Below are 57,160 nucleotides of genomic sequence, written 5' to 3' on the forward strand. Positions count from 1 at the left end.
GCTTTTTCGTTGTCCTGCAACGTCGCCCGCCCCAACAGGACCTACCGCACGCTCCTCAATGGCACTGGAATGCAGCCGCGCGCAAAAAAAGGCCCCGGGGCGAACCCCGGGGCCTGTCGTTCCATAGCAGCTGCGGAAAGCTTAGAGCTTGCCGGCGCGTTGCTGGATCATCATGAACGTGTCGAAGGTGTACTCGCCGAGCTGGGCCCAGAGGTAGGCATCCTTCTTGAACGCCAGTTGATCGTCGTAGATCTTCTTGAAGTGCGGGCTCTGGGCCGACAAATCCGCGTAGATCTCGACGGCAGCCTGGTAGCAGGCTTCCATGATCTCCTGGCTGAAGGGGCGCAACACCGTGCCCTCGGCGACGAGCTGCTTCAGAGCCGGCGGGTTCTTGGTGTCGTATTTCGCCATCATGTTGGTGTTGGCGAAGGCGCAGGCATCCTGAAGGATTGCCTGGTAATTCTTCGGCAGGCTGTTGAACTTCTCCAGGTTGAAGAAGCCGTGAACGACCGGGCCTGCTTCCCAGAAGCCCGGATAGTAGTAGTACTTGGCAACCTTGTGGAAGCCGAGCTTGGAATCATCATACGGACCCACGAATTCCGCAGCGTCGATCGTGCCCTTCTCGAGCGCCGGATAGATGTCGCCGCCGGCGAGCTGCTGCGGCACGACACCCACCTTTTCCAGCACCTTGCCGGCCAGACCGGCGATACGCATCTTCAGGCCCTTAAGGTCGTCGACGGTATTGATTTCCTTACGGAACCAGCCGCCCATCTGAACGCCCGTATTACCAGCCGGAAGACCGTAGAGCCCCTGGGTGGCATAGAACTCGTTCATCAGCGTGTTGCCGTTACCCTGGTAGAACCACGCGTTCGACATGCGTGCGTTGAGACCGAAGGGAATGGCAGTACCGAAGGCGAAGGTCGGTTCCTTGCCCCAGAAATAGTAGGAGGTGGTGTGAGCTGCTTCGACCGTACCGGCAGCGACCGCATCGACGGCCTGCAGGCCGGGCACGATTTCGCCGGCAGCGAAAACCTGAATGCTGAAATTGCCGTCGGTTGCGGCGGCGACACGCTCGGCGATATCGACTGCACCACCATAAATGGTGTCGAGCGACTTCGGGAAAGAAGACGTCAGGCGCCAGGTGATCTTGGGGTTTTCCTGGGCAATGGCAGGCGCTGCCAACACCGTGGAAGCCGCGACGCCGGCACCGCCGACCCCCGCCTTCTTGATAAATGAACGACGATCCATGAATTGACCTCCCATCATGGTTTTGCTCCACCGAAAGAAATCTTACGCCCCTCCCGATGGCAATGGGGGCGAGATAACCATTTTGTCCAAGGGCTTTCAAGCTTTGCCGCAATATTCTTTCGACGTAGAGAACACTTACGTCTGCCTGCGCGCAAGATCCCGATCGAATACTAGCATTCATTGCTTTTCAACCAGCAGGCGCAGGCCGAACCATCGACAACGGAGTGGTTCTTTGTCAATTCGACGCGTCACGGATTTGGGCTGAGCCGAGACAACCCGACAGAGCATCGTGCCGCTTTCGGATCGGACAGCCGAAGCTGAGAAGGCGCAACTCGAAGACCCGGCACGCGACAAATATAAGATATTGACTTAAGGCCCCGGCTCATTCCAAGAAAAGCAATGCCGCCTCGGCTATCTCGGAGTTCCCCCATGCCCAAACCGATCATCGCCATTCCCGCCGACATTCGCGAGTTCGACGGCACCACTTGGCATGCGGCGCAGAGCCAGTATGTCCGCGCCGCCCTCAACGTAGCGGACGTCATGTCCTTCATCATACCCGCCTTCGAGGAAGGCAACGACACCGACGCCATCCTCGACCGGATCGACGGCCTTCTGGTTTCGGGTTCCGCCACCAATGTCCACCCCTCGCTTTATGGTGCCGAGGCGCGCGACAGCGACGGCCCGTTCGACCCGGCCCGTGACGCGACGGCCCTGCCCCTTATCCGCCGGGCCCTGGAGCGGGGCATTCCCCTACTGGCCATCTGCCGCGGCATCCAGGAACTGAACGTCGCTCTCGGCGGCACGCTGGCCACAGAGATACAGGAACAGGAAGGCGTGTGGGACCACCGCAAGCCGCAACACCCGGACCGCGACGTGATGTACAGCATACGTCAGGACGTGATCGTGGCCGAGGGCTCCTGCATCGCCCGCTATCTTGGCCCAGGTTCGGTTCAGGTCAACTCGCTGCATCGCCAGGCGATTTCGAAGACGGCACCCGGCCTGCAGGTCGAGGCACTGGCCGAAGACGGCACGATCGAAGCTGTTTCAGTCATCGGCGCCAAGGGTTTCGCGATCGGTGTACAGTGGCATCCTGAATACTGGGCCGAGACAGATGCACCATCGCGCGCGCTCTTCGAAGCTTTCGGCGACGCGGTCCGGACCTACGCGCAGACCAAGGCCTGACGCAACAGTTCCAGACCACGGAGCGGGTCAGGCTTTTTGCGGCGTTTCCGGCACGGGTGTCAGCGCCCGTCCCGTCTCGAACCAGGAAATCAGATTGTCGACCACCAGATCCGCCATGGCATTGCGGGTCGGAACGGACGCCGAGGCGACGTGCGGCAATAGCGAGACGTTCGGCAGGTCGATGAGTTCCTTCGGCACCTGAGGTTCATTGGTGAAAACGTCGAGACCAGCGGCTGCAATCGTTCCGTTCTTCAGCGCCGCGATGAGCGCCGGCTCGTCAACCGTGGTGCCTCGCCCGACATTGATCAAAACCCCACGCGGGCCAAGCGCCCTCAAGACGTCCGCGTCAATCGCACCGATCGTCTCCGGGGTCTTCGGCACGATGGAAATCAGCACATCGACCACCTCGGCGAGACCGAGCAAGGTTGGAAAATGGGCATATGAGACATCGGTTCGCGGCCGCCGCGTGCAATAGCTGATGCGTACCTTGAAAGGCTCCAGCCGGCGAGCGATCTCCAGACCGATGCGGCCAAGCCCATGAATGCCCACATGCCGCCCCTTGAGCGACAATGGCGACAGCGGGAAAGGCCCTTCGCTCGCCCAGCGCCCCTGACGCAACCAGGTCTCCGCCTGCGGCAACTGTCGCACTGTGTTGAGCAAAAGGGCGATCGTGGTATCGGCGACCTCGTCATTGAGCACGTCCGGCGTGTTCGATACGACGATGCCACGCGCGGCCGCGGCGTGAACGTCGACGCCGTCATACCCCACACCAAAGCTGGCGATCATTTCAAGATGCGGCAGCTTGGCGATCCAATCCGCCGTCAGCTGTCCCGAAACAGCCACACCACGAACCCTCTCCGCCTCCTGCGGCGAAAGCGCCAGTTCCGTGCCATGCGGCACGGCAATCAGCTCGAAACGTTCGGAAAGTCTCTCGGTGACACGCGGACTGATCCGGCCCGGCACGAGGATGGCGACGCGCGAATCCGGCATAGGACCTCCAGGCGTTCAGCGAGTGTGGATCGGGCCGGTGGACTGGCGTATCCGCATTTCCGGCTTGATCAGATGGATGCCGTCCGGCTCGTGACTGCCGGCCAGTTTGTCGAGCAAGGCGCGTGCGGCAAGCCGACCGACTTCGGCCTGACCGTTCCACACGGTGGTCAGCGACGGCGTGGCGATCGAGGCCTCCTCGAGATCGTCATATCCGGTGACCGAAATATCGCGGCCCGGCACCAGGCCGGCGCGGGCGATACCATTCATAAGGCCGATCGCGACAAGATCGTTCCAGCAGACGGCGGCGGTCGGCTTCTGCGGCAACGACAGAAAATGCACCGCCGCCTCGAAACCGCCCTGCTTGGTGCGCGGACCGGGAATACGCAGTTCAGGGTCCACTTCGATGCCGGCCTTGCGCAGCGCGTTGACATAGCCTTGGTAGCGGTCGCGCCCGGTCGACGTCTGATCCGTGCCACCGATCATGGCGATGGTCCGGTGCCCTAGCCCGATCAGATGGTTGGTGGCGAGCGAAATGCCGTAGCTGTCGTCGCCGCGATAGGTCGGCACCTCGAGACCTTCCATCTGACGGGCGATCAGGATCGCGGGCATGCCGTTATCTTCGGCAAGCTTGATGTCCTCGACCGGCGTGCCGATGGCCGGCGACATGATGACGCCGTCGCCGCCGAGTTGCAGGAGCGTCTCGATGAAGGTGCGCTGCTTCTCAACCGAGTCATAGTGATTGGAGAGAATAAAGGTGTGGCGGCTTCGGTCGAGCTCGCTCTCGATCGCTTTCAGGATCTCGCCATAGAAGGGGTTCATGATGTCGTGCACGACGACTCCGATGATACCTGATCTGGATGTTCGTAGACTGGCGGCACGACGGTTATAGATATAACCAAGCGCGCGGGCCTTCTCCTTGATCTTCTCCCGCGTGTCGGCGGCCACCAGCGGGCTGTCGCGCAAGGCGAGCGAAATGGTTGCCGTCGAAAGACCGAGCGTCTCGGCGATCGTTGACAGTTTGACCTTCTGAGCCACTTTGCCTCCCCTGGCGAACCGATGCATGCTGCGAGGCCCCGTATGACGTGCTTAAACAGTTTAATTAAATAATTTAAGTGCCCATTTCAATTCCCCCATTCGTCGGAGAACAAGTGCGTCTTCAGGACTTCTCCGGCTGGTCGTGCAGATTTCGCTCGACCTCCGCCAGCAGTTTGACGAGTTGCTTCACCTCCTTGCCGGACAAGCCCTGGGTTGCCAGCAACTCGGTCTCAGCCGAAGCCTGGGCAATGGCCTCAAGCCGCGCGCGCCCCTCTGCCGTCAGGTGGACCATGGTCAATCGCCCATCCGCATCCACCGTGCGGCGTTCGACGAAGCCCTGCGCCTCCATCCGGCCGATCGTCCGCGTCATGGTCGGCGCCTTGACACCAAGACGATGCGCCAGTGCGCCAGGCGTCAGCCCGTCCTCCTCGGCAAGCAATTGTACCACCGTATCCTGTCCGGCATAGAGGCCGCTATCAGCGAGACCACGGGACAGATGCGTACGCATGGCACGGGAAGCCTGGGTTACGGCCGCCGCTACGGATGGGCTGCGTGAACCGGATTCCTTTTTCTTGGAAGACTTGTTTTTCTTGTCGCCCTTGTCTTTTTTCGCCATTCTCCCCCCTGACACCGGTTGTCGCGGCAACCGCAATTGTTGTGACGGCTAACACTCAGCGCCCAAAATCCATAGCGAAGAACCAGGATTGACGCCAGATGTCGCTGCCCAAGTCCAATTTTCTCGACAATGATCCTTCCCTGCCGCCCGAGGCGCGACGCGACTGGATCGCTGTCCTGCCGCTCGGGGCCCACGAACAGCACGGACCACATCTGCCATTCGAAACCGACACGCTGATCGTCGAGGGGGTCGTCGCCCGCCTGGCGGAACGGCTGCCGGCCGACCTGCCGGTGACCTTCCTGCCCGCCGAACCTGTCGGATATTCGATCGAACACATGGATGTGGCGGGCAGCAAAACCCTTGCCTATCAGGAAGCCGTGGATCGCTGGCTGTCAATCGCCGGGGACCTGTCGCGCAAAGGCATTCGCAAATTGGTCATGCTCAATGCCCATGGCGGCAATTCACCGCTGATGACCATTGTCGCAACCGAGGCACGGGTGCGCTTCGGCATGTTGGCGGTCGCCACCAGCTGGACACGCTTCGGGTTGCCTCAAGGCGTGATCAGTCCTGAGGAAAAGGCCATCGGCATCCATGGCGGCGAGATCGAAACGTCGGTGATGCTGGCGCTGAACTCCGAGCGGGTCGCGATGGATAAGGCCAAGAACTTCCCTTCGCGGCAGTCGGTGTATGCCAGCCGTTTCACCCACTTGCGCGCCTACGGCCCGCATGCCTTCGGATGGAAAATGAGCGACCTCAACCGCCAGGGAGTAACCGGCAATGCTGGAGCCGCGACAGCGGAAAAGGGCGAGAAGCTCATCACCCACGCGGTTGGCGGACTGATCGAATTGCTGCGCGACGTGCAAGCGTTCGACATCGATACTTTTGTCTGCGCGGGCGATTGAGTTGCCCGAAACAAAGCCTTTGAACTGCCGCCGGTCAACGCCTATATGGGGTAACACCATTACAGGCGCATCGTCTGCGCCCACCACCCGATCGAGGTTTTCATGACCGAAGCTGCCGCAAAACCCATTCCCGTCACCGTACTCACCGGCTATCTCGGCGCCGGCAAGACGACGCTTCTCAATCGCATCCTGTCCGAGAGCCACGGCAAGAAATACGCGGTTATCGTCAACGAATTCGGCGAGATCGGCATCGACAACGACCTAATCGTCGAGTCCGACGAGGAAATCTATGAAATGAACAACGGCTGCGTCTGCTGCACGGTTCGCGGCGACCTGATTCGTGTCGTCGAGGGTCTGATGCGCCGTCCCGGCCGCTTCGACGGCATCATCGTCGAGACCACCGGCCTTGCCGACCCGGTGCCGGTCGCCCAGACCTTCTTCATGGATGATGACGTGCGTAACAAGACCGAGCTCGACGCGGTGGTCGCCCTGGTCGATGCCAAGCACCTGCCCCTGCGCCTGAAGGACAGCCGTGAGGCCGAGGACCAGATCGCCTTCGCCGACGTCGTCGTCATCAACAAGACCGACCTCGTCAGCCACGACGAACTGCACCGCATCGAGGACATCGTCCGCGCCATCAATCCGTCGGCCCGCATCTATTCGACCACCCGTTCGGGTGTGGATCTCGCCAAGGTGCTGAATCAGGGCGCATTCAATCTGGAACGCGCGCTCGAAAACGATCCGCACTTCCTCGACCACGATGATCCAGACCATGTCTGCGGTCCGGATTGCGACCATGATCATGGGCACGATCACGGCCATGATCATCACCACCATCATGACCACGATCACGGGCACGACCATCATCACCATGATCACGGCCCCTCGGCGATCCATGACGTGACGGTGATGTCGATCTCACTGCGCGGCGGCGAGATGAACCCCGACCGTTTCTTCCCCTGGATCCAGAAGGTCACCCAGACCGACGGCCCCAACATCCTGCGGCTGAAGGGCATCATCGCTTTCAAGGGGGACGAGGAACGTTACGTCGTGCAGGGTGTGCACATGATCATCGAGGGCGACCACCAGCGCCCATGGAAGGAAGGCGAGAAGCATGAGAGCCGCCTCGTCTTCATCGGCCGCAACCTCGACCGCGAAAAGCTCGAGAAGAGCTTCCACGCCTGCGAAGCGACCGCATGATGCCGGGATGTATAATGCAGCTTTCATCTGATTTCGTGCCTGCAAGAAGGAAAGCATGATGCCGACGGTTGCTCCCCTCGACATTGAAGGTCATGTGCTGACCGCCACTTTCCTCGGCGACATTCCGGTCTTTGCCGCGGCTTCAGGCTCCATCCATAGGCTCGACGGCGGTGAGAAGGTCATCCAGGCCCATCAGGGTCTGCTTGCCTGCGTCAAGGACCCCGCGACCCAGACGCTGGTATCCGGTGGTGAAGACGGCAAGGTGCTGCGCATCAGTCACGACGGCAGCGTCATCGAATTGGCCAACGTGCCGCGCAAATGGATCTCGGTGGTTGCCGCCGGCCCACAGGGCGCGGTCGCCTATGCGGTTGGCAAGACAGCTTATGTGCGGCTCGCGGACGGCACGGTGAAGGAATTCACCGAGGATCGTACCATCGAGGCACTCGACTTCGCACCGAAGGGCCTGCGCGTTGCAGCAGCCCGCTATAATGGCGTGACCCTGCACTGGATCGGTACCACCGGCGCGCCGGTCGACCTCGAATGGAAGGGCGCCCACACCGGCGTCACCTTCTCGCCCGACGGGCGCTTCGTGGTCACCACCATGCAGGAAAGCGCTCTGCACGGCTGGAAGCTCGACAGCAAGTCGGCCGACACCCGCCACATGCGCATGACCGGCTACCCGGCCAAGGTGAAGTCCCTTTCATGGTCGGTCAAGGGCAAGTGGCTCGCCTCGTCGGGCGCCCCGGCCGCGATCGTCTGGCCTTTTGCGGGCAAGGACGGCCCGATGGGCAAGGCACCGCTCGAACTCGGTACCCGCGCCAATATCATGGTCACCCAGGTTTCCTTCCACCCGGCGGAGGAAGTGCTGGCGATCGGCTACATCGACGGCATGATCCTTGCTGTCCGGATTGCCGATGGCAAGGAGGCTCTGCTACGGCGCCCCGGAAAAGGCGCGATCACCTCAATGGGCTGGAGCGCCACAGGCAAGCTTCTGGCTTACGCCTCCGAAGCCGGCGATTGCGGCGTCATCGACATCTCCGCGTGACGGAACGTCGTTTCACCCGAACACAGTCCGTCGCATTCTGCGACGGACTGTGACGGCTGGTCCGCCCCGTCTACTGCGGATTGATTGCCCGCTCTCGGGCGCATCGCGTTGCTTGAATTGCCGCCTACGATAGGCTATCGCTCAACCATGGTGAAAGACAGCTCCAAGCCCGTAAAGAAGACCCTGCGCTATAAGCTCCTGCGCGCGCTCAAGCTCGCTGACGAGCCGGAGCGCGACAACCTGATCTACTACCAAACAGGCGGGGTGAAACGCAAAGCGCATGCGACTTGGTATCGTGGCGAGGCCACTAACTTCTTCCCCGACAAGAAGGCCATTGCCCAGCAGAATGCAGTCGATGAATATATCGGCAAGGGCTGGTTTCCGGACGCCCCCTTCATTACCCGCAAGCATTACATCACCGCCTTCGGCAGCTGTTTTGCCTCCGAGGTGACGAAATACCTCTACCGTGAGGGCTATCAGGTTTTCGGCCGCGACATGCGACTGAACTCCTATGTGGTGCGCAGCGGCGAGGGCATAGTCAATTCAGCGGCAATCCGCCAGCAATTCGAATGGGCCTTCGAGGGCAAGACGCCGAAGATCGAACTGTGGCACGACAAGGAAGGCGTTCCGGGCGATTATTCCGCCGAGGTTCGCCAGGCCACGCGCGCTATCTTCGAGAAGTCCGACATCTTCATCCTGACACTCGGGCTCTCCGAGGTCTGGTATGACAAGCCCACCGGAGAAATCTTCTGGCGTGCTATTCCTAAACGCGACTTTGACGCCGCACGACATGGCTTTCGCGTGCTGGGCGCCGTGGAGAATCTCGACAACCTGCGCCAAACCTACCAGCTCATCCGCGCCCACCGGCCCGACGCGACTGTGATCATGACGCTCTCGCCCGTGCCGCTCGCCGCAACCTTCCGGCCGGTGTCCTGCATCACCGCAAGCTCGGTTTCGAAGGCTTCTCTGCGGGTAGCGATCGACGAGCTGATGCGCGAGGTCGGGCCGCCCGCCGAAAGCAAGCTTTACTACTTCCCGTCCTACGAGATGGTAACGTCCTTCCTGCCGAACCCGATGAAGGACGACTTCCGCCACCCGAGCGAGGAATCAGTCAAATTCATCATGCAGACCTTCAAGCGGAACTTCCTGCGTTAAGGGCGCCCGGAGCGCCGGCAGGTGATGAAAGGGCTTTCCTCTCCTGGCGGCAGCGTTGGTGGTGTATGACAGCAGCACATCACCAAACGGAACGCTACTGCAGCTGGAAGAGGGAAGACTGCAGAGTGGCAGAACACGCTTTCCGGCTGGCAGGTCGAGCGCTTCTCGCGAAATTCCGTGAGCGCCACATTTAGGCTCCGCATTCTGGAAGCCTCGCCGCGGTCGACAACTTCTTCGTCGGGACCCTAAAGGGCGCTGGCAAGATCTACATGCAATCGGCCATCGATTGCTAATCAAACGAATTCCGGGAGGCGGGTTACTCGGCAACCTCAAACCGCCCGTCCGATTGCACGAGCTTGCGAACGAAGACCTCTTCCCGGTCGAAAGCATGTGGCGCGTTGGCTGCCGTTTGATGTGACGATGACGACTGGCTCCGATAGAAATCAAATCCAAAAAGAGTAGCTTTCGACAGACCCGATTTCGATAGCAGATCGATGGCCGTTATCCCTGTCGTAGCACGAGACAATCCTGCTCGTTTTTCTAAAGAACGAATCTGTTCTGTAGGATGCACATAGAGGTTCTGAATGGCTATGGTTTCAGAGGTCATTTTCCTTGTGCGAGGCGAAAGCCACAGCAACCGGTCAGCACCGAGATCATCAAGGCGACGCTGCGTCACCGGAACGCTGGTAGCGACCCAATTCGTCTTGAAACCGTGCGACTTCCGAGAGACGATTGGCACGCGGTTAAACCTCACGACCAAGTCATACCCATCTATGGCCCCACCGTAATCCTTGGCTGCAAGGGAGCGAGCATTCCCAACGATTGCGACTGTTTTACCCTCAATTTCTTGAAATAAGGAACGCTGGCTTGTTGTTCTTCCCAGCAGCAGCCGAAGCTTGAGAGCAGCCCTGTTTACGAGCCGGCCCAACTCAAACCGAGTCAAAGACTGCCGCCGCAGCGACGATATCTCGGATCTGATCGCGGGACTGATAACAAAATTGCTTATTGCGACGTCGCTACTCTCGAAAGGCCCTATTCTGTCCACATCATCGAAGTGTTGTCGCATCGCCGCTTCCCACCATTTTGGTGGCTCCACCGTTTTGCTTTCGTTGGATCCATCTTCCGATATGACATCCGAGTAATAGATCGATGCAACAGCCACCAGCTTCGATCTCATCACCGACGCTTTTGACAACACCTGGTGAACTTCATCTCGCTCTAACCTCGAAAGCGAATCGGTCAAATCAATCAAGGAGCCGGCGAACTGTCCTGCCCGCAACTCGGCTACCGTCGGCTTCGTCATTTCCGCGGCGGGAATGTTTTCGTACCGGCCGATGATCTGCAGGGCTTGCTGATAAAATTCATCGCGCGTCATTAGTAATCTGGTCCGTTTGGTCTTCGATAAGCCGTCGCCTTCAACATCGATCCGCTGAGAGCCAGATTTACCACTTCCCGTCTTACGAGATGGTGACATCGTTTCTGGCCAAGCCGATTGAGGACGAGTTCCGCCATCCAACCGAAATCAGTCGCACTCATCATGCACACCTTCAAGCATAGCTTCCTGCGGTAAGCACGCTTAAGCGCCTGTCGGCTAAAGGCCGGATTAACCTTTAGCGAGCGCCGCAGCGATGCGCGACTTGATGTCGGCGCTGACGCGCTTCTTGGTCTCGGCGATGTCGAGCGGCTGCGGCCAGGCCTCGATCCTGCGGGTGAAGGGGTGCTTCAGCGGATGCCAAGCATCGTGCCGGCGAAGGCCCACTTCCTCCACGATCTGCGTGCGGTATGTCTTCGGCCCGACGAAGATCACCGGAATGCCCATCGCGATGCATGGCATGGCGCAATGGATGCGCATGGTGACGACGAGCGCCGCCTTCTTGCCATAGGTCTCGACGATTTCCTTGGCATACCGCAGACGCGTTTCCGCCGAGACGTCGATGATGCGATGGCTGACCTTCTTCACCAGCAGCCCCTTCTTGAACAGCTTCCGCGACAGTTGGTGGCGATCAGCTTCGACGAGATAGATAGAATCCGGCTCGCGGTCGGCCGGCGCGTTGAAAGTCAGCGTGTTGCATAGCGACAGATAGGCCTCAACGCCGAGCGAGCGGATGAAATCGACGGTGGCCTGATCGCGGCAGCCGATCGGCTCATGCTTCTTCAGATAGGCGGCATGGCGCGCGATCGTCGGCTTGGCGTGCTCCTGCACGTGGAAGCCAAAGAAGATCGGCTTGATCGATGGGCTCGGCGGCCAGTTTTCAATCTCCGCCAGGAACCAGCCGTTGGTGACGAGCAGCGTCTCCGGTCCGTCATAACTGTTCAGATGATCGCGATTGAGAAACACATCGACCGGCGGCAGATGCTGCATGACGGCAACGCTCTGGATATCGTCGCCGATATTGTTGCTGTTCCAGCTGAGAGCACCGATCTTCATGCAGTCATGTCCCCTTGAGAGCTAAAGGGCGGGGATAATACGGGGCAGAGGCGATTGCAACCCCTGCCTTCCTGCGTGCGACACGGCCAGAAAAACACACCTGCAATATTACCTCAACTCACAAGTGCCGAAAAAAGGCCGGGAACTTGCGGTCCCGGCCCTCGACCTTGCATTAGATCTCAGTCTCTTAGAAACGATAGGTGACACCGGCGCCGACGAGCCACGGGCTCAGCTTGGCCTTGCCGCTCACGTCCGCGCCGACATTGGCGGTGAAATCCGGTTCCAGGAAGATCTTCTTGACGTCAAAGTTCACGCCCCAATGCTCATCGACCATATAGTCGAAGCCGACCTGAAGGGCCGCGCCGAAGGCGTTGTCGATGTTGAGATCGGCGGCATTTGCCCCGTCTTCATTGTAAAAAATCGTATAGTTCAAACCGGCGCCAACATAGGGTTTGAAGGCGCCGAAGTCGGTGAAGTGATACTGCAGGGTCAGGGTCGGCGGCAGGATCCAGGTGCGACCGATCTTGCCGAGTCCTGCGACTGAGCCTTCACCCCAGACATTCGCATAGGTCGTGCCAAGAATAAGTTCGGCAGCGATATTGTCTGTGAAGTAATAGGTGATGTCGAGTTCAGGGATCACGGTATCGCTATAAGACAGATCGGACCCTGCGATGCCGTTGACGTGACCTTCATCCTGCGAAATCACGCCGAGACCACGCACGCGGATCTGCCACGGGCTCTGGGCCGCAATGCTCGAAGCCTCAGGCGCCGCGTAGTCCACCGGCGTCATGTCCGCCGCGCCGGCCGCCTGGCCGATGAGCAAAAATGCGGTGGCTGCGGCAAGGGCGCTGATCCGCCGCGTGCTGGTCTTGGTCATGGGGTCTCTCCTTGAATAGATCGATGGCTTGTGCCGCGCACAAAATACGTCGCCGGAAACGCGAGGTCGTTTGAGCTAGATCAAAAGACAACTTGGAAATCAGGGAGATGGCACTGCTGCGATGCCGTTGTCACAATTTGGCCACAGCGTCACTTGACGATTGAGAATCTTGGCGCGTGGCGCGCTCCCGAGGCGCTTGGGAAACGCCCCCTCCCAGTTCCTGCCGCTCTCCCGAGGAGGTGATTCTCGCCTCGGTCCGGAAGCGACAATGAGAACGCGAGCAAGATCTGATGGTCGAAACCGGCACCGCGTGCTCAGCGCGTCCCACGAGGACCCGGAAGCGCGGCAGAGCGCTGTACCAATGGCACCGATTTTCCCGAACACGGCCATGCCACGCTTCCAAACCGCGCCCATAACGGTGGGCAGCCTTTCGGCAACAGATGCGAAGACGCCCCCTCTTCGCGAATGAAAAGGGGGCGTCGTGCGAAATCAGCCAGCGCTCGGCCAGGGCCGCCAGCGAGATTAAAGGCCTAATCGGGAATTCCGCCGTGGAGGTCTCCCAAGCACCGAACTGATCGGCGAGACCGGCAAGGCACCCGACCGGATCCAGGGCTTCGTCGCTCAAGTCGACACCAATATCCATGCCCCCGCCACTGTCGCGAGGGAACAGGCCACCAGCTTGCAGGAAAGCAGCTCGGCAATTCATCAAATCGACCAGATGACCCAGCAGAATGTCGCCATGGTGGAGGAAACGACCGCCATCAGGGCACACACTGACGGAAGGCGCATCACACCTGACCAAGCTTGTCGGCCGCTTTCAGTTGAACCACCGCATCGCGATCCACTAGGCGTGGCTCCGTACGGGGCGGAATGTGCTATCGGCTCCTTTGCGAGCTGCCTGATGGCAACCGAATCGGCACCTCGACGCCGGGCAGTTGCGACCGGATGCCGGCCAGCATCTTGGTGGCAGGCGGGGGCGGGACTAGACCGCGCTTCCGGACTCGGCCGCCGCGTGTACGCCGTCGACCACCACGCAATTGCGGCCGCCGTTCTTGGCCCGGTAGAGCGCCGCATCGGCCCGCTCCACCAGATCCTCGGCGCGGAAGCTCTCGCCGAGGCGCGCCGTCGCCACCCCGAAACTTGCCGTCAGCGGCGCGCCCTCCACGGGTTCGACGTGCGGAATGCCGGCCGCCTCGAGCGCATAACGCATGCGCTCGGCGATCGCCGCTGCGCCATCGGCCTCGATGCCCGGCAGAAGAACGATGAATTCCTCTCCGCCATAGCGGAAGACTGCGTCGCCCGCTATACGGACTTCCGCCGCCATGATCGCCGCCACTTGCTTGATGCATTTGTCGCCGGCCGGATGGCCGAAATGATCGTTGAACGCCTTGAACTTGTCGATATCGGCGATGATCACCGCGAGCTTGCCGTTCCCGGCGGCATCGGCGCTGATCCAGGAAAGCGTCCGCTCCAGTCCGCGCCGATTGCCGAGCCCCGTCAGGGCGTCATGGGTGGAAAGGCTCTCGAGCTCTTCCGTCCTGAGGCGCTGCCGCAGTGCCTGAAGATAATCGATACGCTCGTCGCGCTCGATGGTATAGCCGGCAACAAGCGCAAAGACCGAGGCTGCGCACATTTGCAAACCGGCCATCAATTGAGACGGCAAGGTCAGCGCCTCGATGTTCCACATCGCGAACCCGTGGAGTACCACGCAGCCGACACTGACCGCCACCGCACAACGGAAGCGAAGGCGCTGCGCGATCATGCCGAGCAAAGGGACCAGCAGCATCCCGTAAAGATAGTCCTTCGCCAGGAGATTTGAATGCGCCATCATGATAACGACGATGGCGACCGCTGCCGCCAGGACGACAGTGGAGATCGCGCCTTCGCGCAGGACGGGCGGGGGATCGCGCGAGATAAGCGCCAAGACGAGCAAGCCGAAAATCGTCACGCCCAGTCTTGTTAACAGCGCAAGCCCGAATTCTTCCGGTATCGCGAGGTAATCGATAATCAGGAAAGAATCGAAGGCCATCAAGGCAATGAACCCGCGCAACACAAGTTCGCGACAGCGCCCGGCGCGCGTGTCGGCCTCGAACCGCTGCTCCAAGACCGCGGGAAACTGGAGAAATCCTCCCCTTATCGCGATGGTGCGGTCGATCAGCGCACGATCCACGCCCGACATTCTCCCACCCGGAGAAGGTTTGGCATTCACGGTCAAAGAAATCCCTCCGCATCGTCAAACTTGCGCGCAATATACATTAGGGACAACGGATTGAAACCCTTGGCGAAGTATTACGAATTGCCGCCCGACCGAGGTTCACGGGCGGCCGAAACAGCGGCCGCGGAAAATGGTTCCGCAGCCGCCGGGCGGTGGATTTTCAAGAAATGCGAATCCGGTATGCCGCGAGGCTTCAGGCGGCCTGACGCAGCGCAGAACGGGAGAGCTTCCGGCCCGAGGCGACGATCATCCCGGCGACATTGTCGAGCCAGCCGGCTTTCAGCTCCAGCCCGAGAAAGCGGGCGCGCGCGAACGGACCCGGCATAATGAGATGCTGCGCCTTGTCGGCAAAGAAGCCGAAACGCTCGTAGTAGGCGGCATCGCCGACCAGCAGGATGGCGCCGTGATCTCGCTTCTTCGCTTCGAGGATCGCGGCGCGCATCAGCGCCGAGCCGATCCCCTTGCCCTCATGGGCCACATCGACCGCCAACGGTCCGAGCAGCAGCGCATCGATCGATCGGCCCTCGCGGCTCACACCAGCCTCGACATTCCACAAACGCACGGTGCCGATGACATGGCCCTCGCTGTCGCGGGCGACCAACGCCAGTCCTTCCGCCGGCACCCGGCCCCTGCGGATCTTCTCCGACGACTTCTTACGCCGGTCGCCGCCCATGGTGCGGTCGAGCAAGGCTTCGCGAGCGACGACGTCGGCCGGCGTTTCGTGATCGATGACAAAGGCAGGCGCAGTTTGCGGCGCGAAAAATGCGCGCACGACGTCCAGAACAGCGGCCATTGTGGCCTCCCGTACCAAAAGGTGTTTCCGATGATTGTTCTTGCGCCGCGCCGGTTCAACCGGCGCGGTCATAGGAAAGGTCCAGGAGGACCTTAGATAACGTAGGACCGTAGCGGCTCGAAACCGTTGAACGCGACCGCCGAATAGGTCGTCGTGTAGGCACCGGCGCCCTCGATCAGAACTTCGTCGCCAATCGTCAGAGAAACCGGCAGCGGATACATGTTCTTCTCGTACATGACGTCAGCCGAATCACAGGTCGGACCGGCGAGCACGCAAGGCTCCATCGCGTCGCTATCGCGCTCCGTGCGGATCGGATAGCGGATCGCCTCGTCCATCGTCTCGGCCAAACCGCCGAACTTGCCGATGTCGAGATAGACCCAGCGGTGGTTGTCGTTGTCCGACTTCTTCGAGACAAGAACGACTTCCGCCTTGATCACGCCCGCATTGCCGACCATGCCGCGACCCGGCTCGATGATGGTCTGCGGGATATGATTGCCGAAGTGCTTCTTCAGCGCTCCGGCGATCCCACGACCATAGGCCTCCGCCGACGGAATGTCGCTCAGGTACTTGGTCGGGAAACCGCCACCCATGTTCACCATCTGCAGGTGGATGCCCTGCTTGGCGAGCGAGGTGAAGACGCGCTTGGCATCGGCCAGGGCCACATCCCAGGCATCGACCTTGGTCATCTGCGAGCCAACGTGGAAAGACACGCCGAACGAGTCGAGACCGAGCTGATGCGCGTAGACGAGCACGTCGACGGCCATCTGCGGCACGCAGCCGAACTTGCGCGACAGCGGCCATTCGGCACCTTCACCGTCGGTCAGCACGCGGCAGAATACCCGAGCGCCGGGCGCTGCACGGGAGATCTTCTCCACTTCCTCATGGCTGTCGGCGGCAAACAGATCAACGCCGAGGGCGTGGGCGCGGGCGATGTCGCGCTCCTTCTTGATCGTATTGCCATATGAGATCCGGTTTGCAGTCGCGCCGGCATCAAGGGCCATCTGGATTTCAGCGACGGAAGCGCAATCGAAGCTTGAGCCCAAAGAGGCGAGCAGCTTCAGGATTTCCGGAGCCGGATTGGCCTTGACGGCATAGTAGATCGAGCTGTCCGGCAGGGCGTGACGGAAGGCGTCGAAATTGTCGCGCACGACGTCGAGGTCAACCACAAGGCAGGGACCTTCCGGACGTCGGGTATTGATGAAGTCGAGGATACGAGCGGTGGTCATGGGTCTATCCCTCTCAAGTTCCAAGGTTCCCGCACTCGTTGCCGAGCACGGAAGGACAAAGGACGACGAGAACCCGCTCGAAACCAGCCGGTGGAGACGCTGGTACCGTACGAGCGCTCGAAGCGCTAATAATGAACCGACACCCTGCCAAGAGCGTCAATTCGGCTTTGTCTGCCATGGATTGGTGGGATTACCCGACCGCACTTCCGGCAATGATGGTGTGCCTCTTCAGTGACCCCGGCTGATGGAAAGCCGGAAGAGAACCAGAAAGGCCCGCACCGTCGTTGCTTCAAGATGTCCTCGCATTTCCCGGTTGGCCGGAATAGCGACTGGAGGGGTTAGTTCCAGGTACCTTACCGATGACCTCACCTAATCGAGGGTCGGCGGACACCCACAGGCACGTGCGACTTTGGGCAGACCGGAGATAAGAATGTTCGCAGTCATAATCAAGCGTTTTTTTGAGCATGCCGGCAGAAATCAATTGAACGACCTCGCGGTTATGTTCACAATTCGAGCACAGTCTCAGAGGATCCGACCCATGGACACATTGACGCGCATCCGAGCCTTTATCGACGTCGTCGAGGCCGAGGGTTTTTCCGCCGCCGCGCGCAAGACCGGACGGTCCAAAGCGCTTCTGTCGAAATATGTGCGTGAACTGGAGGACGAACTTGGCGCCTTGCTGCTGAACCGCACGACGCGGCAGTTTTCGCTGACCGAAGCCGGACACACTTACTATCGCAGCGCGACCGAAATCCTCAAGGAGATCGACAGTCTGGCGGACCTCGTCCGCGAGAACAACACCGATCTCAGGGGCAAGCTGAAGGTCACCGTGCCGCGCACCTTCATCGATGCCGAAGTGGGCCAGTCGCTAATCGATTTTGCCACCGCTCATCCTGATCTGTCGCTCGAAATCGTTGCCGAGGACCGCTTCGTCGATCTGGTCGAGGAGGGTTTCGATCTGGCGATTCGCATAACCAAGCTCGACGATTCGGCGCTCATCGCCAAGAAACTCTCGGACTTCCGTGTCTATGCCTGCGCCACACCGGCCTTCGTGCAGCAGCGTGGACCGCTCAACCACCCGCAGGATCTCTCAAGGGTGCCGTTCCTTGTCGACACCAACTCCCGCTCGCATAACAGCGTGCGCTTCATCGACCCCGATGGTTCGGTGATTTCAGTCAGTGTAAACGGACCGATCGAGGTCAACAGTCCACTCGCCACCCTGCGCGCCGCACGCGCCGGCCTCGGCGTTGCGATGATTCCGGACTTCATTGCCCGCCCCTATATAGAAAGCGGCGAACTCGTCTCCCTGTTCGACGACTATCTGCCGAAGGATCGCGGCATCTATGCCGTCTACCCACATCGCCGTTATCTGCCAGCCAAGGTGCGCGCCTTCGTCGACTTCCTTCACAACTGGTTTCGTTCGCGCGGCTGACGCCACTGAACTCCAGGGGCAAGAGGTCCCATTTCGGTCGAAATTGTCAGACAGGAAGAAGCGGGATTCGGGCGCAAAGGCGAGAACGGCATGAAAATACGACTGGCACTGATCATGGCACTCGTCGGCGTGCCTCTTCCTGCCTTCGCTCATCCGCATATCTTCGCCGAGGCCCGCCTTGAGATTATCGCCGGTGCGGACGGAACGATTTCCGAACTGCGCAATGTCTGGCGCTTCGATGACGTCTTCTCCTCCAGCGTGCTGATGGATTTCGACAAGAACAGCGACCTGAAGCTGGACCATAGTGAACTGAACGAGATCGCCAAGACGATTAGCACCTCGCTTGCCGACTATGGCTTTTTCACCTCCATCACCAGCAATGGCGCAGCCGTTGCTGTCGACAAGCCGGACGTCTTCAACGTCGACTTCAAGGACAACCAGCTCCTCGTCTTCTTCATCGCCAAGCCGGAAAAGACACTGCCGCTGAAGGGCAAGCTCAGCATCGGCGTCTATGACCCGACGATGTATACGGCAATCGACTTCGAAAAAGACGAGGACATCACCACCGAAGGCGACGGCTTCAAGGCCTGCAAGCGCGCGGTAATCCGGCCCGATCCCGATACGGTCCTTGCCCAGAACCAGGCAAACCTGACCGAGGCCTTCTTCAACGATCCGGCCGGCACCGATATGAGCAGACTGTTCGCCACCCGGCTCGAGTTGACATGCTGATGGGCCGTTTGTTCACTCGGGTCGTCTCGACCACGGCGCTTCTGCTGCTCGCCGCCTCGCTCGCACATGCCGCCTCCCCGCTCGGGATCGGCACGGCCGAACCTTCTTTTCAGGTCACAGGCCCCTTCGCCGGCTGGCTGGCCTTTATCAACGCGAACCAGCAGGCGTTCTACCGCTCGCTCACCGGCGCACTGAAGGCCATGCGTCAGGATTCGGGCCAACTATGGACATTGGTCGGCCTTTCCTTTGCCTACGGCATCTTCCATGCGGCGGGCCCCGGTCACGGCAAGGCGGTCATCTCCTCCTACATGATCGCCAACGAGACTGAACTGAAGCGCGGCATAGCCATCTCCTTCGTCTCTGCCTTTCTCCAGGGCGTGGTGGCGATCGTTCTGGTCGCCATCGGCTATGCCGTCTTGCGCGGCACGTCCATATCCATGACAGACGCGACGCAGGCGATGGAAATCGCCAGTTTCGCCCTGGTCATCGCCTTCGGCGTCTGGCTGCTGCTGCGTAAGCTGAAATCGCTATGGATCGCGCGCCGCGCACCGGTCAGCGCCGGGCTATTCGACACATCGGCGACGACCGGTATATTTGGGGCACCCGCGCCGGTACCCGCCCCCCACACGCCCTCCGGCAAGAGCAATGGCTCCCGACTGTCGTTCCAAGCCCTGGCCGTCGAACACGGCCATGACCGGCTCGCCCCCGGTTCGGCCTGCCCCGATTGCGGCATGACCCACCTGCCTGACCCACGCCTGCTGTCAGCGAAAGACTTCAGCCTGCGCGCAGCATGGTCGGCGATCATCGCCGTCGGCCTCAGGCCCTGCTCCGGCGCGCTACTGGTGATGACTTTCGCCCTGTTGAACGGGCTCTATCTTGGCGGGATTCTATCCGTTTTCGCCATGGCGCTCGGCACGGCGATTACCGTCTCGGCGCTTGCCACTCTTGCCGTTTCGGCAAAGGGTCTGGCCGTCCGGCTCTCTGGCCCGGGCTCCACGACCGCCCGGCATGTCGCCGACACGATCGAGATCCTCGGCGCCCTTGCAGTGATCGCTCTCGGCGCCCTGCTGCTCGCCGCCGCCCTCCAGCCGTGAACCGGGAGACTACTGCTGGTCGCGCCGTCGCTGGTAGCGAGCTCTCAGCCACAGGACGATAAAAAAGGACATGATGCCGACGGTGCCGACCGCCGCCGCAAGCACCGGCGAATAGCCGCCAATCCACAGCACCAGCTTCGGCAGGCCAAGCAGCACGAGACCGAAGCCGAGAACGATAGCGAGTGCCGCATAGGCAGCCGACCGGTTGCTACCGCTCCCGCTCATGCCGTCGCCCCCTTGGCAAGATCAGCCCGGATGTCCTCAAGCCTGCGCACCTGCTGGCCATCGGCACCGAAGTTCTCCGGCGCAAGCCAGGCCTTAAAGGCGGCCCCGATCAGCGGCCATTCGCCATCGATCATCGAGAACCAGGCGGTATCGCGGTTCTTCCCCTTCGACAACATGTGCTGGCGGAAAACACCCTCGAAGGTGAAGCCGTAGCGCTTGGCGGCCGCCTTGCTCGGCTCGTTCTCGTTGTGGCACTTCCACTCGTAGCGGCGATAGCCGAGATCGTCGAACACATGGCGCGCCATCAGGTAGTGCGCTTCCGTGGAGATCGGCGTGCGGCTCATCGCCGGACCATGGGCGACCGCGCCCACTTCCACGACACCATTGGCCGGATCGGCACGCATGTAGCTGGACATGCCGACGACCTTACCGGTCTTGTTGTCACGGAAGACGTGCGCCACCCACCCCCAATTGGTCTGGACGCTGTCCAGCCATTTTTCGAAGTCTTCGATGCCGGAAAAATCGTAATTGGTGAAGTAGAGCAGCAGCGGATTGATGCCCATGCCACCGAGACCCTCCCACAGAGCTTCGAGATGTTTCGCCTTGTCATAGGGCTCGACGGTGACGAAACGGCCTTCGAGCCGAACCGGTTGCGGCGTCGGGCAGCCTTTGAATGTGGAAAGATCGCGCATGTTTGCCTCTTGCTGTGTCGGCAAACGATTAGGCCAGCCGCCCGGCAAAGGCAACTGGCCAAAGAATCGCGATGCAGAATGCGTCAGACCTGGGCGGCCGCAACAGTCGCCTCGATATGGTCGACCAATCCGTCGGCAAGGCCGAGCCGACCTGCCAGCATGTCAAGATAACCGCGCTCGGCCCGACTGTCTGGATCGATCGCCAGTCGCGACGCGGTGTAGAGCTCGACCTTTTGCTCCTCGCTCACGGCCGCGCCGACCAGAGCGTCGACATCGATCGGCGCAGCCAGTTCCGCTTCAATAAAGGCCCCGGCCTCCGCACCAAGCCCGGAGAGCTGGATCTTGTCCATAATCCGAGCGCGCTCGGCCGCGTCGATATGGCCGTCGCACTTGGCAGCGGCGATCATGGCGCGCACCAGCGTCAGGGCGAAATCATTGGAAGCGGCGGGCGTCTCGACACTGAACGGCGAACCAGCCGGTGGTGGCAGAAGCTTTGGCTCCACCTCGGCGGCATCCTGCGGCGCCTTGCCGGCCTGGTAATTCTTGTAGGCTTGGTAACCGAGACCGGCAATCGCCGCGAGGCCACCGATCTTCAGCGCGCCGCCCGCCAGTTCGCGCCCGGTCTTGGTACCGAGGAGCATGGCGACGATGGCGCCGGTGGCAAGCGGGTTGTCCTTGGCGAGTTGTACGGCATCGCCGGCCTTCTCTTTCACCGTGCCGGTTGTGCCCGGCACCTGGGCGCCGAGAAATTGGTCAAGCAGCTTCTTCGCGTCGAACATCGGGATCTCCATCGGCTTCAGTCTCGACCGCTAGATAGGTGGTCGAGACTGAAAATACAAAGAGACCCCAGGGTTTTCGATGGCGTGCCTGTCAGCCCGCGAGCGCGCCCGCCTCGGCAGCCAGCCTGGTGATGCCGGCCCAGTCGCCTGCGGCGACCAGCTCCTTCGGCGCAACCCAGGAACCGCCGACGCACACCACGTTTGGCAGCGACAGGTAGTCCCTGGCGTTCTTCAGCGAGATGCCGCCGGTCGGGCAGAACAATGTACCGGCAAGCGGCGAGGAAAGCGATTTCAGATAGGCGGCGCCACCGGCCTGCTCGGCGGGGAAGAACTTCAGCACCTGATATCCCTCTTCGCGCAGTTGCATGACTTCGCTGGCAGTCGCCGCACCGGGAAGCAACGGAATGTCCGAAGCCCGCGCCGCGTGGATGAGTTCCCGCGTCGTACCCGGACTGACAATGAACTGCGAACCAGCCTTGACCGCCGCTTCGAAATGCGCGGGGTTGAGGATCGTACCGGCACCGACCACAGCGCCCTCGACTTCCGCCGCGACGAGACGGACCGCCTCGAGCGCCGCTTCGGTGCGCATGGTGATCTCGATCGCCTTCAGCCCGCCCGCCACCAATGCCCTGGCAAGCGGCACAGCGGCGGCCGCATCCTCGATGATCAGCACCGGCACGACCGGCTGGAGCTTCAGGGTGGAAAGGAGCTTTTCGGTTTTATCAGTCACGGCCGGCCATCCATTTCAAACGATTGAATTCCACGGAAGGATTAACGCGATCCCGTGTCATTGTCGAGACAAATGAGCGCGCTAAGGATCATGGGCGTTTGCATGGGGTTCCAAGTGCGTTAGTGTTGAAACAGGTTTTTGACGGTGGACAGCGAGATGGCAAAAGAAATCGAGCGCAAGTTCCTGGTAACCAGCGACAAATGGCGCGAGCAAGCGACATCCGCGACCGCGCTGCGGCAAGCCTACCTCTCCGTCAATCACGACCGCTCGATACGCGTACGCACCAGCAATGACGAGACGGCCAAGCTCACCATAAAATTTGGCAAGACCGCACTCGTTCGCGACGAATTTGAATACGATATACCCTTCGCAGAAGCCTTGGAAATGATCACCTTCGCCATTGGCATCGTCATTGAGAAGGTCCGCTATACGGTTGAGGTCGGCGGCTTCACCTGGGAAATCGACGTTTTCGAGGGCGCGTTCCAGGGACTCGTCATCGCCGAAGTCGAGATGAAATCCGAAGACGACCGGCCGGAGCTGCCGGGCTGGCTGGGTCGCGAGGTCACGGGCGACCGGCGTTATTCCAACCAGGCGTTGGCCACTGAGCGGCTCAAGCCCGAGGTCGTGCATGCCGTATCGAATTAGGCCCGACCAACCCTTGGGCGAGGCGGTTCGCGGCGCCGCGACCGAACAGCTGGCCGATGCGATTTCGGCTCTCGAACAGCAACCGCAAGGTCTTCATGAAGCCATTCACGAAGCACGAAAGAAGTTCAAGCGCGTCCGCGCGCTCTACCGTTTGGTCGCCTGCGATCTGAAGGAGTTCCGGACCACGGAGAACACGCGGTTGCGCGACGTCGCCCGCACCCTGTCCGTGGTGCGTGATGCGACAGCCCTTGTGGAAACCGTCGCCTACCTCCAGGACCGGGCGGTGAACGACGAGGAGAGAAGCGCACTCGCCCATGCCCGCGATGTCCTGGCCGAGCGCCGCGACGCCTTGGCACGTGCCGAGACCGACCTGCCGGGAAAAGTCGCGGCTGCGATTGCAACCTGCCATGAGGCGATCGCGGCGATCGAGACGGCCAACTTTCCGAAGCGCCCGCGCAAAACGGCCAGATTGCTGGCGACGGGCTGGGCAAAAGGGTTGGCCCGTGGCCGGGCGGCGCTGGAGGATTGCCATCACAGCGTTCACGAGGAGGTCTTTCACGAATTGCGCAAGGCCTCTCAATCCTATTGGATGAACCTTTCGCTGCTGCGCGGCATCTGGCCCTCGGCCATGAATGCCAAACGCGCCCAAGCCAAGATGCTGGTGGAAACGCTCGGCCACGAACACGATCTGGCCCTGCTCGCCGGGTTTCTCGATCGCGAGACCGGCCTGATCGGCGGTGGCGAGGAATTCTCCCACCTTCTTGGCGCGATCATCCGGGAGCAGCAGGAGTTGCGTCGCAGTGCGTTGGCACTCGCGGAGCACGTTCTAGGCGACACGCCGGAGCGGGAGGGCATGATCATCGAGGCCCTGTGGATTGCGGCCGCAGCCGAATAGGCCACCGCCACTTTTTGACAGCATGACCGGTATAATCGCACAATGAGTCGCTCCGCACGCCTTTTGTTCCTGTTGCAAATCCTGCGGCGCCATCGCCGGCCGGTGAGCGGAGCCGTGCTGGCATCGGAACTGGGCGTTTCGCTGCGCACCCTCTATCGCGACATCGCCATCTTGCAGGCGCAGGGTGCCAATATCGAGGGCGAAGCGGGCGTCGGCTATGTGCTGCGTCCCGGCTACATGTTACCGCCGCTGATGTTCTCCCGCGAGGAAATCGAGGCGCTGGTCCTCGGCGCCCGGCTGGTGACCCAGCGGGCAGACCGGGGACTGGCGCTTTCCGCCCGCGATGCCCTGGCCAAGATCACCGAAGTCCTGCCGGGCGAACTGCGCGACGAGCTTGTCACCAGCACGCTGCTGGCGGGCCCCGCCCCCCATCGGCCGGAGGATCGTGTCGACCTCGCCCGCATGCGGCAGTTCATCCGCTCCGAGCAGACGTTGAAGATCGCCTATCGCGACGAAAAGGGTGACGCAACCGAGCGGGTGATCTGGCCCTTCGCCCTCACCTTCTTCGAAGGCGCACGCGTGGTCATCGCTTGGTGCACGCTGCGCAACGACTTTCGCAGCTTCCGCACTGATCGCATGGACCTCATGGAGGAGCCGCTCGGCCGCTACCCGAAGCGTCGGATGCAACTGCTCAAGACCTGGCGACAGCAGAAAGGGATTCCCGAGCGGATGCTGTAGGATGCTGTCATTTTTTGGCAGCATGTCGTCGTAGTGTCGGGCTCTCAACACAGGAGAAGCCAATGACACCGAACCTCATCATCCTCTATGTCGACGATCCGGATCGTAGCGCCGCTTTCTATGAAAGCCTGCTCGGCGCCAGACCGGTCGAGCGCTCGCCGGCCTTTGCCATGTTCATCTTCCCCGGCGGCATCAAGTTGGGCCTCTGGTCCCGCAAGGCCGTGGAGCCGGTCGTGGCCGGAGGCACTGGCGCATTCGAGATCGATGTGCCTCTGTCGAATGCCGCCGAAGTCGATGCGGTCTTTGCCCGCCTGTCCACCGCTGGTCACACGATCCTGCTGACACCGACCGATATGGAATTCGGCCGCAACTTCGTCGTCGCTGATCCGGACCACCACCGCATCCGCTTCTACAATCCGCCGGTGTGACCGATGGCCTGGATCATTGTTGCCTCTGCCGACCACGTCGCAAGAGGGGTTGAAGGCGGGTTCGTCCAGTCCTGCCATGGAAAGGATGCGCCGCTGAGGCGCATCCGGACCGGCGAGACCGTGATCGTCTACTCCCCAACCAAGGTCTTTGGCGCCAAGGATCGCCTGCAAACCTTCACCGCGATCGGCACGATGGAGGAGCGCGTACCCTACCGGGTGGAGATGAGCGCCGCCTTCCATCCCTTCCGGTCCGACGTCGATTGGCGACCTAACCGATCCGTTCCCATAAAGCCCCTTCTCGACCAGCTGGAACTCACTCGGGGCAGGCGAAATTGGGGCCATGCCTTCCGCTTCGGCACTGTCCGGATCTCTCAGGCGGACGCCGACATTATCGCCGCGGCGATGGAGGCGCCCCCTGTGACCGGCAGCGGAGACCCGCCTGAGCAGGCGACATTCCTTCCCCTGCTCGGCATTTGACAAAATTCAAAGTACGGCCCGACACGCGAAAATCGTTGCGCGGCAAGGGCCGAGGCAGTATTCCCCGGCCATGACAGATGATCTCTTGACCCCTCGCCACGAAGAGGGCGGCGCCTTCTGCGTCGCCGCGCTCTACCACTTCGCCCGCTTCCCGCGCTTCGAGAGCTTTCGCGCGGAACTCGATGCCGTCGCCCGTGAAAATGGCATCAAGGGCACGTTGCTGCTGGCCGCCGAAGGTATCAATGGCACCATAGCCGGCACCGACGAGGGCATCGCCAAGATCCTCGCCTTCATCCGCTCGCAGCCGGAATTCGCGGAGTTGGTGCACAAGGAAAGCCGCGCGGCGAAAATGCCCTTCCTGCGCATGAAGGTGCGCCTGAAGAAGGAAATCGTCACGATGGGCGTCGAGAACATCGACCCTAACAAGATCGTCGGCACCTATGTCGATCCGAAGGATTGGAATGAACTGATCTCCGATCCCGAGACCATCGTCATCGATACCCGCAACGACTATGAGACGGCGATCGGCATCTTCAAGGGCGCGATCGACCCGAATATCAAGACATTCCGCGAATTTCCCGACTGGATGCGCAACAATCCCGGCCTGCACAACAAGCCGAAGCTCGCGATGTATTGCACCGGCGGCATCCGTTGCGAGAAGTCGACGGCCTTCGCCAAGGAAATGGGCTTCGACGAGGTCTATCACCTCAAGGGCGGCATCCTTAAATATCTCGAGGAAGTGCCGGCGGAGGAAAGCCTATGGGATGGCGCCTGCTTCGTGTTCGACGAGCGCGTGTCGATCACCCATGGCCTGAAGCAGGGCGAGCACACGCTCTGCCATGCCTGCCGCTATCCACTGACGGCGGAAGAGGTGAAGTCACCGCTTTTTGAGGAAGGTGTCTCCTGCCCGCATTGCTACAAGGATCGGACGGAAGCGGACAGGGATCGTTATCGCCAGCGGCAGATGCAGATCGCGCTCGCCAGGAAACGCGGCGAAAAGCACATCGGCAGTTGAGGAAAGCGGCCGCGCTCAGGGCGTGTGGGCGCGCCTGCCGGCTGAGCGGCGGCGCCGGTCCTCGATGGCCTCGGGTGCACTGGGCTTGCCAAACAGATAGCCCTGCAACTCGTCGCAACCGGCAAGCCTGAGCGCCACGGCCTGTTCCTCGGTCTCAACCCCCTCGGCCGTGACCGGAATCCCCATCGAACGGGCAAGCGCCACAGTTGCCTGCAGTGTCTCGACCGCATTCTGTCCGCCATCCAGCGCCGAAACCATGGACCGGTCGATTTTCATCCGGTCGAAGCCGAACTTGCGCAGATAGCCCACGCTGGAGAAACCGGCGCCAAAATCGTCGAGCGCGATCTGCACGCCGATCTTGCGTAGCCGCTCGAGTGCCTGGATGGCGCGCTCTGGGCTGCGGACGAAATAGGTTTCGGTCATTTCCAGCACCAGATGATGCGGATTCATGCCCGTATCGGCAAGTACGGCGGCGACCCGGCTGGCAAAGGCGGGATCGCGGAACTGCCCCGGCGACACGTTGACCGAAAGCCCGAGTTCGGGCCAGGCCCGCATCTGCGCGCATGCCTGCCTGAGGACACTGATCCCGAGCGCATCGATCATGCCACTGGCCTCGGCAACCGGAATGAACACGTCGGGCGGAACCAGGCCATGCCCCGCCCTGTTCCAGCGAGCCAACGCCTCGACGCTGACAAGCTCGCGGTCTCGTACATCGACCACCGGCTGGTAGACCACGGTGATTTCGTCGTTGTCGATGGCGGCCCTGAGATCAAGCTCCAGGCGGTTGCGTTCTTCCCGCTCGTCATCCATCCTTGGGTCATAGGAGGTCCAGCGGCCGCGACCGTTCTCCTTGGAACAATACATGGCCATGTCCGCGCGGCGGACCAGTTCCTCGCCCTCCGTCGCGCCTCCCGCCGACACGCAGAGGCCAATGCTGCAGCCGATGATGGCAACGCGTTCGCCGATCGAAAAAGGTTCGCCTAGGAATTCCAGGATGCTGTTGCACAGGCTGACCGACCGCGCCTCCGCGTTCGCTCCCGACACGACGATGGCGAATTCGTCACCGCCGACACGAGCGATGGTGTCGCCCTCGGCCACCAACGTTCTCAAACCTGCCGCCACACCCCGGATCAGTCGATCGCCGGTTGCGTGGCCGTAGGCATCATTGACCTCCTTGAAGCCGTCGAGATCAAGATAGAGCAGCCCAACATCCTCGCCGGAAAGACGCGCCCGCCCGACCCGGTCAGCGAGCCCGACAAACAGGCCCTCCCGATTGGCAAGACCACTCAGGCGATCGGTACGTGACATGCGCACGGCGGCGGCCTCATCGGCGCGGACGCGCCGTAGTTCCTTGGCGCCGACCAGCACCAGCAACAGGCAATAGATGCCAACGATCACCGTTGCGCTGGTGACGAGCGGCCGTACCTGCTCGCGGCTGATGTCGCCGGGTGCACGTGGCTCCCAACCCAGCGCGCCGAGCCCGTAACCAGAAGGGGAGCGGATATTCACCCGGTGCGAAGCAGTGATATAGGCAGGCGTCAGTTGAAGACCTGGCAGAACATAGGCTTGCCCCACCCGCGCCACCGTTTGCGCACTCAGATGCCGCATAAAGACCAGATAGGCAGGGTTTGCGGGCGGCTCGAGATTATCGCTCGACTTCATCCGGATCATCGCAATGCCGGCAGCCGCCACACCCTTGGCCGTTTTGGTGAAACCGACCATCTGCGGCATCCGCCCGGCCGGCATCGACTTGACCTGATCGAGCATCAGCCTGACGTCCGCATTGACGAATTGCTCGATCGGCTCGGTGATCGGCTCGCCATCGGAATAGGCCATCACGCTGCGACCATGCTGGTCGAGAAGGATTGCGACGTCGAACAGGTCGCTCTCGAAGGTCATGTCACCGAAATTACGGACGATCCAGTCGGCGTCCTGCTTATTGTAGACATACTCGGCGGCGTCGTCCCAGTTCGCGTAGTCATTGAGCGTGGCGCCAAGCTGGTATTTGAAAGTGCGAATGGCCCCCGTCACCGTCTCGCGCGATCGCTCTTCATCGAGGCGGTTGGCGTAATCTGCTACCCGGTCCAGTGCGGTCAGTACGATGCTCGTCACAATCACCCCAGTTGCGGCAAAGACGAGCAGCATGAGCATCACCGCGAAGCGGCGATCGAATGAGGCGTGGCGCCGCCTGAGTTTGAACGCACTGAAACGCATAAGCCGACCTTGGAATGATAGGCCAGCCTGCCGCAGAATGTGTTCAATTTGACTTAACGCAAGATTGCGACAAGGCCTCAAAGGGCCCGCAACGTATGAAAAACCTCCCCCGACAAAGTCGGGAGAGGTCAAAGTTCCATCCGGCCAGTAACCGAATGCTCAGCCGTCACCAAGCGGCGACGATAGCACCCTTGAATTCTTCAGCGATGAATGCCTTGATCTCGTCGCTGTGGTAGGCCTCGACGAGGGTCTTGACCCAGGGGGCATCCTTGTCGGCCGAGCGTACGGCGATGACATTCACGTAAGGCGCCTTTTCACCTTCGATGGCAATCGAATCCGTCTTCGGGTTGAGGCCGGCCTCAATGGCGTAATTGGTGTTGATCACCGAGGCATCGACGTCGTCGAGCGAACGCGGCAACTGGGCGGCATCGAGTTCGACGAGCTCGATATTCTTCGGATTTTCGATGACGTCGGCCGGGCCGATCTTCAGACCCTTGGCGGCGTCGACCTTGATCAGGCCCTTGTCGGCAAGCACCAGCAGCGCGCGGCCGCCGTTGGTCGGATCGTTCGGGATGGCGATCTTGGCGCCTTCGGCCAATTCATCGAGGCTCTTCACCTTCTTGGAATAGACGCCCATCGGAAAGTTGACGGTGGGGGCGACGCTGACAAGATCGAAGCCACGGTCGGCGACCTGATTGTCAAGATAGGGCTGATGCTGGAAGGAATTGGCGTTGAGGTCACCATCGGCCAGCGCCTGGTTCGGCACGACATAGTCGGAGAACTCGAGGATCTCGATGTCGAGCCCCTTGGTCGCGGCCACCTCCTTCACCTTCTCCATGATCTGCGCATGCGGACCGCCGGTCACACCGACCTTGATGGTTTCAGCCAGGGCCATGCCGGCGGAAAAGAGAGCGGCGAGAGAAGCCGCGAGGATCAGTTTCTTCATGGAAATCACTCCTTGGGTTTTCTGAAGAAGGAAATGTTTCAGTTCTTGCGACTGCGCCTGTCGAAGCGCCGCGCCAAGTGATCGCCTGCGCTCTGTACCGCCTGGACGAGAACGATCAGCACGACGACCACCGCCAGCATCACGTCCGGCATGAAGCGCTGGTAGCCGTAACGGATACCAAGATCGCCGAGCCCGCCGCCGCCGACCGCACCGACCATCGCTGAAAAGCCGATCAGGCTGACCAGCGTCAGCGTCAGTGCCAGCACGATGCCAGGCCGAGCCTCGGCGAGAAGCACCTTGGTGACGATCTGGAGCGGCGTTGCACCCATGGCCCGCGCCGCCTCGATCAGCCCCTTGTCCACTTCGCGGATCGAGGCCTCGACAAGGCGAGCGACGAAAGGAATCGTGGCGACGGTCAGTGGCACAATGGCCGCGGCCGTGCCGATCGAGGTCCCGGTGATGAACCGCGTGAACGGAATGATCGCCACGACGAGGATGATGAACGGCGTAGAGCGCGCCGCGTTGACGATTAGCCCGACGATGCGGTTGACGGCCGGCGCGGCGAAAAGCTCGCCCTTGCCGCTGGTCGCCAGGAAGACACCGATCGGCAAGCCGATCACCGTACCGATCAGGCCGGCGACCGTGACCATCTGCAAGGTCTGCCACAGCGCCTTGGCGAGAAGACTAAAGAGCATGTCAAACGCCATAACCGAGCACCTCCTTGGCAAGACCGGTCTGCTGGTAGAAGCGGCTGGCGCGCTCCAGCGTGACCGGATCGGCGGGATAGGACACGACGAGCGAGCCGAAAGGCTCCCCGGCGATCTCGTCGATCGCACCGGCGAGAATATTGACATCGGCGCCAAGCTCGGCGACCAGCCGCGCGGTCAAGGGCTGGAAAGCCGTCTCGCCGAAGAAAACCAGCCGCACCAGGGCACGATCACCCGGCGCCGGCTCGGATTTCAGATCCGAACGGATCCATTCGGGCAGCTTGGCGCCGATCGAGGCGGAAAGCTGCGCCTGCGTCGTCTCGTGTTTCGGCGCGGTGAAGACGTCGAAGGTCCGGCCATGCTCGACGATCAGCCCCCGGTCGATCACCGCGACCTGCGAAGCGATGGTCTTCACCACTTCCATTTCGTGAGTGATCAGAAGAACGGTGAGACCGAGATCGCGGTTGATGGTCTTGAGAAGCTCGAGGATCGACTGGGTCGTTTCCGGATCGAGCGCCGAGGTCGCCTCGTCCGACAGCAAGAGCTGTGGTTCGGTGGCGAGTGCCCTGGCAATGCCGACACGCTGCTTCTGGCCACCGGACAGTTCCGCCGGATAGCGTCTCGCCTTGTCGGCAAGCCCGACCAGATCCATCAGCGGCTTTACCCGCGCGTCGATGGTCTGCCTGTCCACGCCGGCGATCTCCAGCGGCAAGGCGATATTGTCGCGCACGGTACGCGAGGACAACAGGTTGAAATGCTGGAAAATCATCCCGACTTCGCGGCGAAGCGCGCGAAGGGCGGCATCATCGAGCCCGCCGACATCGACGCCGTCGACCAGCACCTTGCCGGATGACGGAAGCTCCAACCCATTGACCAGCCGGATCAGGGTCGATTTGCCCGCACCGGAGCGGCCGATGATGCCGGTGATCGCGCCTTTCGGCACGATATAGTCAATGCCCGCCAGCGCGGTGAAAGCCGGCTGGCCTTTCGTGCCGCCGAAGCGCTTGGTGACGCCTTCGAAGGCGACCATGGGGCGCTGGGTAAGTTGATCAATGGGCGCACTCATCGGAAGCCTCCATTCGAGGCGCAGCGCGGTATGGATCGATTGGTCATGGAAGTCTCTTCGGTGAGCGCCGCGTCACGCGGCAAAGATGATGGCCTGCCGGATGGTCTATCGCGACATACACTTTCGGACGATTCTGCGCCGCTCTAGCATCTTTGGTTTCACCTTTTCAAACCCGCCGGCGCAGATCAGCCCTGCATTGCGGAAAACTGATCCGCTTATGCCACCCGGTAGCGCGCTGGAACAGACATGATTTTCCGCGCCATTGGCGATACGGCGGAATATTCGTCCAAATCCATTGAACTGCACTCCGTTTCCGACAGCCGTTTCCTGAACCGGCGACATGCAAGCCAGCAGCCCTTGAGCACTCACGGAAATCATACCGCCCCTTTTCCGCATCAAAATACGGCTACTCGAAGGGGCTGACCGGCGGGCCGGGTGCTTGTTCCCACCAGTGCCCGAGGGCGTTGAGCAGCTGATCAGAAGCTCTTCGCCCGCAAGCTGAAAGGCGCGCCCACCCGTAAGCAGGCGCCCTTTTATTCGCGATTAGTTCAAGACGGTGACGAATTTCTCCTTGGGACGACGAACCTTCTTGAGGTTCACCAGCCAGTCGCCTTCCGCCTCGCGATAGCCGAGCGGCATGATGGTGACCGAGCGCAGACCGCGCTCGCGCAAGCCCAGGATCTCGTCGAGCTTGGCGGCATCGAAGCCTTCCATCGGCGTTGCGTCCACGCCTTCAAAGGCCGCAGCCGTCAGCGCAATCCCAAAGCCGATATAGGCCTGACGGGCGGCATGCTCGAAGTTCACCTGCGGATCGCGCGGGACATAGGTGTTGAGCAACATCTGGCGATAGTTTTCCCAGCCCTCGTTGATCAGTCCGCGTTCCTCGTTGACCAGATCAAACATCGCATTGATGCGGTCCGCCGTGTAATTGTCCCAGGCGGCGAAGACCAGCAGGTGCGAGCCATCAGTGACCTGGGCCTGGTTCCAGGCGATCTCGCGGATCTTGGCCTTGGTTTCCGGGTTCTTCACAACGATGATCTCGTAGGGCTGTAGACCGCTGGAGGTCGGCGCGAGACGGGCGGCTTCGAGAATGCGTTCGACCTTGTCTTCCGCAACCGGCTTGGTGGGATCCATCTTCTTGGTGGCGTAGCGCCAGTTGAGCTTTTCGAGTAGCAAGATAGTGCCTTTCCTGGTTATCCGCGCGTATCGCCCTTGCCCCCGGGAGGCTGGGAATGGGCGAAGCACATTCGGTATATTTTCGTAACCTGGTCAAAATAGGTAACTTGAAATCCGACGCAAGAAGGCACATTTTTGTAACCGGTGACCAAGGGGGAGGACGATGCCGAAACACTACGACCTGTCAAAATGCCAGACGGTCAGCGAGATGCTGTCGCGCATCGGCGACAAGTGGAGCGTACTGGTCATTATGATGCTGGGTGACGGACCGTCGCGTTTCAGCGACCTGAAGCGCGCGGTTGTCGGCGTCTCGCAACGCATGCTGACGCTGACGCTACGCGCGCTCGAACGCGATGGATTGGTGAAACGCACCGTCTATCCAACCGTCCCGCCACGTGTCGAATATGAGCTGACCGAACTCGGCCAGTCACTGCGCGGTCCAATTCAGGCAGTCGGCGGCTGGGTGTTCAACAATCATGACAAGATCCACGCCGCCCGGACCGATTTCGACAAGCGCAACAACATCGAGCACGCCGATACGAAACTCGCTCGCCTGGGCTGACGGGCCAAGCCCTGCCGTTGTGCGCCGGCTTGACCGAGACGAGCCGGAACTCACCCCGCCTTGTGATTGCCCTTGGGGAATTGCGCGGCAAGCTCACCATACCACTTGCCGCTTTTCTTTACCGTGCGCACCTGGGTGCCGTAGTCGACATGGACGAGGCCGAAACGCATACGATAGCCTTCGGCCCATTCAAAATTGTCCATCAGGCTCCACGCGAAATAGCCCCTCATCGGTATGCCATCCTTGATCAGATCGGCGACGACGGAGAGATGCTCGGCGTAATAGTCGAGCCGCGGCTGATCGTCGACCTCGCCGTTCTCCACCTCCATGTTGTAGCAGGCGCCGTTCTCCGTGATGTAGCAGACCGGTAGTTCGTAGCGGTCGTAAAGCCCCTCAACCAGCGACTTGAGCGCCGGCGCATAGACTTCCCAGCCAATATCCGTCTTGACCTTGGAGACCGGCGGCGCACCGATGGTCGCGGGGAATTCCGCGCCCGGCGTTGGATCGTCGGCGACCCGCATAGGCGTATAATAGTTCAGCCCCCACCAGTCGAGTTTCTGGCCGATGACCTCCATGTCGCCGGCTTCGATCGTCGGCAGCCGGTCGCCGAGTGCCGACAGGAAGTCGGCCGGATATTCACCCTTGAACACCGGATCGAAAAACACACCGTTGTGGAACTGGAAGGCTCGCTCGGCGGCGACCTTGTCAGCCGCACTGTCGGAACCGGGAATGACCTCATGAGCATTCAGCACCAGGCCGGCCGGGACCTGAGGCGCCACCTGACGGATCGCATCGATACCGAGGCCGTGCGCCAGATTGGTGTAGTGCAAGGCATGCAGCGCCGCATCCATGTTCCTCTCGCCCGGCGCATGCACGCCGTAAAGATGCGACAGCCAGACAGAGCACCACGGCTCATTGAAGGTCGCGACCGCATCCAGTCGGTCGCCGAGCCGGGCCATGACGATCTTGGCGTAGCGCTGGAAGGCATAGGCCGTCGAGCGCGCCGTCCAGCCGCCATCGCCCATCAAGGCCAATGGAAGATCCCAATGGTAAAGGGTGGCGAACGCCTTGATGCCGCGATCCTTCAACCCGTCGATCAGCCTGTCGTAGAAGTCGAGCCCGGTTTCGTTGATCCGTCCCGTTCCCTCCGGAATAACGCGCGGCCAGGCGATCGAGAAGCGATAGGCCGATTCGCCCATGTCCTTGATCAGATCGAGATCGGCTTCCCAGCGGTGATAGTGGTCGCAAGCGACATCACCGTTCTGCCGACCATAGACGTGGCCCGGCATATTGGCGAAAGCATCCCAAATCGACGGCTTGCGGCCATCGGCTTTGGAGGCTCCTTCGATCTGGAAGGCGGCGGTCGCCACGCCGAAGGTGAAATCGCCGGGGAAGCGGCTTGCGAGGAGCTTGGGATCGATCATGGGGCCCGCCGATAGGGTTGCGCGGCCCGTAAGCCGTCGTAAAGCGGCGATTTAACCAAGCCCGGCGGGCTTGTACAGAGCAGCCCACAGGAATCTGTAACGTTTCAGCCCAGTAAACCTCGACAAGAGCATGATCGACAGGGCCATTACGCCCCGAACCAATGCCTCTGGAAGATCGCCTTGACCACGCGCATACGCCCCTCCATACGGATCTCCATTGTCATATGAAGACGGTCGCCACGGAGAATGAAGTCAATCGAGAACGGCCGCCCGCGCAAACCGCTAGTGAGCGTCGAACTCCACCGGCCATCACCACGCAGCATGAAACGTCCCTCAGACACACCGGGCCGCAGCGTGGCGGACCAACCATTATTGGCCGCCACGGAGAGACCTTGGTCGCCGTCGACGAAGACGATCTCGCATCGATCACACCTTCCCGCGTTGGACGCCACTTGCTTCCACGGTCCGATATAGTCGTTGAGCTCTGTAGCCGCATGCGAGAGCGGAACGCAGCAAACGACAACCATCAAGATTGCCGAGCAGATCAGTTTGGAGATCAAAAGCATCCAAGCCTCTATTTCCTTCATCACACGAAACTCTCAAGAAACGGCTGCCATTTGCGCGCGAGTTGATCAGATCCCGTTCGGTCGGCAGGGTCGTACAGTCACACCTTCACCCACGCCCCATTCTTCTTCGATGACGTCACACAGGCCTCGACGAAGGCCACCCCCTTCACCCCGTCGTCAATGGTCGGATAGGTGACCGCCGGGTCGACCGGCTGGCCGGACTTGACGGCATTGATGGCCGCCGCCGCCTCCACATAGATCGTGGCAAAGGCCTCAAGATAGCCTTCAGGATGGCCACTTGGAATGCGCGTCACGCGCTGGGCGGCCGCACCAGCGCCGGCGCCGCCTCGCGTGATCAACTGCTTCGGCTCGCCGAGCCGAGTGAACCACAGGTAGTTCGGATCCGCCTGCACCCATTCGAGACCGGCCTTGGTACCATAAACGCGGACCTTCAACCCGTTCTCATGGCCGACCGCCACCTGGCTGCACCACAACAGCCCCTTGGCGCCACCCTTGAAGCGCAGCATCACGTGGGCGTTGTCGTCAAGCTGCCGGCCGTCGACGAACGTGTGTACGTCGGCAGCGAGTTCCTCGATCTCCAGACCGGAGATGAAGCAGCCGAGATTATAGGCATGGGTGCCGATGTCGCCTGTCGATCCGCCGACACCCGACTGCTTGGGATCCGTGCGCCAGGCCGCCTGTTTCTGGCCGGTCTGCTCGATCGGCTCGGCCAGCCAGTCCTGCGGATATTCCATCTGCACCAGCCGGATTTCGCCCAGCGCACCCGATAGCACCAGTTCGCGCGCATGGCGCACCATCGGATAGCCGGTGTAGTTATGGGTCAGCACGAAGAGGGCCCTGGAAGCGTCGGCGACCGCCTTGAGCTTCTTCGCATCTTCAAGATTTGACGTCAGCGGCTTATCACAAATCACATGGATGCCGCGCTCGAGAAAGGCCTTGGCCGCCGGATAGTGCACATGGTTGGGCGTGACGATGGACACAGCCTCGATGCCGTCCGGCCGCGCCGCTTCCCTCTCTGCCATCTCCTCGAACGAACCGTAGCAACGCTGCGGATCCAGTCCCAATTCGCGGCCGGACGCGAGCGACTTCTCCGCCGTCGAAGACAACGCGCCAGCCACCAGTTCGAAGCGGTCGTCCAGTCGTGCCGCCATACGGTGCACACCGCCAATGAAGGCACCCGAACCGCCACCCACCATGCCGAGCCTGATCTTCGCGATCCGCTCTTCTGTCTTTCCCTCGATCGCCATGAAGTCCTCCCTTGTTTCTCTGATGCGGCGCGGCTGGATTTGCCAGCGATGCGACGCTATTATGTGTGTCTGAATGAGAAGGATGCCCTGACAGTGACCCTCTGAGGACCCGCCTCAAGCGAGGCAGAAGCAACAGACCGCCAGTTCTCCCCCGGGCGATTGCGGTCCCTGTTCACGCTCGAAAGGTCTTCAAATGCCCCTTCTCAATCCCGAACTCGCATTTCCCATCACGCTTGCCGGCGGCACGCCCTACCGGCAGACCATGTACCTGAAGAATGTCATCGACCATCCCCGCATGGAGATCGGCGATTTCAGCTACTTCAGCCATTCCGCGCCCGCGGAAGAGACAGCGGACATACTTGCCCCCTATCTTTATCCCTTCAGCCGGGAAAAACTCACGATCGGCAAATTCGTGCAGATCGCCCGCGGCGCCTTCTTCATCACCTCGTCCGCCAATCATGCGATGGGCGGCCTCACCACCTATCCGTTTCGCGTATTCAACCCGGACACCATTGGAGGCTACGATGACTTGCCGTTCAAGGACACAGTCGTCGGCCACGACATCTGGATCGGCCACAACGCTACGATCATGCCCGGTGTGACGATCGGCCATGGCGCCATCGTCGCCGCCGCCTCGGTCGTGACCCACGACGTGCCGCCCTATGCCATCGTCGGCGGCAACCCTGCGCGACTGATCCGCATGCGCTATCCCGACGAGGTCATTGCCGAACTCCTCCAGACCGCCTGGTGGGACTGGCCGCTGGACAAGGTCGAGGCGAATCTTGCCGCTCTCGAGTGTGGTGACATCAAGGCATTGAGAGGAGCCCGCTAGCGCTAACCTCTTGTCCACCTGACGTATCCGTCCGCCGAAGCCCACCCGTCCGTTCACCTTTCCTCAAGCCCCCCCCTCCGCCTGCCGCCATCCGCCCACAATGGGGGGAGGGAGAAAGCTGAAAGCGCCGGCCCTTCGAAATCGGGGATACGCGGCGCGGCGGGTTTAATCCCTCCCCCCTTGTGGGGAGGGATTGGAGAGAGATATTACTGCTGATTACAGCCCCAGCATCCGGCGGTTGGCCGCATCGTCCGTGCCGCCGGCGGCGAAGTCGTCGAAGGCATGGTCCGTCACCCGGATGATGTGATGCCTGACGAACTCGGCCCCCTCGCGCGCGCCGTCTTCGGGATGCTTCAGCGCGCATTCCCATTCGACCACGGCCCAGCCGTCAAAATCGTTGGCTGCCATCTTGGAAAAGATCGCGCCGAAATCCACCTGGCCATCGCCGAGCGAGCGGAAGCGTCCTGCCCGGTTCACCCAGCTCTGATAGCCGCCATAGACGCCCTGACGCCCGGTCGGATTGAACTCGGCATCCTTGACGTGGAACATCTTGATCCGCTCCTTGTAGATGTCGATGTTGTCGAGATAGTCGAGGCATTGCAGCACGTAATGCGACGGATCGTAGAGCATGTTCGCGCGGGGATGGTTTTTAACCCGCTCAAGAAACATCTCGAAGGTCACGCCGTCATGCAGATCCTCGCCCGGGTGGATCTCGTAGCAAACATCGACCCCCTGCTCGTCGGCGTAATCCAAAATCGGCGCCCACCGCTTCGCCAGTTCATCAAAGGCGACCTCGACGAGACCGGCGGGACGCTGCGGCCAGGGATAGAAATAAGGCCAAGCCAACGCCCCGGAAAAGGTCGCATGGGCATTGATGCCGAGATTGCGCGACGCCTTGAGAGCATATTTGACCTGTTGCACGGCCCATTCCTGGCGGGCCTTGGGGTTACCGCGCACTTCCGGCGCGGCAAAGCCGTCGAACGCCTCGTCATAGGCCGGGTGCACGGCAACCAGCTGGCCCTGCAGATGGGTGGATAGCTCGGTGATCTCGACGCCGTTCTGGCGTGCGACGCCGGCGAGTTCGTCGCAGTAATCCTTGGATTCGGCCGCCTGCTTCAGGTCGATCAGTTGGCCCGCCCAGGTCGGCACCTGCACGCCGAGATAGCCCTTGTCGGCCGCCCATTTGGTGATCGCATCCCAGGAATTGAAGGGTGCCGCATCACCCGCAAACTGGCCGAGAAAGAGGGCTGGCCCCTTGATCGTCTTCATGATTTCTCCTCCCCTGAGCATTCCTGCAACGTTGCAGTTTTCCTATCAAAGAATGCCGCCGGGGAAAACCTCTCTTTCCCCGGCGGCGTACACTGCGATCAGACGTAGCGGTTGACCACGTTCTCGAGGTATTCCTGACGACCCGATTTCGGCTCGGGGTTGATGTCGGCGTCCTCGACCATTTTGGCGATCGCCTCGAGCGAGAGTTCGCCGCGCAGCATGCGCTGCGCCTCCGGGCTGTCCCACTTCGCATAGCGCTCCTCCAGCGGCTTCGACAGGGCGCCATCTTCGATCATCCTTGCCGCCGCCTTGAGGCCGCGGGCGCAGCAATCCATGCCACCGATATGGCCATAGAGCAGGTCGGCTGGATCGAGCGACTGACGACGGAGCTTGGCGTCGAAGTTCGTGCCGCCCGTGGCAAAGCCGCCGCCCGCGAGGACGTGGTAATAGGCAAGCGCCATTTCCGGGACATTGTTGGGGAACTGGTCGGTATCCCAGCCGGACTGGTAGTCGTTGCGGTTCATGTCGATCGAACCAAAGATGCCGAAGGCATTCGCCATGGCGAGTTCGTGCTCGAAGGAATGGCCGGCGAGGATCGCGTGGCCCTGCTCGATATTGACCTTCACCTCCTTCTCCAGCCCATGCTTCTGCAGGAAGCCGTAGACGGTCGCGACGTCATAGTCGTACTGGTGCTTGGTCGGCTCCTGCGGCTTGGGCTCGATCAGGATCGTGCCCTTGAAGCCGGTCTTGTACTTGTACTCGACGACGAGATTGAGGAAGCGTCCGAGCTGGTTAAGCTCGCGCTCAAGGTCGGTGTTGAGCAGCGTCTCATAGCCTTCGCGACCGCCCCAGAGCACGTAGTTCTCACCGCCCAGACGCATGGTCGCGTCCATGCAGGTCTTCACTGTCGCCGCAGAGAAGGCGAAGACATCCGGATCGGGATTGGTCGCGGCTCCCGACATGAAGCGGCGGTTGGAGAAGAGGTTCGCCGTGCCCCAAAGGAGCTTGACGCCGGTCTCGGCCTGCTTTTTCTCGAAATAATCGACGATCTCGTTGAGGTTCTTCGTGTTCTCGGCGAAATTGCGACCTTCCGGGCGCACGTCCGCGTCATGGAAGCAGTAGTAGGGTGCGCCGAGCAGCTGGTAGAATTCGAAGGCGACATCGGCCTTCATCTTTGCCGCTTCCATTGTGTCGGAGAACCACGGGCGTTCAAAAGTCTGCCCGCCGAACGGATCGCCACCCGGCCAGGTGAAGCTGTGCCAATAGGCGACGGCAAAGCGCAGATGGTCTTCCATCCGCTTGCCCATAACCACCTCATCCGGGTTGTAGTGGCGGAAAGCCAGCGGATTGCTGCTCTCCGGCCCCTCGTATTTCACCTTGGCGATGTCGCCGAAAAATCCTGTCGACATGGGAACTCCTCCTGTTTGTTTTTCGAATGCAGTTCAGTGTTCAGCGTGGCGGCGATAGGCCCTCCCCTCCGCCACCGCTGGCCTGCGGGGTTGCCATCTGGTCTTCTCCCCCTTGTGGGGGAGATGGCAGTCAGGCCAGAGGAGGCCTTGCCTCAGAACCCGCGGATTGCCGGATAGAGCGCCCGGTAGCGTCCGTAGGCCGCCTCATAAGCGTCCGTCAGCGCGGCAACCGGTTCAATCGTCTCAGCCGTCCTCGGCGCCGTGCAGACGGCAAGCGGATCGGCGCCCGTCGCCGCGATCAGCCCGAGCCTTGCGGCGCCAAAGGCCGCACCGAAATCGCCGTCCGCCGGAATATCGATCGGGACACCGAGCGCGGTGGCGATCGAAGCCAGCCAGTAGCGCGAACGCGAGCCGCCACCGATTGCCGTCACCCGAGCGAACGACGTTCCGGCCGATTTCAACGCCTCGAGATTGTCGCGAAAGGCGAAGGTCACGCCCTCCAGAACGGCTTGGGTCAGCACCGGTCGCGCGCTCTCGTGACCCAGCCCGATAAAGGCACCGCGGATCGTGGCGTCATTGTGCGGCGTGCGCTCGCCTGAAAGGTATGGCAGAAAGGTGACGCTGCCCGGCGCCTTGAGATCGTCACCGAGTTCCCCGGTCAGATCACCGGCCGCCTTGCCGGTGACACCACTCAGCCAATTGAGCGCATCGGTCGCCGACAGGATCACGCCCATCTGGTGCCAGGTGTTCGGCAGCGCGTGGCAAAAGGCATGCACAGCGCTTTCCGGTTTGGGCAGATAGGACCCGTTCGCCGCGAAGAGAACGCCCGACGTGCCAAGCGACACGAAGGCCTGCCCCTCGGCGACCGTGCCCATGCCGCAAGCCGAAGCCGCATTGTCGCCGGCCCCGCCTGCGACCACAACATCCGCACCCATGCCCCATTCGTCCGCCAACTGGTCGCGCAGCGTTCCGGCGTGTTCGGTTCCCTCGACGAGACCCGGCATCTGGTCTTCGCAGAGACCGGTTGCCGCCAACAGTTCGCCCGACCATCGGCGCTGGGCCGTATCGAGCCAGGCGGTGCCGGCCGAATCCGACATGTCGGAGAGATACTCCCCGGTCAGCCACAACCGCAGGAAATCCTTCGGCAAAAGCACCTTGGCAACCTTGGCAAAAATCTCCGGCTCATGCTTTGCCACCCAGGCGAGTTTTGGCGCGGTAAAACCTGGAAAGACGATATTGCCCGTGACGGCGCGGAACTGCGGATCGACGTCGAGGACCGCTGCCTCGGCATGGCTGCGCGTGTCGTTCCACAGGATGCAGGGACGCAGCACCTGATCTCCGGCATCAATCAGCGTCGCACCGTGCATATGGCCGGACAGGCCAATGCCTTTGACGGCCGCAAGTGCCGCCCCCTGCGAGACCTTGAGCCTGCTGACGGCCTCTCGTGTTGTGCGAATCCAGTCGAGCGGGTCCTGCTCGGACCAGCCGGGATGCGGTCGAGAAACGTCGAGTGCCGCGTTGGCGACAGCGACCACCTTCTGATCGCTGTCGATCAGCATCGCCTTCACGCCCGAGGTGCCGAGATCAAGCCCCAGATACATGTCTTCTCCCCATCCCTGGCCCGTCAGGGCAGGTTATCTTTCAAAAAAATGTCGATGCGGATGCGCTCCTGCGCAACGAGAACCGGCAATCCGTCAGCCGTAGCCTTCAGCACGCGGATGGCACTACGCACCTCGTGTCCGGCATCCTGGTTGAGAACAGCATCGACCAGCCCTTCACACAGCGCGCTTCGCGTCGTCTCCGTCAGTTCGTGAGCAATGACCGCCGGGCGCTGCGGGACCTCAGCCTTGCGCAGCGCGGCTGCGAGACCGCGATTGCCAGCGCCGAGGCTGTAGACGCCTCGAATGTCAGCGCGGCTGCGAAAAAGCTCTGTGAGCTGTCGCTCGACCAGCGTCGGATCATCGCGCCCTTCGATGACATCCAGCAGCACCAGATGCCGAGAGTTGTCGGCCATGACCGAGCGAAAACCGTCCAGGCGCTCGCGGTGGTCGCGCACCAGCAGCGATCCGGCAAGGATGGCAATGGCACCGCTGCGCTCGCCCACGAAACGCCCCAGCAGGCTCGCAGCCGTGCGGCCGGCCGCCAGATTGTCGATGCCGGCATAGTGGACACGCCGCGACGCCGGAACATCGGAAACCAGCGTCACAACCGGAATGCCAGCCTCGACAAGCCGATCCACAGCAGCCACCACCTCCGGCGCATCGACCGCGACAAGCGCCACGCCAGCCGGGCGTTCATCGCAAACCGCGTCCAGCGCCTTGACCAAAGCCGCAGCATCGAATGGCGGCACCTTGACGATCCGGATATCGGTGCGCTCCGCCGGCGAGCGAACCGTGGCATCGCCGATCGCCTTCTCCAGCTCCCGCATGAAGGAATTGTCATTGGAGGGCAGGATGAAGGTCAGCGAATAGACGCGCCCCTTGGCGAGATTGGCAGCGGCCACGTCACGCACAAAACCCAGCGCGACAACGGCGGCCTCGACCTTTTCACGTGTGCGCGCGCTGACGCCCGGTCTCTGGTTCAGAACCCGATCGACGGTGGCAAGGCTGACGCCCGCAGCGGCTGCGATATCGTGAACGGTCGGCTTCATATTTCCTCCGACCGCACTCCTACCGCAGGATCCGAGACCCGTAAATCACTTTTTGAGGTACGTACATCAAAAAAGCCACGGCAACGAAAAGGGCCGTTTCCCCGGTGGAGGAAACGGCCCTCGGCGCTGCGGTGGATTGCGGAAGAGGTGGAGGCGGGCTCAGTGCCCGGCGCCGGCCGGAGCGGCCGCGCTTGGCTTCTTGATCAGCAGAGTGAGAAAGACCAGTGAGAAGAACAGAGCGGTCAGCCCGAGGAAAACATCCATGAAGGACATCACCCATGATTGCTGGGTGATGACGCCAGAGAGTTTCTTGATCGCCACCGCCGTGCCGTCGAGACCATAGCTGTCGTAATTGGCTCCGACACTGGCAAGCCAGTCGAGAGCGGCGGCATTGCCCCAATGAACCTGTTCGGAAAGCCGCGCATAGTGCTCGTCCGAGCGCTGGGTCAGCACGGTGTTGATCACGGCGAGACCAACAGCCCCGCCGAGGTTGCGTGTCAGGTTGAACAGGCCGGACGCGTTTTTCATGCGATCCGGCGGCAGCGTGCCGAGCGCGATATTATTGATCGGCACCATGCACAGCATCAAAGAGCAGCCGCGTAGGATCTGCGGAATCAGCAGTTCCTGGAAGTCCCAGTCCGCGGTCATATAGGTCATCGTAAAGGTGCCGGCGGCAAAACCGGCAAAACCGATCATCATCATCACACGCGGGTCGAGCTTGTTCGACAACGCGCCGGCCACCGGCGCAGTAAGGAACATGGCCGCTCCGGAGACGAACATGGTCTCGCCGATCATCATCGAATCATAACCCCGGATCCGGCCGAGATAGACCGGATAGAGATAGGTCAACCCGTAGAGCCCAATCCCCATGACAAAGGAAAACAGCGATCCGAAAGCGAAATTGCGATTGCTGAAGGCCCGCAGGTCGACCACCGGGAAATCAACCCGGAACACCCGCTGAAAGAAGAAGAAGCCGCCAATGACCATCGCCACCGTGCCCATCACGATATGCTCGTCGTTCAGCCAGTCCTTGCTGTTCCCCTCTTCCAGAACATACTCCATCGTACCAAGGAAGAGCGCCATCCAGAACAGGCCCCACCAATCGAACTTTCTAAAGAGCTTGAAGTCAGGCTTGTCGAAATCGATCAGGCTGAAAGTCACCGCCGTGACGATGATGCCGGGAATGACATTCACCAGGAACAGCCAGTGCCACGACATGGCATGGCTAAGATAGCCGCCGATGGTCGGGCCGATGGTCGGCGCGAGCGTTGCCACAAGGCCGACGATCGGCGAGACGATGTTACGCTTGGACGGCGGAAAGATGGTGAAGGCGGCAGCGAAGACCGACGGGATCATGCCGCCACCGATGAAGCCCTGAATCGCCCGATAGACGATCATCTGATCGATATTGGTCGCCGTCGCGGCAAGCGCGCTGGCGATGGTGAAACCGGCGGCGGAGAAGGAAAAAAGGATGCGCGTCGATACAATGCGCGCCAGCGCGCCCGACAGCGGGATCATGATCACTTCGGCAATCAGATAGGAGGTCTGCACCCAGGCGATCTCGTCCGAGCCGGCACCAAGACCAGCCTGAATCTCGGCGAGCGAGGCCGAAACGATCTGAATGTCGAGGATCGACATGAACATGCCGAACACCATCGCGAAAAAAGCGATGATGCGCTTTGGGTCCATGTGCTCCTCGGCCAAGGGCATAGCGACTGCGCCTGCTGCTGTCGTACCGGCTGCGGCCATTGTCGCTATCCCCTGCCGAATGGCGTCAGTTGGCCGCGAGTGCGGCACCGTTCGGCGCCGTGCGAGTGTCGACATCGACGATCACGCTCAAGCCAGCCCGCAGATGTCCCGACGCGAGAACGTCCTTCGGAATCGCGATGCGAACGGGAACGCGCTGGACAACCTTGGTGAAATTGCCCGTAGCGTTTTCCGCAGGCAGCATGGAAAAGACCGAGCCCGAAGCCGGCGCAATCGACGTTACCGTGCCCTCTATCGGCTTGTCCCCATAGGCGTCGACATGGATCGACACCTTGGAACCGGGGACCAGCTCGGCGATCTGAGTTTCCTTGAAATTGGCCTCGATATACAGCTCCTCGACCGGAACCAAGGCCGCAAGCCGCTTGCCAATCGAAACAAGGTCGCCCGTTTGCACAGATAGATTGCCGACGACACCATCATAAGGTGCCTTCAATACCGTGAAAGCGAGATCCCGCTCGGCCTTTTCCAGTGCCAATTCGGCCGAGCGCATACCACCCTCGGATTCTGCGCGTTGCGCCTTCAGGACGGAGATCTGTGCGTCGGCGGCGGCAATATTGGCGTCAGCGGCGGTCAGGTTGGCCTTGGCCTGCTCGAGCTGGGTTCGCGCACTGTCAAGGTCCGCGGTCGAAGCCACCTTCTGCTCCTGCAAGCCGCTGACGCGCGTGAAGGAGAGTTCAGCAAGGCTGAGCGTCGCCTGCGCTGACCGTTTCTGGGCATCAGCCTGTGCCAACGCCGCCTCGCCACCCTTGACTTGGGCATCAATGCGCTGAAGCGTCAGCTTTTGTATCGCGATCTGCGCCTTGGCCTGCTCCGCGGCGATCCGATAGTCGCCATCATCCAGCGTCACCAACGGATCCCCGGCCTTGACGTGCTGGTTGCTGACGACGTTCACCGCCTTCACATAACCGGACACCTTGGGCGAGATGATCGCAATATCGCCATCTATATAAGCGTCGTCGGTCGAAACCATGAACCGGCCCTCGGTCCACCAGCCATAGCCGAACCAGCCGGCACCGATGACCAAAGCAGCCAAGATCACCGGCAATACCGGCCGGCGCTTCTTTTTGCCGACAGCCGATTCGCCATCGGCAGCATGGGCCGCGGTCTGATCTGCGCCCGTCTCCGAGCGCGCCTCGACAACCGGGAGCTCGTCAATGGTCGGCCGCTGATCGGCGGCGTTGACGGAACGGACGGCACTCGTCCTTTGGGATCCTGACATGATCAAACCACTCGCTGGCCAACAAAATGAATCGAACTGAACCGTTCGGTTCGATTGACATAACGGCTCTTCTGACACATATCAAGAGGGAGAGAGCCAGTATGTTTCCAATCTGGCTTGTTGAAGTTAATTTTCGGATAGCCATGACCCGCAAGTCCAAAAAGGTAGAGCAAAGCGCCCCGACCGAATTCCCCTACCCCGTCGTTCCCAGTCGGTTTCCGGCAGGTGGAGACCCGGTCAAGCGCGAACAAATCCTCGACGGTGCCAAGCAGGTCTTCATGAAGATGGGCTTCGACGCGGCGAGCATGAATGACGTGACACGCGAGGCGGGCGTCTCCAAAGGGACCATCTACGTCTATTTCCAGAGCAAGGAAGATTTGTTCGCCGCACTGATCGAGCGGGAAAAAGGGCGTTTCACGGAAGCGCTGCGCGACATTCTCGCCGACAGCCAGGATGCCGAACAGGGGCTGCGCCGCTTCGCCGAAGCCTTCGTTCGCCAGGTCATCGAAACCGACATGATTCCGGCCATGCGCACGGTGCTCGGCGTGATCGACCGCATGCCGGGCCTGTGCCACCGCTTCCTGGCGAACGCCCCGGCCAATGCCCGCAGCGTACTTGAAGACTTCATCCGCCGCCAGGTCGACCAGGGCGCATTGAGGACGGAGCATCCGGAGACGGCTGCGCGCCAGTTCATCGAGCTCTCGAGCGGCACCTTTTTCAAGCAGCGCCTGTTCGGCGAAATGCGGCACGCTCCATCACAGGAGGAAGTCGACCGATCAATAGAAAGTGCGGTTCGCGTTTTCCTCTGCGCCTACAGCACGCGGCCCTTTCCAAAGCCGCTCTGACGGCGGGACAGCGGACTTTTTTCCGGCGCTTTTCCACAGCCCCTTGCTCTGGTGCGGGTCATGCTCCATTTCTGCAGCCGCTCGTCTTCACCAACCGGAAAGTCCACATGCAGGAAATTGTCCTTCTCCTTCAGGATCCCGCCGCCTGGATCGCTTTGGTCACCCTTGTGATCATGGAAGTCGTCCTCGGCATAGACAACCTCGTCTTCATCTCGATCCTGACCAACAAGCTGCCCAGTGAGCAGCGTGAGAAGGCGCGTCGGGTCGGTATTCTTCTGGCGCTTGTCCTGCGTCTCGCTTTGCTCGGCACGGTCGCCTGGATCGTCAAGCTGACCACACCGCTGTTCGAGGCTTTTGGCCACGGTTTTTCGTGGAAGGACCTGATCCTGATCGCCGGGGGCCTTTTCCTCGTCTGGAAGGCGACCAAGGAAATCCATCACAATGTCGATCCGGTCGACCACGAGGAGGATTTCATCGCGTCATCGGCAACAAGCACATTCGCATCGGCGATCGGCCAGATCCTCTTGCTCGACCTGGTCTTCTCGGTCGACAGCATCATCACCGCCGTGGGCATGACAGATCACCTGCCGATCATGATCGCTGCGGTGATCATCGCGGTCGTCATCATGCTGATCGCCGCCACGCCGCTCGCCAATTTCATCGAGCAGAATCCGACCATCGTCATGCTGGCGCTGGGCTTCCTGCTAATGATCGGCATGACGCTGATCGCCGACGGCATGGGCTTCCACGTGCCCAAGGGCTACGTCTACACGGCGATGGCCTTCTCGGGCCTGGTCGAGGCGCTCAACATGTTCGCAAGGCGCAAACGTCAGGCGCAACGGGACGCCAGGAAGAAATTGCACTGAGGCGCGCAGGCCCTAAAGCCTGCGGCACCATCGCGGGTCCCTGTTCCTTTGTGCCAGGGCACACCCACCTTGGAACGGGGAACAAAGGCCTGCGGGCGGCATTGATAGACCGTTCCGCGGGCCTCTATAGTGCCCTTGGCCACAACACATCCGGAGTTCCATGACCACCGAGCAAATCCTTGCCTTCGCTGTCATCGGTGCGATGATGGTTGCCTTCATCTGGGACCGCCTGCGTTACGACGTGGTTGCCTGTCTCACGCTGGTCGTCGCAGTCACCATCGGCCTGGTCCCCGCGGAGAGGGCTTTCTCTGGTTTCAGCGACGACATCGTCATCATCGTCGGCAGCGCACTGGTGGTCAGCGCCGGCGTGGCCCGCTCCGGGATCGTCGACCTGGCGATCAAGAAGTTCTTTCCCGCCCTCACCTCGATCCGCGGCCAGATGCTGCTGCTGGTCGTGACCGTCACCATCCTCTCGGCCTTCATCAAGAATATCGGCGCACTGGCAATCATGATGCCGGTCGCCTTCCAGTTCGCCCGCCGCTCCGGCACGCCGGCCTCGACATTCCTCATGCCCATGGCCTTCGGAGCCCTGCTCGGCGGCCTGATGACCCAGATCGGCACGTCGCCGAATATCGTCGTGTCCCGGCTGCGCGCCGAGATCACCGGCGAAGCCTTCACCATGTTCGACTTCACCCCCGTCGGTGCGACACTCGCCCTCACCGGCACCATCTTCCTGATGTTCTTCTACTGGCTGGTGCCCAAACGCGAAAACCTGAATCCGTCCGTACAGGAAGCGCTCGAAAGCTCGACCTTCGCCACCGAGGCGACCGTCGGCAAGCAGTCGCCCTTTCTCGGCAAGTCCCTCAACAGGCTTCTGTCGATCGCCTCGGGCGAGGTCATCGCGACGGCGATCCTGCGCGGCCACACCCGCATTTCGCCCTTCCCCGACATCATACTCAAGGAGAACGACGCGATCCTGCTCGAAGGCGCCTCCGAACCGCTCGACCGCATTGTCTCGCAGGCCAAGCTGTCGCTCTCCGGCAAGCCGAACGGCAAGAGCGAAACCAAGCTCAGCGGAGAGATTGCAGCGATCGAGGCGGTGATCAGTCGCGATTCCGCACTGATCGGTCTCTCTGCCCGCGAACTCTCACTCTACAATACCTACGGCGTCAATCTCCTCGCGGTCAGCCGCAAGGGCAAGCGCATCCGCGAGCGCCTCGGCGAACTGACGCTACGCGCCGGTGATGTGGTGGTTCTGCAGGGACAGCGTCAGGCGTTGCCCGGACTTTTGCTGGAACTGGGGTGCCTGCCGCTGGCCGAACGCGAGATCCTGCTGGGCACCAGCCGAAGCGCGATCCTGCCGCTCGGGATCCTCGCCGCCGCCATGGGAGCGACGGCCTTTGGACTTGCCCCCGTGGCCGTCGCCTTCTTCGCCGCAGCACTCGCCATGGTCCTCCTGAAGGTTATCCCCCTCAGCGAGATCTACCGGGCGGTGGATGGGCCGATCCTTGTCATGCTGGCGGCCCTCATCCCCGTCAGCGACACCCTGCGCACAACGGGCGGAAGCGAGTTGATCGCCGGCTGGCTGGGTGCTGCTGCTGACGGTTTGCCCGCCTATGCCGCGCTGGCGCTGATCATGGTCACGGCGATGGCGGTCACCCCTTTCCTCAACAATGCCGCAACGGTGTTGGTCATGGCCCCGATCGCCGCGAGCTTCGCCACCGGCCTGGGCTACCGGCCCGACGCCTTCCTGATGGCGGTGGCAATCGGCGCCGGCTCCGATTTCCTCACCCCCATCGGTCACCAATGCAACACGCTGGTCATGGGGCCGGGAGGCTACCGTTTCAGCGACTATCCCCGCCTCGGCCTGCCGTTGTCATTCCTTATTGTCCTGGTGTCGATTCCCATGCTGCTGATGGTTTGGCCGGTGAACTGATGGACCGGCGCCAGCAACCGACAGGACGGCTGCCACGCATTGTTTTCATCGCTGCCACACTGGGACAAGGCAGCCATGCCGTGCAATGCCGCAGTTTTCCTTGACGCCTGCGGCTGAATATGGCCTAAGGCCAACCGATGGATTTTACGGGACAAGCGCGCTCCTGAGGCCGTTTCCCGTCTTTTCCTCCGATCGTTTTTTCCCGTTTCGATGATCGGCGGCTTCCGCTCGATCACACCGCACGTCACCACGAGCAAGATTCCCATGAGCACTTCCGGCGTCCGCGTCCGCATCGCACCCTCCCCGACCGGCGAGCCCCATGTCGGCACCGTCTACATAGCCCTGTTCAACTACCTCTTTGCCAAGAAGATGGGCGGCGAGTTCATCCTACGCATCGAGGATACCGACGCCAATCGCTCGACGCCGGAATTTGAGCAGAAGGTGCTCGACGCGCTGAAATGGACCGGACTGACATGGTCGGAAGGTCCCGACGTCGGCGGCGCCTACGGTCCCTACCGGCAGTCCGAACGCAAGGACATCTATCGCCCCTTCGTTGAGCAGATGGTGCGCGACGGCCACGCCTTCCGCTGTTTCTGCACGCCTGAACGCCTGGAGATGATGCGCGACGCGCAGCGCGCCAAGGGCCTGCCGCCGAAATACGACGGCCATTGCCTGAGCCTCAAGGCGGAGGAAGTCATCGAGCGCATGGAATCCGGCGAACCGTCGGTCGTACGCATGAAGATCCCGGCCGAAGGCTCCTGCGACTTCAACGACGGCGTCTATGGCGACGTCTCGATCCCGTGGGACGCGGTCGACATGCAGGTTCTGCTGAAAGCCGATGGCATGCCGACCTATCACATGGCCAATGTCGTCGATGACCATCTGATGAAGATCACCCACGTCGCGCGCGGCGAGGAATGGCTGGCCTCCGTGCCCAAACATATCCTGATCTATAAGTATCTTGGCCTTGAGCCGCCGAAGTTCATGCACCTGTCGCTGATGCGCAATGCTGACAAATCGAAGCTGTCGAAGCGCAAGAACCCGACCTCGATTTCCTACTACTCGGCTCTCGGTTACCTGCCGGAAGCGCTGATGAACTTCCTCGGCCTGTTCTTCATCCAGATCGCCGAAGGCGAAGAACTGCTGACGATGGAAGAGCTGGCGGAGAAATTCGATCCAGACAACCTCTCCAAGGCGGGCGCGATCTTCGACGTGCAGAAGCTCGACTGGCTGAATGGCCGCTGGATGCGCGAGAAGCTGATGCCGGACGAATTCCTCGCCCGCGTCTTCGACTGGGCCTCGGAAAACAGCCGCCTGACCGAAGGCCTGAAGCTCGCCCAGAGCCGCATCACCAAGCTCGGCGAACTGCCGCAGCTTGCCGGCTTCCTGCTTGCCAACGACGTTGGCCTCACCCCCGCCTCGTTTGCCGGGCTGAAGACCTCGCCGGCCGAAACACTGGAGATCGTCAACACCGTAGCCTTCGATCTCGAGAAGATCCTCGAATGGAACGTCGAGACGATCGAGCAGGAATTGCGCGACATCGCCGACCGCCTCGGCAAGAAGCTGCGCGTGGTCACACCACCGCTGTTCGTCGCCATGTCCGGCTCGTCGCGCTCGTTGCCGCTGTTCGATTCGATGGCGCTGCTCGGCCGCTCGGTCGTGCGCCAGCGCCTGAAGGTCGCCTCCATCGTGCTCACCTCCATGGTCGGCCCCGCCTGATTGACGAAAGACGCTGATATGACCGACAAGACCGTAGCACCCACCCTCTCATCCGACGTGACCGAAGTCCGCGCTCAAAAGCTCGCGCTGCTGCGCCAGCAAATCGGCGACGTCTATCCGGCGCATTTTCACCGCACCATCACCAATGCCGAGCTCGCCGAGAAATACGCCGATCTTGAGCTGGACACCGAATCTGGTGACACCGTCACGGTCGCCGGCCGCGTCTATTCCTCGCGCAACTCCGGCATGTTCATGGACATCCATGACGCCTCGGGAAAGATCCAGATCTTTTCCCACAAGGACACGACACCGGAAGAGGCCCGCGCGCTGCTGCCGATGATCGACCTGGGCGACATCATCGGCGTCACCGGTACGGTGCGCCGCACCAAACGCGGCGAGCTGACGATCAACGCGCATGAGATCACCATGCTGACGAAGTCGCTGCTGCCGATGCCGGAAAAATACCACGGCCTCGCCGACATCGAGACGCGCTACCGCAAGCGCCATCTCGACCTCTTGACCAACGAGGAATCGAAGCTGCGCTTCCAGCAGCGCTCGAGGATCATCTCCGGCGTCCGCCGTTTCATGGAAAATAACGGCTTCATGGAAGTCGAGACGCCGATGCTGCAGACCATCTACGGCGGTGCGACGGCCGAGCCGTTCAAGACCCACCACAACACACTGAAAATGGACATGTACCTGCGCATCGCGCCGGAACTGTACCTGAAGCGTACGCTGGTTTCCGGCCTGTCGGACAAAGTCTTCGAGATCAACCGGAACTTCCGCAACGAAGGCGTCTCTACCCGGCACAATCCGGAATTCACCATGATGGAGTGCTACTGGGCCTATGCCGATTACGAGGACATCATGGACCTCGTCGAGCGGATGTTCTCCGAACTGGCGATGACCATCCACGGCACGACCGAAGTGCCCTACGGCGACAAGGTCCTGTCCTTCAAGGGTCCGTTCCGCCGCATCTCCATGCCCGGCGCCGTCAAGGAGAAGACCGGCATCGACTTCCTCGCCATCAAGACCGACGAGGAGGCGCGCGCCGCCGCCCGCCATGCCGGCTTCGAAGTCGAGAAGGATTCCACCTGGGGCGAATGCCTCGCCTTCGTCTTCGAGGAAACCGTCGAGGGCGACCTGATCCAGCCGGCCCACGTCATCCACTTCCCGAAGGACATCTCGCCCTTTGCCAAGGAAGTACCGGGCGAGCCGCGCCTGGTCGAGCGCTTCGAGACCTATATCAACGGCTGGGAACTCGGCAACGCCTTCTCCGAACTCAACGATCCGGAAGAACAGCGCGCCCGCATGGTCGAGCAGCTGATGCAGGCCCATGCCCGCGGCGAAAAGGAAAAAGCCCTCGACGAGGACTTCCTGGACGCCATGGATCAGGGCATGCCGCCCGCCGGTGGCCTTGGCATCGGCGTGGACCGCCTGATCATGGTGCTGACCAATGCACCGTCGATCCGCGACGTCATCCTCTTCCCGGCCCGCCGCCACAAGGGCGACTGATCGGAGGCGCGCACCTTAAGACGCGCTCCACAACGACAAGCAAAAAATCCCGGCGCAGTCACCTGCGCCGGGATTTTTTTCGTTGGGCCGAGACCAGAGGGCGTAACCAGATCAATGCGTCGCTTCGGCGTGCTTTTCGGTAGCGGCCTTGTCGCTCGCCTTGGACGGCAGGATAGGGCTATCCTCTGCGGGAATTTCATGGGCCGACTGTTCGCCGTGCTGGTCTGTGGCCTGACCATCGGCCGCGCCCTCGAGCGGTTTTGCCCGTAGCTTTGCCAGCCATACCGCCCCGGCGGCACTCGCCTTGTTCTGGCCGTCAGTCGGAGCCTCCGGCGCGGAACTGTGCTGCTCCTCCGCAGCCACGGCCTTCTCCGCCGCGTCATGCTCGACCGTGGCGGCATCTTCGGCCCTTACAGGCACCTCATGTTCAGCAGCGGCATGATCTTCCGGCGCAGCATGTACCTGATCTTTCGCAGGGGCCGTTTCATGGCCTGGCGCCGCCCCATCCTCATGGCTCGCAGCCGCCGGCTTTTCCTCGCCGGCTCCAAGCACCATGCCCTTCAACGACGAGAACCAGCCTTGGCTTGCGCCATCCGGATGGACCGGCTCGGCAACCGCAGCGGCTCCCTGCGTATCATCCGTCGTGTGTGCAGCACTTTCGCCCGCCGGAGCTTCAGAAGCATGCGCCACCGCCGGCGCGGCGGCCCCTTCGACGGCGTGCCCCACATTGTCTCCGTGACCCTCTGCTGGCACGGTTCCATGCCCGTCCGCAGGAGCGGCAGCCTTACCGTGCCCGTCGGCCTCGGGCGCTTCCCCGCCACCGCCGAACAGGCCGGTGATCGAGCCGAGCCAGCCCTTTTCCTTCGTCACACCATGCCCATCGGTTTCAGCCTCAGCGTCGCCGTGCCCTTCAGCAGCCGGGGCGCCGTGCCCTTCGGCCGGCGCTTCCGCACCATGACCGGCTGTATCGCCGTGGCCAGTATCACCACCGTGACCTGTGTCTCCATGACCCGCATCCGCTCCGTGGCCGGCCGGCGCACCATGCGCGTCAACCGCACCGTGTCCCTCGGGGACGACGACTTCGGGCTTGATGCAATCCGTCTTGTCATCCAGCCGTGCGACCAACTGTTCGATGTCCGCTTGCGGCATGGCGATTCTCTCGCCGTAGAAAAGCCCTTCGGCGCTGGCCGCCTTGTCGACATAACGGGCCGTGAACACCTTGCCGTTCGCCTCCTCAGGCACCCGGCTCGGATCGGCGATATAGACAACATCGGCGCCGACCGCGCGACCACGCATGTCGGCGCGGTCCTTCGGTCCGCTCTTGTCCAGCACGACCACCTGCACCAGATCGGGTTTTTCCGCCTCATAGACGGCACCCGCCACACGCAACGCGGTCTTCACCCGCGTCAATCCATCGCCCGGCTTGTCGGTGGTGATGTACTTGCGGACCCAGAAGCGGTCCTTCTTCTTGATATTGACGGTCTTGACCTCGGTGCATTCCAGGCCGTTAAGCTCGGCATAGGAGGGCCCGAGAATCTTGTCGGCGCCGATGAACACGGCGGCCGCGCCGGTCGCGCCGCACAACACGAAAACACCGCCGATGGCGAGGACGATCTTGCGAGAGATCCGGATCTTGCTGAAAAGACCCTTCACGCCATGAACTCCGACATCAAACTCGCCCCACTACATCACGCAATACTAAGCTCGATACTTGTCATATCGGTCTTGACGAAGGTTTAATCCGTTCGGAACAATCCAAACAACTCGGTGCAGAAGGAGCGCCGTCATCGTCAGTGACACAGCCTTTGGCATCACCATGAAGATGTCTGTTGGACAGCAAACCGGTCGCACAATCGTGCTGATGACGACAGCCGTGTTCATCCCGGCTTTCCGACGCAAGGTCTTGAGAACGGGCGTTGTCCGACATCAATGCGGCTTTCGCCCGTACCTCTTTTTCTCTAAATGGGAATGATCAACGAGGACGGGTTCCATGATCCAATTGAAGCTGCTGACCGAGCCGAACCGCCACCTGTTTTTCACCGGCAAGGGTGGTGTCGGCAAAACCTCGATCAGTTGCGCAACGGCTATCGCGCTTGCCGACAAGGGACTGAAGGTCCTGCTGGTCAGCACCGATCCGGCCTCAAATCTCGATGAAATGCTCGGCGTGGTACTCGACAGCGAGCCGAAGCCCGTGCCTGGTGTGCCGGGCCTCTTTGCCATGAACATCGACCCCGAGGCGGCGGCCGAAGACTACCGTCGCCGCGTGCTCGATCAGATGGGGCCGACGGCCACCGACAAGGAAAAGGCAACGGTGCGCGAACAGCTGTCCGGCGCCTGCACCACAGAAATCGCCGCCTTCGACGAATTCGTGGGCCTGCTCGGCGACGAACAGCCGGAATTCGATCACATCATCTTCGACACAGCGCCTACCGGCCACACATTGCGCCTTTTGAGCCTGCCCAAAGCCTGGACCGGTTTTCTCGAGGCCAACGAGCGCGGTGCCTCCTGCCTTGGTCCGCATTCTGGCCTGAAGATGCAAGAGGACCGTTTCCGTGAGGCGCTGGAATGCCTGGGAGATCCTGCCCGCACCACCGTCGTGCTGGTGACCCGTGCCGAGCGCGGCGCGATCCGCGAAGCCGCGCGCACAGCCGGGGAACTGAACGCGCTCGGGCTGTCGAACCAGATGCTTGCCGTCAACGGCCGTTTCACGCCCTCCGACGCCAAGGACACGGTCGCCGCAGCCTTCGCCGCCGAGCAGACGGCCGCACTCGCGGCTCTGCCTGCGGAACTCGCGGGCCTGCCGCGCGACGAAGTCCCCCTGCAAGCCTTCGACATGGTGGGGCTCGACGCTCTGCGCGCGCTGTTTGTATCGACAGATGCAGAGCCGTCTTCGGATGCCAGCGTGCCGCTGTCCATTCCCGACCTGCCGCGTCTCTCCACGCTCATTGCCGAGATCGCCGCAAGCGAAAAGGGGTTGGTCATGGTGATGGGCAAGGGCGGCGTCGGCAAGACGACGATCGCTGCCGCCGTCGCTGTGGGGCTCGCCGCCCGAGGCCATTCCGTGCACCTGACGACCACGGATCCGGCCGCTCACGTGTCCTTCGTCGTCGGCTCGGAGGCCATGCCCGGCCTCACCGTCGACCGGATCGACCCCGAGGCTGAAACGAAGCGCTATATCGACAAGATCATGGCCACCAAGGGCCGCGATCTCGACGAGGACGGCAAAGCCCTGCTGCGCGAGGATCTCGCTTCGCCCTGCACCGAGGAAGTCGCCGTCTTCCACGCTTTCTCCCGCGTCGTCGGTGAGGCACGCAGCAATTTCGTCGTCATCGACACAGCGCCAACCGGACACACCCTGCTGTTGCTCGATGCCACCGGCGCCTATCACCGCCAGATGACCCGGCATCTCGACGAAAATGCGCCGGGCCGCATGGTCACGCCACTGATGCGCCTGCAGGACCCGGCCTATACGCGCGTCCTGCTCGTCACACTGCCGGAGACCACCCCGGTCTCCGAGGCCGGCGCCTTGCAGGAAGACCTGCGCCGGGCCAAGATCGAGCCCTATGGCTGGGTGATCAACAAATCGATGGCGATCACAGGCACACGCGACCCCTTGTTGCGCACGCGGATCAAGGGCGAAGCCGCCCAGATCGAGCGGGTGAAACGCGATTTCGCCAACCGGGTCTACGCGCTGGATTTCCGCGCCGTCGCGCCGGTCGGGCTGTCGGAACTTCGAAAAATCGGCGATCTGACATAACAGGCAAAGCGGCCGCAGGCCAATGGCGGCAAGCAAGGCCGCCGGGACGGCCCTTTGCCGACAACGCCGAAATCAGAACCGCACGTCCAGGCGCCCCTTGACCTGCTGTTCCCACGCGCCATCACCAGCCTGGCCGGCATAGCTCAGGCTGACCAACGCATTCTTGCTGACCGCAAGCGAAATCCCGGCTTCCATCACCGCGACATCACGCGCCGAGGGCACACCATAGACGGTAAAGCTATCGCTGCCCGCAAAGGCCAGACGCGCGGCCGGCACGCCATCGCCGAAGTCATGCCGCCAGCCGGCCATACCGTGCAGCAAGGCCTTGGTGTCGCCAAGGGCGATCGGCGCCTGGGCGCGAAGTCCCAAAGTGCCGTAAGTCGTATCATAGCTGTCCCCATCGGCGGAAACGGCCGTCATGCCACCCGTTTCGGAAAAGCCATCCGTGCGCAGATGGACATAGGCGAGGCCGGCGAAGGGCGAAATCCGACCGAGGCTGGTTTCGATGTCGTAGCTCGCCTCGCCGAACAACTGGGCCGTGCGGGCGTCATAGTCCGCCTCATTGCGGCCGTGGAGACTGCCGACATCGACCGTGCGTTCCGTGGATATCTGGTGCCAAGTATAGGCTGCGCCGAACCTCAGACCGAGCGGTCCGA

At 61.5% G+C, this 57,160-nt stretch carries 52 protein-coding genes and 1 pseudogene (1 of these 53 cut by a window edge); 23 read left to right on the forward strand and 30 right to left on the reverse strand.

Annotated elements, in window-relative coordinates; translation table 11 throughout:
- Positions 1-141 precede the first annotated feature (141 nt).
- On the reverse strand, positions 142-1,248 hold the full coding sequence (locus RNA01_RS11635) for a TRAP transporter substrate-binding protein (RefSeq protein WP_147180382.1): 1,107 nt from the start codon (positions 1,246-1,248) through the stop codon (positions 142-144).
- A gap of 429 nt (positions 1,249-1,677) precedes the next feature.
- On the opposite strand from RNA01_RS11635, the gene RNA01_RS11640 reads away from it, so the two are divergent.
- Entirely contained in the window at positions 1,678-2,430 is a 753-nt protein-coding gene (locus RNA01_RS11640) for a gamma-glutamyl-gamma-aminobutyrate hydrolase family protein (RefSeq protein ID WP_147180383.1), read from the forward strand.
- Positions 2,431-2,457: 27 nt separating this feature from the next.
- Here the strand turns inward: RNA01_RS11640 and RNA01_RS11645 are convergent, their stop codons facing one another.
- The 3 genes from RNA01_RS11645 to RNA01_RS11655 form a co-directional block, all read right to left on the reverse strand.
- Entirely contained in the window at positions 2,458-3,420 is a 963-nt protein-coding gene (locus RNA01_RS11645; protein WP_147180384.1) for a 2-hydroxyacid dehydrogenase, read from the reverse strand.
- A gap of 15 nt (positions 3,421-3,435) precedes the next feature.
- On the reverse strand, positions 3,436-4,455 hold the full coding sequence (locus tag RNA01_RS11650; RefSeq protein ID WP_147180385.1) for a LacI family DNA-binding transcriptional regulator: 1,020 nt from the start codon (positions 4,453-4,455) through the stop codon (positions 3,436-3,438).
- 121 nt (positions 4,456-4,576) lie between these two features.
- On the reverse strand, positions 4,577-5,071 hold the full coding sequence (locus tag RNA01_RS11655) for a MarR family winged helix-turn-helix transcriptional regulator (protein WP_147180386.1): 495 nt from the start codon (positions 5,069-5,071) through the stop codon (positions 4,577-4,579).
- 98 nt (positions 5,072-5,169) lie between these two features.
- Between RNA01_RS11655 and RNA01_RS11660 the strand changes: the two genes are divergently transcribed.
- From RNA01_RS11660 to RNA01_RS11680, 5 genes and pseudogenes are all read left to right on the forward strand, one after another.
- Positions 5,170-5,973, forward strand: coding sequence for a creatininase family protein (locus RNA01_RS11660; protein WP_147180387.1), 804 nt, complete (start codon positions 5,170-5,172; stop codon positions 5,971-5,973).
- Between the two features lie 102 nt (positions 5,974-6,075).
- Positions 6,076-7,173, forward strand: coding sequence for a CobW family GTP-binding protein (locus tag RNA01_RS11665; RefSeq protein ID WP_147180388.1), 1,098 nt, complete (start codon positions 6,076-6,078; stop codon positions 7,171-7,173).
- A 58-nt stretch (positions 7,174-7,231) separates the two neighbouring features.
- Entirely contained in the window at positions 7,232-8,218 is a 987-nt protein-coding gene (locus tag RNA01_RS11670) for a WD40 repeat domain-containing protein (RefSeq protein ID WP_147180389.1), read from the forward strand.
- A 147-nt stretch (positions 8,219-8,365) separates the two neighbouring features.
- A complete protein-coding gene (locus RNA01_RS11675) occupies positions 8,366-9,373 on the forward strand; it encodes a GSCFA domain-containing protein (protein ID WP_147180390.1) in 1,008 nt (335 codons plus the stop codon).
- A 170-nt stretch (positions 9,374-9,543) separates the two neighbouring features.
- Positions 9,544-9,663 (forward strand): annotated as a pseudogene (locus RNA01_RS11680) (IS481 family transposase); the annotation flags it as partial.
- Positions 9,664-9,689: 26 nt separating this feature from the next.
- Here the strand turns inward: RNA01_RS11680 and RNA01_RS11685 are convergent.
- The 6 genes from RNA01_RS11685 to odc2 all read right to left on the reverse strand — a co-directional run bounded on the left by RNA01_RS11685 (position 9,690) and on the right by odc2 (position 16,912).
- Positions 9,690-10,748: a glycosyltransferase family 29 protein gene (locus tag RNA01_RS11685; protein WP_170253433.1), complete on the reverse strand. Its 1,059-nt coding sequence runs from the start codon at positions 10,746-10,748 to the stop codon at positions 9,690-9,692.
- A 228-nt stretch (positions 10,749-10,976) separates the two neighbouring features.
- Complete coding sequence (locus RNA01_RS11690) at positions 10,977-11,801, reverse strand: polysaccharide pyruvyl transferase family protein (RefSeq protein WP_147180392.1); 825 nt, start codon at positions 11,799-11,801, stop codon at positions 10,977-10,979.
- A gap of 187 nt (positions 11,802-11,988) precedes the next feature.
- The gene (locus RNA01_RS11695; RefSeq protein WP_147180393.1) at positions 11,989-12,678 is read right to left on the reverse strand and encodes an OmpW/AlkL family protein; all 690 of its coding nucleotides are present in this window, start codon (positions 12,676-12,678) and stop codon (positions 11,989-11,991) included.
- Positions 12,679-13,660: 982 nt separating this feature from the next.
- Positions 13,661-14,848: a GGDEF domain-containing protein gene (locus RNA01_RS11700; RefSeq protein WP_170253434.1), complete on the reverse strand. Its 1,188-nt coding sequence runs from the start codon at positions 14,846-14,848 to the stop codon at positions 13,661-13,663.
- A gap of 238 nt (positions 14,849-15,086) precedes the next feature.
- The gene (locus tag RNA01_RS11705; protein WP_147180395.1) at positions 15,087-15,686 is read right to left on the reverse strand and encodes a GNAT family N-acetyltransferase; all 600 of its coding nucleotides are present in this window, start codon (positions 15,684-15,686) and stop codon (positions 15,087-15,089) included.
- Positions 15,687-15,778: 92 nt separating this feature from the next.
- Positions 15,779-16,912 (reverse strand): ornithine/lysine decarboxylase, encoded by a 1,134-nt coding sequence (gene odc2, locus RNA01_RS11710; RefSeq protein WP_147180396.1) that lies wholly within the window; start codon positions 16,910-16,912, stop codon positions 15,779-15,781.
- Between the two features lie 538 nt (positions 16,913-17,450).
- Here odc2 and RNA01_RS11715 point away from each other — a divergent pair.
- The 3 genes from RNA01_RS11715 to RNA01_RS11725 all read left to right on the forward strand — a co-directional run bounded on the left by RNA01_RS11715 (position 17,451) and on the right by RNA01_RS11725 (position 20,167).
- Positions 17,451-18,344: a LysR family transcriptional regulator gene (locus RNA01_RS11715; RefSeq protein ID WP_147180397.1), complete on the forward strand. Its 894-nt coding sequence runs from the start codon at positions 17,451-17,453 to the stop codon at positions 18,342-18,344.
- A gap of 90 nt (positions 18,345-18,434) precedes the next feature.
- Positions 18,435-19,073, forward strand: coding sequence for a DUF1007 family protein (locus RNA01_RS11720; RefSeq protein WP_147180398.1), 639 nt, complete (start codon positions 18,435-18,437; stop codon positions 19,071-19,073).
- On the forward strand, positions 19,067-20,167 hold the full coding sequence (locus RNA01_RS11725) for a nickel/cobalt transporter (protein ID WP_147180399.1): 1,101 nt from the start codon (positions 19,067-19,069) through the stop codon (positions 20,165-20,167). Before RNA01_RS11720 ends, RNA01_RS11725 begins: the two co-directional genes overlap by 7 nt.
- A gap of 9 nt (positions 20,168-20,176) precedes the next feature.
- On the opposite strand, the gene RNA01_RS11730 is transcribed toward RNA01_RS11725, so the two are convergent.
- The 4 genes from RNA01_RS11730 to RNA01_RS11745 all read right to left on the reverse strand — a co-directional run bounded on the left by RNA01_RS11730 (position 20,177) and on the right by RNA01_RS11745 (position 22,593).
- Positions 20,177-20,392: a hypothetical protein gene (locus RNA01_RS11730; RefSeq protein WP_147180400.1), complete on the reverse strand. Its 216-nt coding sequence runs from the start codon at positions 20,390-20,392 to the stop codon at positions 20,177-20,179.
- Positions 20,389-21,084 carry a GNAT family N-acetyltransferase gene (locus tag RNA01_RS11735; RefSeq protein WP_147180401.1) on the reverse strand — a complete coding sequence of 232 codons (696 nt, stop codon included), beginning with the start codon at positions 21,082-21,084 and terminating at the stop codon, positions 20,389-20,391. The genes RNA01_RS11730 and RNA01_RS11735 overlap by 4 nt, the downstream gene beginning before the upstream one ends.
- Positions 21,085-21,167: 83 nt before the next feature.
- The gene (locus RNA01_RS11740; RefSeq protein WP_147180402.1) at positions 21,168-21,863 is read right to left on the reverse strand and encodes a tellurite resistance TerB family protein; all 696 of its coding nucleotides are present in this window, start codon (positions 21,861-21,863) and stop codon (positions 21,168-21,170) included.
- Between the two features lie 91 nt (positions 21,864-21,954).
- Positions 21,955-22,593, reverse strand: a complete 639-nt coding sequence (locus RNA01_RS11745; RefSeq protein WP_147180403.1) for a 2-dehydro-3-deoxy-phosphogluconate aldolase — start codon at positions 22,591-22,593, stop codon at positions 21,955-21,957.
- A gap of 156 nt (positions 22,594-22,749) precedes the next feature.
- On the opposite strand from RNA01_RS11745, the gene RNA01_RS11750 reads away from it, so the two are divergent.
- The 6 genes from RNA01_RS11750 to trhO all read left to right on the forward strand — a co-directional run bounded on the left by RNA01_RS11750 (position 22,750) and on the right by trhO (position 26,791).
- A complete protein-coding gene (locus RNA01_RS11750) occupies positions 22,750-23,238 on the forward strand; it encodes a CYTH domain-containing protein (protein ID WP_147180404.1) in 489 nt (162 codons plus the stop codon).
- Positions 23,222-24,133, forward strand: a complete 912-nt coding sequence (locus tag RNA01_RS11755; protein ID WP_147180405.1) for a CHAD domain-containing protein — start codon at positions 23,222-23,224, stop codon at positions 24,131-24,133. Before RNA01_RS11750 ends, RNA01_RS11755 begins: the two co-directional genes overlap by 17 nt.
- Before the next feature lie 42 nt (positions 24,134-24,175).
- Positions 24,176-24,871, forward strand: coding sequence for a helix-turn-helix transcriptional regulator (locus RNA01_RS11760; RefSeq protein ID WP_147180406.1), 696 nt, complete (start codon positions 24,176-24,178; stop codon positions 24,869-24,871).
- A gap of 62 nt (positions 24,872-24,933) precedes the next feature.
- Positions 24,934-25,299 (forward strand): VOC family protein, encoded by a 366-nt coding sequence (locus RNA01_RS11765; RefSeq protein ID WP_147180407.1) that lies wholly within the window; start codon positions 24,934-24,936, stop codon positions 25,297-25,299.
- Between the two features lie 3 nt (positions 25,300-25,302).
- Positions 25,303-25,776: an EVE domain-containing protein gene (locus tag RNA01_RS11770; protein WP_147180408.1), complete on the forward strand. Its 474-nt coding sequence runs from the start codon at positions 25,303-25,305 to the stop codon at positions 25,774-25,776.
- Positions 25,777-25,846: 70 nt separating this feature from the next.
- Positions 25,847-26,791 carry an oxygen-dependent tRNA uridine(34) hydroxylase TrhO gene (gene trhO / locus RNA01_RS11775; RefSeq protein ID WP_147180409.1) on the forward strand — a complete coding sequence of 315 codons (945 nt, stop codon included), beginning with the start codon at positions 25,847-25,849 and terminating at the stop codon, positions 26,789-26,791.
- A gap of 15 nt (positions 26,792-26,806) precedes the next feature.
- Here trhO and RNA01_RS11780 read toward each other — a convergent pair whose 3' ends face one another.
- The 5 genes from RNA01_RS11780 to RNA01_RS11800 form a co-directional block, all read right to left on the reverse strand.
- Complete coding sequence (locus RNA01_RS11780) at positions 26,807-29,005, reverse strand: bifunctional diguanylate cyclase/phosphodiesterase (protein ID WP_147180410.1); 2,199 nt, start codon at positions 29,003-29,005, stop codon at positions 26,807-26,809.
- A gap of 166 nt (positions 29,006-29,171) precedes the next feature.
- The gene (locus tag RNA01_RS11785) at positions 29,172-29,951 is read right to left on the reverse strand and encodes a MetQ/NlpA family ABC transporter substrate-binding protein (protein ID WP_147180411.1); all 780 of its coding nucleotides are present in this window, start codon (positions 29,949-29,951) and stop codon (positions 29,172-29,174) included.
- Positions 29,952-29,989: 38 nt separating this feature from the next.
- Positions 29,990-30,658 carry a methionine ABC transporter permease gene (locus tag RNA01_RS11790; protein ID WP_147180412.1) on the reverse strand — a complete coding sequence of 223 codons (669 nt, stop codon included), beginning with the start codon at positions 30,656-30,658 and terminating at the stop codon, positions 29,990-29,992.
- Positions 30,648-31,724: a methionine ABC transporter ATP-binding protein gene (locus tag RNA01_RS11795; protein ID WP_174824547.1), complete on the reverse strand. Its 1,077-nt coding sequence runs from the start codon at positions 31,722-31,724 to the stop codon at positions 30,648-30,650. Before RNA01_RS11795 ends, RNA01_RS11790 begins: the two co-directional genes overlap by 11 nt.
- Before the next feature lie 543 nt (positions 31,725-32,267).
- The gene (locus RNA01_RS11800; protein ID WP_147180413.1) at positions 32,268-32,900 is read right to left on the reverse strand and encodes an NAD(P)H-dependent oxidoreductase; all 633 of its coding nucleotides are present in this window, start codon (positions 32,898-32,900) and stop codon (positions 32,268-32,270) included.
- Positions 32,901-33,063: 163 nt separating this feature from the next.
- On the opposite strand from RNA01_RS11800, the gene RNA01_RS11805 reads away from it, so the two are divergent.
- Positions 33,064-33,462 carry a winged helix-turn-helix transcriptional regulator gene (locus tag RNA01_RS11805; RefSeq protein WP_147180414.1) on the forward strand — a complete coding sequence of 133 codons (399 nt, stop codon included), beginning with the start codon at positions 33,064-33,066 and terminating at the stop codon, positions 33,460-33,462.
- A gap of 50 nt (positions 33,463-33,512) precedes the next feature.
- On the opposite strand, the gene RNA01_RS11810 is transcribed toward RNA01_RS11805, so the two are convergent.
- The 3 genes from RNA01_RS11810 to RNA01_RS11820 form a co-directional block, all read right to left on the reverse strand.
- Positions 33,513-34,886, reverse strand: coding sequence for a GH1 family beta-glucosidase (locus RNA01_RS11810; protein ID WP_147180415.1), 1,374 nt, complete (start codon positions 34,884-34,886; stop codon positions 33,513-33,515).
- A gap of 146 nt (positions 34,887-35,032) precedes the next feature.
- The gene (locus RNA01_RS11815; RefSeq protein ID WP_147180416.1) at positions 35,033-35,452 is read right to left on the reverse strand and encodes a hypothetical protein; all 420 of its coding nucleotides are present in this window, start codon (positions 35,450-35,452) and stop codon (positions 35,033-35,035) included.
- Positions 35,453-35,550: 98 nt separating this feature from the next.
- Positions 35,551-36,720 (reverse strand): Gfo/Idh/MocA family protein, encoded by a 1,170-nt coding sequence (locus RNA01_RS11820; RefSeq protein WP_147180417.1) that lies wholly within the window; start codon positions 36,718-36,720, stop codon positions 35,551-35,553.
- 193 nt (positions 36,721-36,913) lie between these two features.
- Between RNA01_RS11820 and RNA01_RS11825 the strand changes: the two genes are divergently transcribed.
- Positions 36,914-37,552: a CatB-related O-acetyltransferase gene (locus RNA01_RS11825; protein WP_147180418.1), complete on the forward strand. Its 639-nt coding sequence runs from the start codon at positions 36,914-36,916 to the stop codon at positions 37,550-37,552.
- Positions 37,553-37,768: 216 nt separating this feature from the next.
- On the opposite strand, the gene RNA01_RS11830 is transcribed toward RNA01_RS11825, so the two are convergent.
- The 6 genes from RNA01_RS11830 to RNA01_RS11855 form a co-directional block, all read right to left on the reverse strand.
- Positions 37,769-38,821 carry a sugar phosphate isomerase/epimerase family protein gene (locus RNA01_RS11830; RefSeq protein ID WP_147180419.1) on the reverse strand — a complete coding sequence of 351 codons (1,053 nt, stop codon included), beginning with the start codon at positions 38,819-38,821 and terminating at the stop codon, positions 37,769-37,771.
- A gap of 98 nt (positions 38,822-38,919) precedes the next feature.
- Positions 38,920-40,230 carry a xylose isomerase gene (xylA, locus tag RNA01_RS11835; RefSeq protein ID WP_147180420.1) on the reverse strand — a complete coding sequence of 437 codons (1,311 nt, stop codon included), beginning with the start codon at positions 40,228-40,230 and terminating at the stop codon, positions 38,920-38,922.
- 152 nt (positions 40,231-40,382) lie between these two features.
- Complete coding sequence (gene xylB / locus RNA01_RS11840) at positions 40,383-41,831, reverse strand: xylulokinase (RefSeq protein ID WP_147180421.1); 1,449 nt, start codon at positions 41,829-41,831, stop codon at positions 40,383-40,385.
- A 23-nt stretch (positions 41,832-41,854) separates the two neighbouring features.
- Entirely contained in the window at positions 41,855-42,880 is a 1,026-nt protein-coding gene (locus RNA01_RS11845; RefSeq protein WP_147180422.1) for a LacI family DNA-binding transcriptional regulator, read from the reverse strand.
- Positions 42,881-43,039: 159 nt separating this feature from the next.
- Positions 43,040-44,629: a DHA2 family efflux MFS transporter permease subunit gene (locus RNA01_RS11850; protein ID WP_147180423.1), complete on the reverse strand. Its 1,590-nt coding sequence runs from the start codon at positions 44,627-44,629 to the stop codon at positions 43,040-43,042.
- 25 nt (positions 44,630-44,654) lie between these two features.
- Positions 44,655-45,866 carry an HlyD family secretion protein gene (locus RNA01_RS11855; RefSeq protein WP_147180424.1) on the reverse strand — a complete coding sequence of 404 codons (1,212 nt, stop codon included), beginning with the start codon at positions 45,864-45,866 and terminating at the stop codon, positions 44,655-44,657.
- Positions 45,867-46,009: 143 nt separating this feature from the next.
- On the opposite strand from RNA01_RS11855, the gene RNA01_RS11860 reads away from it, so the two are divergent.
- The 5 genes from RNA01_RS11860 (at position 46,010) to lysS (ending at position 52,747) form a co-directional block, all read left to right on the forward strand.
- Entirely contained in the window at positions 46,010-46,711 is a 702-nt protein-coding gene (locus RNA01_RS11860) for a TetR/AcrR family transcriptional regulator (RefSeq protein WP_147180425.1), read from the forward strand.
- Positions 46,712-46,818: 107 nt separating this feature from the next.
- Entirely contained in the window at positions 46,819-47,577 is a 759-nt protein-coding gene (locus RNA01_RS11865) for a TerC family protein (RefSeq protein WP_147180426.1), read from the forward strand.
- Between the two features lie 160 nt (positions 47,578-47,737).
- Entirely contained in the window at positions 47,738-49,513 is a 1,776-nt protein-coding gene (locus tag RNA01_RS11870) for an SLC13 family permease (protein ID WP_147180427.1), read from the forward strand.
- Between the two features lie 264 nt (positions 49,514-49,777).
- The gene (gltX, locus tag RNA01_RS11875) at positions 49,778-51,232 is read left to right on the forward strand and encodes a glutamate--tRNA ligase (protein ID WP_147180428.1); all 1,455 of its coding nucleotides are present in this window, start codon (positions 49,778-49,780) and stop codon (positions 51,230-51,232) included.
- A gap of 18 nt (positions 51,233-51,250) precedes the next feature.
- Entirely contained in the window at positions 51,251-52,747 is a 1,497-nt protein-coding gene (lysS, locus tag RNA01_RS11880; protein ID WP_147180429.1) for a lysine--tRNA ligase, read from the forward strand.
- A 111-nt stretch (positions 52,748-52,858) separates the two neighbouring features.
- On the opposite strand, the gene RNA01_RS11885 is transcribed toward lysS, so the two are convergent.
- Positions 52,859-54,400 (reverse strand): hypothetical protein, encoded by a 1,542-nt coding sequence (locus tag RNA01_RS11885; RefSeq protein ID WP_147180430.1) that lies wholly within the window; start codon positions 54,398-54,400, stop codon positions 52,859-52,861.
- 337 nt (positions 54,401-54,737) lie between these two features.
- Between RNA01_RS11885 and arsA the strand changes: the two genes are divergently transcribed.
- On the forward strand, positions 54,738-56,504 hold the full coding sequence (arsA, locus tag RNA01_RS11890) for an arsenical pump-driving ATPase (protein WP_147180431.1): 1,767 nt from the start codon (positions 54,738-54,740) through the stop codon (positions 56,502-56,504).
- Between the two features lie 72 nt (positions 56,505-56,576).
- On the opposite strand, the gene RNA01_RS11895 is transcribed toward arsA, so the two are convergent.
- Positions 56,577-57,160, reverse strand: partial view of an autotransporter domain-containing protein gene (locus RNA01_RS11895; protein ID WP_147180432.1) — the 3' end only. The gene runs 2,890 nt beyond the window's last position; only the last 584 of its 3,474 coding nucleotides appear in the window; its start codon lies off the right edge, out of view; its stop codon occupies positions 56,577-56,579.

Origin of the sequence: Paenirhizobium naphthalenivorans, assembly GCF_007992095.1 — a bacterium.
GTDB lineage: Bacteria > Pseudomonadota > Alphaproteobacteria > Rhizobiales > Rhizobiaceae > Allorhizobium > Allorhizobium naphthalenivorans.

Coding starts and splice junctions, on each gene's coding strand:
- odc2 (WP_147180396.1), bottom strand. CDS start 16,912: ATGACCACCGCTCGTATCCTCGACTTCATCAATACCCGACGTCCGGAA.
- RNA01_RS11815 (WP_147180416.1), bottom strand. CDS start 35,452: ATGCTTTTGATCTCCAAACTGATCTGCTCGGCAATCTTGATGGTTGTC.
- RNA01_RS11790 (WP_147180412.1), bottom strand. CDS start 30,658: ATGGCGTTTGACATGCTCTTTAGTCTTCTCGCCAAGGCGCTGTGGCAG.
- RNA01_RS11750 (WP_147180404.1), top strand. CDS start 22,750: ATGGCAAAAGAAATCGAGCGCAAGTTCCTGGTAACCAGCGACAAATGG.
- RNA01_RS11755 (WP_147180405.1), top strand. CDS start 23,222: ATGCCGTATCGAATTAGGCCCGACCAACCCTTGGGCGAGGCGGTTCGC.
- RNA01_RS11690 (WP_147180392.1), bottom strand. CDS start 11,801: ATGAAGATCGGTGCTCTCAGCTGGAACAGCAACAATATCGGCGACGAT.
- RNA01_RS11870 (WP_147180427.1), top strand. CDS start 47,738: ATGACCACCGAGCAAATCCTTGCCTTCGCTGTCATCGGTGCGATGATG.
- RNA01_RS11695 (WP_147180393.1), bottom strand. CDS start 12,678: ATGACCAAGACCAGCACGCGGCGGATCAGCGCCCTTGCCGCAGCCACC.
- RNA01_RS11865 (WP_147180426.1), top strand. CDS start 46,819: ATGCAGGAAATTGTCCTTCTCCTTCAGGATCCCGCCGCCTGGATCGCT.
- RNA01_RS11765 (WP_147180407.1), top strand. CDS start 24,934: ATGACACCGAACCTCATCATCCTCTATGTCGACGATCCGGATCGTAGC.
- RNA01_RS11855 (WP_147180424.1), bottom strand. CDS start 45,866: ATGTCAGGATCCCAAAGGACGAGTGCCGTCCGTTCCGTCAACGCCGCC.
- RNA01_RS11780 (WP_147180410.1), bottom strand. CDS start 29,005: ATGCGTTTCAGTGCGTTCAAACTCAGGCGGCGCCACGCCTCATTCGAT.
- RNA01_RS11715 (WP_147180397.1), top strand. CDS start 17,451: ATGGACACATTGACGCGCATCCGAGCCTTTATCGACGTCGTCGAGGCC.
- RNA01_RS11705 (WP_147180395.1), bottom strand. CDS start 15,686: ATGGCCGCTGTTCTGGACGTCGTGCGCGCATTTTTCGCGCCGCAAACT.
- arsA (WP_147180431.1), top strand. CDS start 54,738: ATGATCCAATTGAAGCTGCTGACCGAGCCGAACCGCCACCTGTTTTTC.
- RNA01_RS11635 (WP_147180382.1), bottom strand. CDS start 1,248: ATGGATCGTCGTTCATTTATCAAGAAGGCGGGGGTCGGCGGTGCCGGC.
- RNA01_RS11810 (WP_147180415.1), bottom strand. CDS start 34,886: ATGATCGATCCCAAGCTCCTCGCAAGCCGCTTCCCCGGCGATTTCACC.
- RNA01_RS11785 (WP_147180411.1), bottom strand. CDS start 29,951: ATGAAGAAACTGATCCTCGCGGCTTCTCTCGCCGCTCTCTTTTCCGCC.
- RNA01_RS11655 (WP_147180386.1), bottom strand. CDS start 5,071: ATGGCGAAAAAAGACAAGGGCGACAAGAAAAACAAGTCTTCCAAGAAA.
- RNA01_RS11725 (WP_147180399.1), top strand. CDS start 19,067: ATGCTGATGGGCCGTTTGTTCACTCGGGTCGTCTCGACCACGGCGCTT.
- xylA (WP_147180420.1), bottom strand. CDS start 40,230: ATGTCGACAGGATTTTTCGGCGACATCGCCAAGGTGAAATACGAGGGG.
- RNA01_RS11720 (WP_147180398.1), top strand. CDS start 18,435: ATGAAAATACGACTGGCACTGATCATGGCACTCGTCGGCGTGCCTCTT.
- xylB (WP_147180421.1), bottom strand. CDS start 41,831: ATGTATCTGGGGCTTGATCTCGGCACCTCGGGCGTGAAGGCGATGCTG.
- RNA01_RS11665 (WP_147180388.1), top strand. CDS start 6,076: ATGACCGAAGCTGCCGCAAAACCCATTCCCGTCACCGTACTCACCGGC.
- RNA01_RS11825 (WP_147180418.1), top strand. CDS start 36,914: ATGCCCCTTCTCAATCCCGAACTCGCATTTCCCATCACGCTTGCCGGC.
- RNA01_RS11730 (WP_147180400.1), bottom strand. CDS start 20,392: ATGAGCGGGAGCGGTAGCAACCGGTCGGCTGCCTATGCGGCACTCGCT.
- RNA01_RS11770 (WP_147180408.1), top strand. CDS start 25,303: ATGGCCTGGATCATTGTTGCCTCTGCCGACCACGTCGCAAGAGGGGTT.
- RNA01_RS11795 (WP_174824547.1), bottom strand. CDS start 31,724: ATGAGTGCGCCCATTGATCAACTTACCCAGCGCCCCATGGTCGCCTTC.
- lysS (WP_147180429.1), top strand. CDS start 51,251: ATGACCGACAAGACCGTAGCACCCACCCTCTCATCCGACGTGACCGAA.
- RNA01_RS11860 (WP_147180425.1), top strand. CDS start 46,010: ATGACCCGCAAGTCCAAAAAGGTAGAGCAAAGCGCCCCGACCGAATTC.
- RNA01_RS11740 (WP_147180402.1), bottom strand. CDS start 21,863: ATGTTCGACGCGAAGAAGCTGCTTGACCAATTTCTCGGCGCCCAGGTG.
- gltX (WP_147180428.1), top strand. CDS start 49,778: ATGAGCACTTCCGGCGTCCGCGTCCGCATCGCACCCTCCCCGACCGGC.
- RNA01_RS11645 (WP_147180384.1), bottom strand. CDS start 3,420: ATGCCGGATTCGCGCGTCGCCATCCTCGTGCCGGGCCGGATCAGTCCG.
- RNA01_RS11670 (WP_147180389.1), top strand. CDS start 7,232: ATGCCGACGGTTGCTCCCCTCGACATTGAAGGTCATGTGCTGACCGCC.
- RNA01_RS11640 (WP_147180383.1), top strand. CDS start 1,678: ATGCCCAAACCGATCATCGCCATTCCCGCCGACATTCGCGAGTTCGAC.
- RNA01_RS11850 (WP_147180423.1), bottom strand. CDS start 44,629: ATGGCCGCAGCCGGTACGACAGCAGCAGGCGCAGTCGCTATGCCCTTG.
- RNA01_RS11820 (WP_147180417.1), bottom strand. CDS start 36,720: ATGGCGATCGAGGGAAAGACAGAAGAGCGGATCGCGAAGATCAGGCTC.
- RNA01_RS11675 (WP_147180390.1), top strand. CDS start 8,366: ATGGTGAAAGACAGCTCCAAGCCCGTAAAGAAGACCCTGCGCTATAAG.
- RNA01_RS11685 (WP_170253433.1), bottom strand. CDS start 10,748: ATGACGCGCGATGAATTTTATCAGCAAGCCCTGCAGATCATCGGCCGG.
- RNA01_RS11735 (WP_147180401.1), bottom strand. CDS start 21,084: ATGCGCGATCTTTCCACATTCAAAGGCTGCCCGACGCCGCAACCGGTT.
- RNA01_RS11805 (WP_147180414.1), top strand. CDS start 33,064: ATGCCGAAACACTACGACCTGTCAAAATGCCAGACGGTCAGCGAGATG.
- trhO (WP_147180409.1), top strand. CDS start 25,847: ATGACAGATGATCTCTTGACCCCTCGCCACGAAGAGGGCGGCGCCTTC.
- RNA01_RS11660 (WP_147180387.1), top strand. CDS start 5,170: ATGTCGCTGCCCAAGTCCAATTTTCTCGACAATGATCCTTCCCTGCCG.
- RNA01_RS11830 (WP_147180419.1), bottom strand. CDS start 38,821: ATGAAGACGATCAAGGGGCCAGCCCTCTTTCTCGGCCAGTTTGCGGGT.
- RNA01_RS11845 (WP_147180422.1), bottom strand. CDS start 42,880: ATGAAGCCGACCGTTCACGATATCGCAGCCGCTGCGGGCGTCAGCCTT.
- RNA01_RS11760 (WP_147180406.1), top strand. CDS start 24,176: ATGAGTCGCTCCGCACGCCTTTTGTTCCTGTTGCAAATCCTGCGGCGC.